We start from the raw sequence: 57,671 nt of genomic DNA, 5'->3' as shown, positions 1-57,671 counted from the left end.
CGATACATCTTTATTTCTATTCTTTGTACTATTGATCACTTTGTTTTCTTAAAGAATGTTATTTAACTGTGGGACTTTCAATCTTGCACGTCTTTTTTATAAAATATAAAATTAGGATGAGCACAAGAAAACAAATAGAGGAATTAATAACCGGCTATCTGTCCGGGAATACAAATAAGGAAGACACGGAACGATTGGTGGCTTGGATAAAGGAAAGTCCCGACAATCTTCGATATTATCAACGGTTGAAAAATATATGGCAGGTTTCCCATCCCGCTTTCGGGGCTGATACGATTCAAGTAGCTAGTGCCAATGAAAAAATGATGAGTCGGATTACTCCCGTAAAATGGTATGAATCGAGATTTATCCGTTATTGGCAATATGCGGCGGCGATACTTCTGTTGCCCTTAGTTGTTTTTTCTTCCTATTTGTTTATTTCCAATCAGCGTACGGAATACTCCCAAGTCGCTTATCAAGAGGTCTTTGCTCCTTATGGTACCCATTCCCGGGTGAATTTACCAGACGGTTCCTTGGTATGGCTGAATGCTGGAAGCTCTTTGAAATATCCGACTGTGTTTGATTGGGATAAGCGACAAGTAGAACTTTCCGGAGAGGCTTATTTCGAGGTGGAATCAGATCCGGAGCATCCATTCATTGTTCAAACCGATGGGGTAGAGGTCTCTGCTGTGGGAACTGCTTTCAATGTGGAGGCTTATCGGAACGATTCAATCGTGGCCGTGACGATGGCGATTGGAAAAGTAAATGTCTCTCTGGGGAAACAACGAGTCTTTTCCTTGGTATCCGGTGAACGGATGGGATACAACGTTAATACTTCTTCCTGTCGGATCGAGCAGATCGATCCCTATAAATGGTATGCGTGGAAAGATGGTGCCCTGGTTTTCCGGAATGATCCTTTAGAATATGTATTCAAGAAAATCGGGCAGACCTTTAATGTGGATATCGTTTTAAAAGATACCGCTATAGCTCATCAGCCCTATCGGGCTACCTTCCAACAGGAATCTCTGGACGAGATATTGCGTCTCTTACGATTGACGGCCCCTATCCAATATAAATATTCAAATCGGGAGCGGGGTACCGATAATCACTACCGAAAACAAAAAATAGAGGTATACAAAACAAAAAAGTGAGAAAAATACACATATTGTATGTGGATCTCTTGAGTTGAGACGTCTTATATATGTGAAAGGATTTTATTTGTTAACCATTAAATAGATGTTGCCTATGGAATAAAAAAGAGTGGAGAAATTATATCATGACACGAAATTAGGCTAAAAAAGGGAAGGTCTCGTACACCTCCCCTTTTATAAAGCTTAGTCGTAAAATTTTTATAACCTTATTTTCTAACTAAACACAGCAAAATTATGAAATCAGTTTCACTTGATGAAATTAAACGGCGGTTAATTACCTCTAAAATCTTTTGTATTATGAGAATATGCCTGTTATTACTGATCTGTAGTGTAATGCAAGTTATTGCTTCTACCGGCTATTCGCAAATGACTACACTTTCATTAGATCTAAAAAATGTATCAGTAGAAGATGTCTTGAATGAGATTGAATCGAAAACAGAATACCGTTTTCTGTATAATAAGAAATCGGTAGATGTAGACCGAAAAGTTGATATCTCTGTAGACGGGAAAGAAATAACAACTATCTTGGATAATCTCTTTAAAAAGAGTGATGTGAATTATGTGATAAGTGACCGGCAGATTGTCTTGAATAAGACATCCGATGTCATGATCGTCCAGCAAGGAAGACGGGTAAGCGGCGTTGTCGTGGATGGTACCGGGATTCCGGTGATTGGAGCGAATGTCGTAGAGAAAGGCACTACGAACGGAACGATTACAGATATGGATGGTAAATTTTCACTGGAGGTTCCGGATAACGCTACATTGTTAATCTCTTATATCGGTTATTCTCCTAAGGAGATAGTGGTAAAAGGCCAAAGCTCCTTTCAGATAAAATTGGCGGAGGATACGAAAGCGTTGGATGAGGTAGTCGTAGTAGGTTATGGTATCCAGAAAAAGAGTGTGGTGACGGGAGCGATCTCATCCGTAAAAGCCGAGGATATGATGAATAGCGCTAATACACGACCGGAGCAAGCTTTGCAAGGAAAGACTTCCGGTGTACAGGTATTGTCTTCTTCCGGTGCTCCGGGTTCCAGTATGAAAATCCGTATACGTGGTTATAGCTCTAATGGTAACTCGGACCCTTTATATATTGTCGATGGTTTGCGTACGGATGATATTAGTGGTTTGGAACCTAGTAATATCGCTAGTATGGAGGTTTTGAAAGATGGAGCATCTGCTGCTATCTACGGTGCGGAAGGTGGTAATGGCGTCGTTTTGATTACCACGAAAAATGGTTCGGCTGGTAAGACTCAAGTGACTTACGATTTCCAATATACGATTCAGAGCTTGGGCAAGACTCCGAAAGTCATGAATGCGGAGCAATACATATCTTACATGGATGAATCCGGCGCTATTCCGGGTATTCAATGGGACGGTACCGATACGGATTGGGTGAAAGAGACCTTTGAGGCGGCTCCGATGCAAAAGCATAATTTGTCAATCTCGGGAGGAAATGAAAAGTCTACTTATTTAATGTCATTATCTTTCTTGAATCAAGATGGTATCGTAAAAGGTGACGATGATAACTATAAAAGATATTCCGGGATGTTTAACGGAAGCCAGAAGGTGAACAAATGGTTGAAGGTAGGTAGTAGTGTCCAGATCAACCGATCCGTACAGCATTCGATCAACGAGAATGACGAGTCTCGTGGCGTGATCTCTAACGCTATTTTGCTAGACCCGCTGACACCGGTAGAATATGTAGGCGAGGTTCCTACCCGTGTGCAGGAATTGATCGATGCCGGGAAGCCGGTGATGCAATCGGAGAATGGTAATTATTACGGAATCTCTAAATATGTAAACGGAGAGACGATTAATCCGTTCGTACAGAAGGGGCAGTCTCAAACTGCTACTACGATTACGTCATTGATGGGTAATGCTTATATGGATATCACTCCGTTAGAGGGACTTACTTTTACCTCAAAGCTAGGTATTAATTATTTCTCTAAAAACGTACACAACTATAAGCCGGAATACTATTATAGCGGCGAGATGATGAATGCGTTCGCCTCAGTTAGCGAGTCAGACGCTACCATGACCTATTGGCAATGGGAAAATTATGCTTCTTATGTAAAGAGCTTCAATAAGCATAACTTTACCCTCATGGCAGGAACCGCAGTCTCCCGCAGGGACTATAAGACGGTTACGGCTTCTGGTTATCCATTGATCAAAGACCAAGATTCGTATGCCGATCTGGATTATATCTCTACGCAGGCGAATTCAAAGGTAGGTGGAACCACCTTGACTGATACGAAGCTTTCCTATTTTGCCCGAATCAATTATGATTATGAGAATAAATATTTATTCCAAGCGACGGTTCGCCGGGACGCTGCCGGTCTTTCTATCCTTCCGAAGGATAATCGTTGGGGTACGTTCCCTGCTTTATCAGCGGGTTGGGTGATCAGTAACGAGGATTTCTTTCCGGAACTGAATGGGTTCTCTTACGCTAAGATTCGTGGTAGTTGGGGACAAAATGGTAGTTTGTCGAACCTTGGTAAATACAGTTATGCGTCTAATGTCGTGTCATCCGGTTCTGTAACCAATTATCTGACTTGGTCAAGCATGAATGCTTCTACCTTGTATCCTTTGGCGGATGGTACATATGCGACCGCTTCTTCTCCTTCCGTATTGGGTAATAATAAATTGACATGGGAAACCAGTGAGCAGTTAGACTTTGGTATCGATCTACGCTTCTTGGCCGATCGTCTAGGGTTTACGATGGACTACTATCATAAGACTACGAAAGATCTGATTACGACAAATACGCCTCCACTAGAAGCCGGTAATAGCGCTTCCCCGATCAATGGTGGAAACGTGGTGAATAAGGGATTTGATTTTGAGTTGACTTGGCGTGATCATATCGGTGATTTTAAGTATAGTATTGCGGCGAACTTATCTACCTTGAAAAATGAGGTGACTTACTTAGACCCAACAATCAGTCGCCTGAATGGTGCTTCCGTAAACAAATGGTCTTCTGCCACGGCGTTCGAGAAAGGCCTTCCGGTTTGGTATTTCCGGGGATATAAGACGGATGGTATAGATCCGGCAACAGGAAACGTGAACTTTGTGGACGTAAATGGCGATGGAACGGTGAATGCGAATGATTTTACGTATATCGGTAGTGCTATTCCAGATATTACCTACGGAGCTACCTTGAATATGGAATATAAGGGGTTTGACTTTACGATGTTCATACAGGGACAAGCAGGAAACGATATCTTGATGGGTATTATCCGTACGGACCGTCCGGCGACAAACAAGCTGTCTTTGTTCTACACCGATCGTTGGACTCCGGAGAATCCGAACGCCTCACGCCCGTCCGCAACCGTAGACGCTAAGTACTGGAATAGTGACCAGATGTTATTTAACGGCTCTTTTATGAAAATCAAGCAAATACAATTAGGTTACTCATTACCGGCTCTCGTGACAAATAAGTTGCATATCGGGCATACACGTATCTATGCGTCTTTGGATGACTTTTTCACATTTACGAATTATCCGGGTATGGACCCGGAGGCATCTAGCTCCGATAATAATAGCATCGGTATAGATCGTGGATTCTTCCCGATATCTAAGAAGGTTTTATTCGGATTATCTCTTAATTTCTAACTACTAATTATGCATGGATTATGAATACAGGAATCATTAAATACGGAATATTATCGTTGGCATTTACGTTGTGTACGGCTAGTTGCTCGGATTTTCTGGATACGGAACAAAGAGGGGTAACGACGCAGGAGTCTTTTTATAAGACGGACGCAGAGGTTACAGAGGCTTTATATGCTATTTACAATAAGATGCAAAGCAGTGATTTGAATACGTTCCAGTTCAAGAATCTTCTTTCGGATGACGCCATGGCCGGTGGTGGCGGTCGTGGAGATAATAACCAAGGTGAGGAATTGGACGAGTTTCGGTTCGGATCGAGTAATACGATACTTCGTGCGATGTTCACGAAATATTACCAGATCATCTATACTGCGAACTTATTGATTAACAAAGTGGCTCCGGAATCGGAAGTGAAAAAGATGGCGATCGCGGAGGCCAAGACTTTCCGTGCCTATGCTTATTTTGAGTTAGTGACTCTTTGGGGAACAGCTCCTTTGGTAACGGAACCTCTTGATCCGGATAATTATGCGCAGCCCAATTCTACGCTAGAAGAGCTTTGGGGACAAATTGAGAAGGATTTACAGGAGGCTATCCCCGATTTACCTTTAAAAAGTCAGTTATCGGCGGCGAAAAAAGGAAATATTTCCAAGGGTACCGCTCAATCTTGGTTAGGAAAAGCGTATCTTTATCAGAAAAAATATGATGAGGCCGCAGTTGTGTTCGATGAGGTGATCAATAGCAATGAATATGCCTTGAATCCAGACTTTTCGATGTTAACCCGTAAATCTACCGAGTTTGGGAAGGAATCTATTTTTGAGGTGTCTTATGCGGATGAGTTGTCAACGATAACGGAAGGAAATACGGTTGTGGCCTATTGTGGTCCTCGTACGCCATGGTTTACAGCAGGGACGAGCGGTATCACGGAAACCGGTTGGGGCTGGTGCGGCCCGAGAGCTGAATTATATGACGCTTTTGTTGCGGCGGGTGATGTAGTGCGCAGGAAAGGTACTGTAATCAGTGAGCAAGATTTGATTTCGGAATTCGGAGGCTCTTTCCGTGATTCGGAAGGTAATTTACCCTATGGAACGGAAGGGTATGTACGTATCAAGCATGGCGCTTTTGTCGATGAGACCCCGGGCGAGGAGTATCATACCATTAGCGGGATGAACTACCGTATTACTCGTTATGCGGATGTCCTTTTGATGGCAGCGGAGGCTTATAATCGTAAGTCGAGCCCGGATGACACAAAGGCTTTAAGTTACATCAATCAAGTTCGTGCTAGGGCGCAAATGCCGGATTTGACCTCCAGAGGCGATAAGTTATTTGAGGACATTAAGCTAGAGAGACGTTTGGAACTTGCGTTTGAGTTTGTACGTTATCAAGATTTGATCCGTTGGGGAGATGCGGATAAAGTGCTGGCTGATCAAGGTAAGAAGATCCCTAGAGGTGATGGAACCTATTTCGATTTCCCGGATGCGGGTTTTAAGGAACGTAATTGGTTATTACCATTCCCGGATACGGAAATTAATGTGAATCCGAATTTGAAACAGAATGCAGGTTGGTAATTAAGGAATGAATTTAAATAAATATCTATGAAAACACATTTTTTATTAATACTAGCGTTTAGCTGTATCTGCTGTTCATGCAAGACGGCTCCTCAAGCGGAGTGGGTAAGTACGACATTTGAGTCCCCATGGGTTACACAACCCGAAGTGGTAGCGGTATCTGAAACTTCAGAGCCGGATGTGGTTGTAGACGTAACAAAGACCGCTCAAACGATTGATGGGTTTGGTACTTGTTTCAATGAGTTGGGATGGACTTCTCTCTCTCTGCTAGATGAAACCGTACGTGAGAGTATCTTAAAAGAGATGTTCGCCCCGGGTGTAGGTGCGAATTTTACGATTTGCCGGATGCCGGTAGCGGCGAATGATTTCGCCATAGACTGGTATTCGTATAATGAGACAGAAGGAGACTTTGAAATGAAGAATTTCTCGATCGATCACGACCGGGCTACCTTGATCCCATTTATTCAAGGTGCCCAGCGTTACAATCCGAACATCAAGATTTGGGCCTCACCTTGGTGTCCTCCCTCGTGGATGAAGTGGAATAAGCACTACGCTTCCCGATCAACGACCGCATTAGCTAAGCGGCTGAAGAAAAGACAGACGGGAGAAGAAACCTTTATGTTCAGGGTAGTTGATAACGAGCTGCCCGAGGACCGCCAAGCATTTGAGGGTGCGGACGCTTTCATTCAGAAAGATGCCTATTTCAAGGCTTATGCGCTTTATTTCTCGAAGTTCATAGATGCCTACCGGCAGGAGGGTATTGATATATTTGGAGTGATGCCTCAGAACGAGTTTAACTCTGACCAGCCCTACCCAAGCTGTTGCTGGACTTTGGGTGGATTGGCTACCTTTATGGGGAAATATCTTGGCCCAGCTATGGCAGAGAAAGGGGTAGAGATGATGTATGGAACGGTGGAGCGTCCCCGTGAGGCGATGATTGATTCCATTATGCAAGATCCGGATTGCAAGCGTTATGTGAAAGCCATCGGATTCCAGTGGGCTGGAAAAGATGCCCTGCCGATAGCCGCTCGTAAATATCCGCACTTGAAGTTCCTACAAACGGAGCAAGAATGTGGAAATGGTAAGAATGACTGGAATGGTGCTGTTCATTCTTGGGATTTGATGAAACATTATTTGAGTCATGGCGTGTCTGTCTATACTTATTGGAATACATCCTTAAAGCAAGGAGGTATCAGCCGTTGGGGATGGGCTCAGAATTCCTTGGTGGTGGTAAGTGAAGACGGTAAGACTTTCTCGTATACCCCGGAATACTATATAATGAAACATGTAAGTCATTATGTACAACCGGGTGCGAAAAGATTAGTGACGGATGGTGCGTATAAAGATGTATTGGCTTTCGTGAATCGGGATAATAGCGTTGTTATTGTGGCGGGAAACTCTGGAACAACGGATAAACCGGTAAGTTTTAAGGTTAACAATTCAATATATTCACCTGTATTAAAAGCCAATTCAGTGAATACACTTTTAATTAAGTAGCGTATGAGAAAATCCGTTATCGTAGGATGTTGCCTTCTGGCAGCATCCTGCTTTTTATCAGCCCAACAAAAAAAATACTTGGACCATCTATCTGATTATATAGAAAACACATCGGTCTTTGGATGGAATCAAGAGGAGGGACGGGCGTATCATATACCCGAGAAGCATATTTCCCTAAACGGGGATTGGAAATTCTTCTTTAGTGATACGCCGGAAGGTATCCCTTCTGATTTTTATAAGGAGAACTTTAATGATAAGGCATGGTCTTTGATCCCGGTTCCTTCTAATTGGGAGATGCAGGGATATGGCGATAAGTTGTTTCGTAATGTGCATGCGCCTTTTAAAGCGAATCCCCCGTTTGTACCGAAGGAATATAATCCGACTGGGGCTTATCGGAAGACTTTTACGCTTCCGGCATCGTGGGAAAACGATCAAGTATTTCTTCGTTTGGAAAAGGTGGCGTCCGCTTCGTTTGTTTGGGTGAACGGACAGGCAATCGGCTATAATGAGGGAGCACAAGAACCTGCGGAATATAATATCACGAAATATCTGAAGCCGGGAAAGAATACTGTAGCGATACATGTCTTGAAGTATTCGGATGGTTATTATCTGGAAGGACAGGATTATTGGCGCTTAGCTGGCATCTTCGATGATGTCTGGCTTTATGCGACGCCCTCTGTCCGTCTTTTTGATTGGTATGTCGTGACTGATCTGGATGATACTTATACAGATGCGGACTTGAAGCTGCAGGTAGACATTAAAAAGTACACGGAAGAGGTTTCGATAGATTACCGATTGAAAGTTCAATTATGGGATGACCGGAAGGAATTGGTTACGGAATTAAATAGCGATCCGTTTAAGATCGAATCGATCGGTAAGAAGAGGTTGGATTTATCACGGTTGATAAAAAATCCAAAGAAATGGACCTCTGAGACTCCGTATTTATATACGCTAAAAATGAGCTTGCTAACCATGGATGGTGCGGAGCACGATGCGATAGAAACCCGTATGGGTTTTAAGGAGACTGAAATTAGAGGAGAGGCTTTTTATTTAAACGGAGTACTCTTAAAAGTGAATGCCCAGAATTCCCATATGCAGCATCCGGAGATGGGCCATGCGATGACCGAGGATATTATCCGAAAAGATTTTGAGATATTGAAGCAATTTAATTTCAATGCGGTCCGAACGTCTCATTATCCACCGGTGAATAAATATCTGGAACTGGCGGATGAGTATGGGCTCTTCGTTATAGATGAGGCGGGTGTAGAGGCTCATGCTACCGAGTTTGTCTCAAAAAAGCCGGAGTTTACGGAGATGTATAAGGAGAGAGTTCGGCAGATGGTTCTTCGTGATCGTAATCATCCGAGTATCTTATTCTGGAGTGCCGGAAATGAGAGCGGCGAGGGATTTAATATTGGTGAGGTTGTCAAGGAAGGCCGGAAATATGATTACACACGTTATTGGATGTATGGCGGTAATGCTTTCGCTCATCCGGCGGAAGAGATTATAGGTCCTCGTTACCCGACTCCGATCGAATTAGAGATGCAAGTAGGTATTTGTCCGGATAGCTCGGATATCCGTCCGTCCTTTATGGATGAATATTTGTCTGTCGCCGGAAATGGAGGTGGCGGTTTGGACGATTACTGGCGGGTGATTTATGCGCATCCCCGTACGATGGGAGGGGCTATTTGGGATTTCGTCAGTCCGGGTTTGACGGAGCCAGTCCGTCTATTGAATGATAAATCCCCTTATCAAACTCCCGCTTATATTATGGGTAATGCCCGTTTAGTGAAAGAGAGTAAGGGAAATGTACTGGATTTGAACGGACACGATCAATGGGTAGAGGTCTATAGGCAGTCGAATGTGGAAATTACGGGTGACCAGTTAACCTTAACTTGTGATGTTTATCCTCGGAAACTGATAAGTAGCTGCGGATCTTTTATCACAAAAGGTAGTTATCAGTTTGGATTGCAGCAACAGGGGGAAGATTCACTGGATTTTTATTTATATACGGATAAACGTCATATCTTACGTGTGAAATTGCCGGTGGATTGGGAGAATAATTGGCATCAATTATCGGGTGTATATGATGGCAAGGCGATGGCGGTTTATATCGATCAAAAAAAGGTGGGTGAACAGGCGGTATCCGGTACGATCAAGAATTTTCCTTTCCCCGTGAATATCGGTAGAAATGCGGAGATCCATGGCCAAGAAACGGATGTTTATATCTGTGACGCACAGATGGACAATGTCGGTATTTTTACGACCGCTTTTACGCCAGATCAGTCTTGTTCTTCCGAACAAGCTGCCTTATGGCTTGACTTTGAGACTGAAACGACCTTAGGATCATTCTTTAGTTATGGTATAGGTGCCCGTACTTATGGGAGTATCTGGCCGGATCGTACTGTTCAACCGGAGATGTGGCAGATGAAGAAGTCTGTTCAACCTATTTCAATCTCATGGCTTGATGCCGGAAATGGTTGGATAGAGGTTTGGAATAGAAGTCATTTCTTGAATAGTTCTTATTATCGTACGAAATGGTTCTTGGAAGCGGATGGTACGGTATTGGATGAAGGTGAATTGGATTTGCGAGTAGCCCCGTTATCGAAGGCGAAAGTTCAAATACCATTTAAGAAACCTGTTATTCAAGCAGGTGCAGAATATCGGATTACGTTCAGTTCGACATTAAGGAATAAGGAATGCTGGGCTCCGGCTGGCTTTGAGGTAGCTTGGGACCAATTGGAACTTCCTTGGCATAGAGAGAAGGAGGTTGAAACGGTATCCATTTCCCCGGTATCATTAGAACAAGAAAAGGGGCAAATCTTGATTTCCGGAACGGATTTTAAATATGTTTTTGATAAAAAGCAAGGGACATTGATCTCCATGATCTATAAGAATAGTGAAATGCTGAAAGAACCTTTAAAGATGAATGTTTGGAGGGCTCCATTGGCAAATGAGCAGGACCAATGGAATTCCCGAAATGCTCGTTCTTATAGTTGGAAAGAGGGATATGGCCAGCAAATCGCAGCGGAATATTATTCAACAGGGATTGATAAACTCAATCATTATCCAATCTCTGTGGACGCTCAGTTGATAGAAGGGAAAGCTTTGATCCGTGTTAGGGAAATTTGCTTGACAGGCAATAGCGCCGTGGAGAAAAAAGATTTGTATATCTGGGGAGCTCAAAGTAATGGTTTTGAAAATATGTATACCTATATGATTGCGGGTGATGGGCAAATTGTTCTGCAGCATACTTTACTACCGCAAGGAAAACTTCCTCTCTGGTTGCCTCGTGTTGGTATGACACTCACATTGGATGAACGTCTGAATCAAGTAGAATGGTACGGGCGTGGCCCTCAAGAGAATTATCCGGATCGTAAGACGGGCTATAAAATCGGTATTTACCGGTCTACGGTGGATGATATGTATGAACCTTACTTAATCCCGCAAGATTACGGACTCCGTACGGATAACCGTTGGGTACGCATGACCGATGAACAGGGGCTTGGGTTAGAGTTCTCAATGAATAAGTTTTTCAATTTTAATGCGTATCCTTATTCCACGGATAACCTGACAAAAGCGATGTATACCTATCAGCTCCAGAAACAAGATGGAATAACGTTCAATCTGGATTATGCGACGACCGGGGTCGGATGTACGGCTCGTGCGGTTTTTGATAGTTATAAAGTGTACCCCGGAGCTTATGAACGTGAGATAAGGATAAAACCTATTGATTTACGTAAGCAGTCGCATTAACATTCATGACTACTCATGCAAGCGTACATGACTACCCACGAACGCTTGCGTGAGTACTCTTGTGATATGCTACATTGCGCATTTCTTTCTCTATTTTTATGCGAATAAGAACATGATAAAAGGTAAATAGTCCTTCAATTTAACCCGCAATATTTTCAAGGATTGTGTAATCCGGTATTCCACGGTTTTGATAGAAACCCCCAAGGCCTCTGCGATTTGGGGATTAGATTGCTCTCCGAATCGGCTAAGTTTAAATGTCTCCCGGTAATTCTCAGGCAATTCTTCGATCGCTTTCGTGATATTCTCTGTAAGCTCGTTTACGAAATAGGTATCAGGATTCTCAAATTGATCTTTAATCTTATCATAAATCAGGCTATGTACTCGCTCATGATACAATTGCCTTTTGATCGCATTGAGGCAACGATGCTTAACAGCCATAAAAAGATAGGATTTTAGGGATATCTCTACAAATAAGGAATTTCGGTTTTCCCATATAAATAACATTAGCTCCTGAATAAGTTCTTCGGCATCCTCATCAGAAACATATTGGGAAGCATATTCGCATAGTGGCGAATAAAATTTGATAAACATCTGTTTAAAAGCGTTTTTACTTCCTAATTGTATTTGTTCAATTAAAGTAGAATCATCCATAGCACCTTCTTCATCCTTTCTTTTCTGTAAGCAAAGATATATTTTATCTTGGATATTCAAGGTTAAAATCAGGGTAACCACATCGAAATATCACTTTTAGGACATCCTTATCACAAGATATACTTACTTTACCGATGAAGTACTACTTACTTTACTGATGAAGTATATATCCTATGGGAAAGTAAGTAGTAAAAGTCTAACGGTCTTCCGTAAAAAAAATTGATGCGGTCACCTTGGGCTAAAAATGAGAAAGTTGAAAAAAAATTGCTTTTTAATTAAGGGTGTGTTCTTTCAGGATTGTCTTAGTTATAGAAACAGATAAGAATGAAAACTGAAAATAGACATATTAATTTCCAAGAGCCGGAAGGTATGATGCTTTTACGGTATATAAAGGACACAGCTTCTAATGAGGAAAAATCTTATATTGAAGCTTGGCTGGAAGCGGATGAAAATAATAAGAGGATCTTATTACAGACCGCCCGTATATATTATGCGAACAATGCGATGGAACGGATCGCTAGCCGAAATCCATTGATTGCCTACGAAAAGCTGGAACAACGATTAGCAAAACGGACTCGTTCATATTGGCTGAAGAGGTTCTCTGTCGCTGCGGCTTGTATAATTGCTATCATTGGACTATCAACCTTATTTTCCCATAGAAAGGCTGATTCTGAATTTGGAGATCCTCAAATTATAACACTTCAGGCAAATGCGGGAGTCCGTACACGCTTTAATTTACCGGATGGTACTGTTGTTTATCTAAATTCGGGTAGTGTTTTATCCTATCCGATGTCTTATGACCAAAAAGAAAGAAAAGTATATTTATCAGGAGAAGCCTATTTTAGAGTCACTCACAACGAAAAACAACCTTTTATTGTCAGTACTTCAGGAGATCAGCATAGGGTTAGAGTTTTAGGCACGGAGTTTAATATACAAGCTTATGGGGATGAGAATATAATTTCGACTACTTTAGTGACGGGCTCCGTAAATCTCGAGGTGAAGAATAAATCAGGGAATGTGAGTCATAGGACGTTACTACCATCCGAAAAAGCGATTTGCAACTTGGATAAAGAAGAAATTTCTGTGATGAAAATAAACACGATGTATGAAACCGCATGGATGGATGGCATACTGATGTTCAAGGATACGCCTTTACCTGAGGCTTTGAAAAAATTGTCATATTACTATAATGTTGAATTTGTGATTCAGGATGCGGAGATTAAAAGCTATTGTTTAACCGGTATTTTAGATAATAGGTTGCTATCTCAGACACTAGACTATTTGAGAATATCTTCAAATATTGATTATCGTATAGAAGATATGAAGACAGATGACAGCAAAGGTACTAACCGTACTCGAGTTATACTTTGGAAAGGAAAATAAAGAAAAATGTATAACAATTAAATAATATGGGCCTATGGAATAAAAGAACAAGAAAGTAGACTTGGTCTATCTAAAAAACATACGGGAAAATGTTACCAGCATCTTCCCATATGAAACAATTTGATAGAAGGTCTTTAAACCGACTAAGAAATTTATTTTTTAATCTTAAATCAATTACAAAAATATGATGAATAATTTATATTTCCAACTTGATGGAGATAAATCAGCGTTTGTCAGGTTGGTATCTAAAATATCAAGAATTATGAAGTTGACCTTATTTCTTGTATGTTTATCAATTAGTATGTCATTTGCTATGACAACAAATGCTCAAAGCACCTCACTTTCTTTTAAAGCGACAGATCAATCTATAAAAGAAGTTTTGGAACTGATTGAAAGTCAAACTGATTTCCACTTCTTTTATAATAGTAAATTAGTTGATATCAATCAAGTAATATCTGTTGATATAAAGGATAAAGATGTGTTCACTACATTAGATCATATATTTGAGAATTCGAATATACGATATAAAATAGTAGGAAAAGATGTGATTCTATCAGTAAAAGGCAGTAAGTCTGATCAAGATGAAAAGACAGTAACAGGTACTGTTGTTGATGAGATGGGGGAGCCTATTATTGGTGCAAATATTGTAGAGAAGGGTAAAGCAAATGGAACTATGTCTGATTTGAATGGTCATTTCTCTATTGTAGTGTCTTCCGATGCGGTACTCCAGATTTCTTATATTGGATTTTCTCTTCATGAAGAAGCCGTGAAAAATAAAAATGTACTTCAGGTCATTATGAAAGAGGATACACAAAAATTAGATGAGGTAGTCGTTGTTGGTTATGGCTCAGTTGACAAAAAAGAGTTGACTTCTGCTGTAACCGCTGTTTCTAGTAAAGACTTTTTACAAGGAGCATTTACAAGTCCGCTGTCAATGATCGATGGAAAAGTATCAGGCGTTAATGTCTCGAATGCGGCGGCGGCAGATCCTAACTCTTCTCCTAATATCCAGATGCGAGGTGCTTCTTCCATAGAGGCAGGGAATTCGCCATTGGTTATTATAGACGGAATGCCGGGTGCAGATTTAAGAAGTGTCGCTAACCAAGATATTGAATCAATTACAATATTGAAAGATGGTTCGGCTGCAGCGATTTATGGTTCACGTGCAGCGAATGGAGTTATTTTGGTGCAAACAAAAAAAGGAAAGGCTGGAAAAGTTTCTATATCTTATGATGGCTATATCGATCATGATATGGTAGCTAATCAACCAGAAGTACTTTCTGTGGATGAGTTTCTTGCGCATGAAAGAGATGTAGATTTTGGTCATCGGGTGGATTGGTATGACAAATTGTTGAATAAGAGTAATCTGGGTCAAAGTCATTATTTAGCTGTTTCAGGAGGAGGTGAAAATTTGACCTTTAGAGCTTCAGCCAATTATAAGAAGAAAGATGGCTTGGATATAGCGTCTTCTAGAAAAGAGTATGGAGTTAGAATGGGATTCACCGCAAAGACATTAGAAGGTCTGCTAGAGATTCAAGGAAACTTGTCCACACGAGTTATCAATGAGGAATATGTGGATTATGGCGTATTTCAGCAAGCGGTAAAATTGAATCCGACTCATCCATTGATGGATGAAAAAGATCCTTCTAAATATAGTACTCTGTATGGGTTTGATACCTATAATCCTGTAGGATGGTTGAAAGATAAGGAGGATGGAGGTGATAGACAGTTTTCCCTTGCTGATTTTAAAGTGAAACTAAATATTTTACCGACGCTAAATACTGAATTATCTCTAGCTAGACAGAGTCAAGAGTATTTTAAACGTATATATGTTAATTCAAATCATAAGGAATCTATAGATAATATGCGTTCCGGACGAGGAACTCTGCAGGAAGAAAATTATACGGATTATACATTGGAATGGATCGGTAATTATTTTACGACAATTGACAAGCATACAATTAAATTAATGGCTGGATATTCGTATCAAGAGTTTAATCATCGTAGTTTTTCTTCAGAGAATGCAAATTTTCCTTCGGATGCGATGTCCTATAACAATCTGGAAGCTGGAGATTGGAATATGGCAGCAGGTCGTTTAGGGGTATCTTCGTTGAAAGAAAAAGAAAAGACAATAGGTTTTCCTGCGCGATTGATTTATAACTATGATGATACTTACTATTTGACGGCTTCTGTTAGATATGAAGGAAATAGTAAATTTGGGGCAAATCATAAATGGGGATGGTTCCCTGCAGCCTCTGCGGCATGGCGAATGTCAAGTTTGCCTGCTATTAAAAATATAGAGGCCATCAATGATTTAAAACTCCGTTTTTCATATGGAGTTACAGGGCGCTCTGGTTTCCCAAAGTATTCAGCGTTGGCTCGTTATGAGCAAGGTGGGTATTGGCTAGACGATAATGGACAATGGACCCAAGCGTGGGGACCTACGAATAATCCTAATCCTGATTTACATTGGGAAAAGCAGATATCTTATAACTTGGGTGTGGATTTTTCTCTTTTAAAGAATAAGTTATCAGGTAGTTTGGATGCCTATGTAAAACAAGGTAAAGAAGTAATTTCTAATTATGACGCTCCACTACCCCCTTTTATGTTTGATCAGATATTTACAAATGTAGCTTCTACTAGTTCAAAAGGTTTGGAACTGACTTTAAATTGGGATGTTGTAAACATGAAAGATTTTAGTTATTCGACTAATCTAGTTGCTTCTTTTACGAAATCTAAACTGGATAAATTCTCGAATGGTACATATCAGAAAGGATATATGGATCGATATTTACTGCCAGCTCCCGGAAATCCCGGCTATGCCCAACGCTTACAAGACGGAGTGGAAATTGGTTCTTTTTATGGCTTAAGATATGCGGGAGTTGATGATAATGGCAATATGTTGGTTTGGAAAGACGCTAAAATTGGAGGAGAAAAAATACTCGCTAATGGTGAAGCTAGTGATACAGACAAAGATTATATTGGCCATGGAACACCTAGATATTCTTTGTCTTGGGGGAATACATTTCGATATAAAGGATTTGATTTAAGTCTATATTTCCAAGGGCGCTTTGACTATCAAATATTGAATATGTATCAAATGTATTATGGATTAGTTGCTGAACCGGGTATGAATTTATTAGAAGATGCTTATGGAAAGAATGGGCATATTAAGTCAGGAAAAGTGATGTGTGATTATTTTTTGGAGGATGGAGATTATTTTAGGTTGGATAACATAACTTTAGGATGGACTCCAAAATTAGATACAAAGTGGATTAGCAATTTACGGGTATATGCGACAGTTAAAAATGCGTTTACTATTACGAAATATTCAGTAATGGACCCGACATCTGTGGATATAAATGGTCTAGAACCAGGTATTAGCGGTCTAAATGTGTATCCTATTGCCAGATCATTCACATTTGGAATTCAAATTTCATATTAATCTTAATTTCATTTATTATGAAGAAGTTTAAATATATAATAGTTCTTTTCGTAATGGGATTAATCTCATTTTCTTGTACAGATTTAGATGAAGAGATTTTTAGTGAGATTACAACGGATAACTATTATCAAAATAGCAATAATATTTATGCGGCGTTAGTGAATAACTATGCTAAGGCTTTTAGTACGGGTTGGTCTGATGCTCGATACTTTTTACAGGAAGTTACTGCCGACCAGTTAATGATTCCGACAAGAGGAAAACATGGTTATAATGGTGGGGAGTATGTTCGTTTGCATGAGCATAAATGGACTGTGGAGGAGAATTTCGTATATAATGGTTGGGCTGCTCCTTTTCAAGGTATAGCATTATGTAATAATACATTGTCTGATTTTGAAAATCTAGATTTCTCTACGTTTAAATTGACGGAAGAAACGAAAAATGAATATATAGCCGAATTAAGAGCTCTTCGGGTTTGGAATTATATGTTTTTAATAGATTTCTTTAGGCATGTACCAATTGTTACAGATATAGAAGAAGTGAAGGCTCAATCTACACCCCTAGAAGTATTTAACTTTATGGAGTCAGAGCTTTTAGCTATATTACCGGACTTACCTAAAAATAGGGGGGTATCTAGGTTTGATCAAGCAGGAGTAGCTTCTATACTTGTCCGTTTATACTTGAATGCGGAAAAATGGATAGGTATCTCAAAATATGAGGAATGTGAGCAAATGGCTCAGGCTATATTAGATGGAAAATATGGAGAATATAGTATTGACCCTGATTATAGAGGCCCGTTCCGCTCGGGGATAAACGGTTATAGATCTAAAGAGAATATTATGGAATTTGCGATTAAGAAAAATTATTTTGAGGCATCTTGGCTATATAATATGTGGATGCACTATCAAGATCGTTATTCCTTGGATAATGACTGGCAAGGTTGGAATGGAGGTAATTTAGCACCGTCTCGGGACTTATATGGAAATTTGTACCAAGATAAATTAGGTATGCCGTTTGAAAAATTCCCGGATGAAGATATCCGAAAGAAAGCTTTTAGAGTTATTTCAAATGATGGAGATTATGAGGGCTTTTTCTTGATGGGAACTCAATATAAATTTGATTATGAAAAAGGGTATGGATTTACAGATGAAGTAATAACTGGTACGGAAGAATATAATGGTAAACCTCTAGTTTATGTGGATCAAGTTGGACGCTTTTCGGAGGGAGAGACTGGTTTAGCCAAAGGCTCTCATGTAATTTACGGAGAAGAGAATACGGGATATCGTTTGATAAAATTCCCTTGGTTACCTCAATCGAAAGATTTGTTCCAAATGAACTCTATTCCAGAGATCAGATTGGCAGAGATTTATTATTCGTTAGCTGAATGTAAATATAGATCAGGGGATAAGATAGGGGCTGCTCGGTTGCTGGATGCGGTTAGGAAACGTTATTATAAAGCGGAAGATTGGTCTAAATTTAGTTACGAATCTAATATCTCGAAATTAACCGATGATGAATTTGTCGATGAATTAGGTCGTGAGTTCATAGGAGAGCGTCATCGTCGTATTGATTTAATACGATGGAATCGTTTTAGTGAAGGTGCGTGGTGGGATAAAACTCCGGATGCGACGAATCAAGACGTATTTCCGATCCCTTATCGTGCTTTGAATGCGAATCCTTTGTTAAAACAAACAACAGCTGGCTTTTAATAAATAGAATCGATATATGAAACAGTTTATAAATGTAAAAAGAGTATTTACCGTATTGATTATACTTTTGTTATTAATATCGTGTAGGGTCGAAACTGATTATAGACCATTATTTGACAAAGATTTATCAAATGCTGATTATGATAGTTCGGTTTGGACCTTTAAAAATGGCATACTTACTGCCACTGCCGATCAATCTATTTGGACGAAGGTGCAGTATGAAAATTTTATCTTGGATTTAGAATTCAAGACAGATGTGAATACAAATAGTGGGGTTGTGATTTATTGTACGGATAAGGGTAATTGGATCCCATCTTCCATTGAGATTCAAATAGCGGATGATCATCATCCTGAATGGCAATCATATCCAGAATATTGGCGTTGTGGTTCTATTTATGGACATAAAGGAGCAAATGAACAATTGGTCGTGAAGAAACCGGGAGAATGGAACCGCATGATTGTCACTGCTAAAGGTCAGCAGATAGATATCGAATTGAATGGGAAACATATTGTTTCGGCTAATTTAGCAGATTGGACTTCTGGAACAACAAATCCAGATGGAACAGAGATTCCGGAATGGCTACCAATCCCGTATGCGAATATGCCAACAAAAGGTTATATTGGTTTGCAAGGGAAACATGGAGAATCTAATATTTGGTTTAGGAATATTCAACTGAAACAACTTTAAAATCATCATTATTATGAGACATATATCAAGAAGAGATTTTTTGAAGACAGGAGCTTTAGCTGCAGGTTTAACGATCGTACCAAATTCTGTTTTAGGTAAAACGCATGGGTTTACTTCACCAAGTGATAAATTGAATATTGCTGGAGTTGGTGTCGGGGGAATGGGCCGTGGTAATTTACGGAATATGAGTACAGAGAATATTGTGGCTTTATGTGATGTAGATTGGAGATATGCAGAGAAGACTTTCAATGATTATCCAAAAGCAAAAAAATTTAAAGATTGGCGTGTTATGTTCGATGAGTTCGGAAAATCAATTGATGCGATATTGGTTGCTACTCCAGACCATACACATGCGGGAGTTACTGCTCATGCTATTACATTAGGGAAGCATTGTTATACTCAAAAACCTTTAACCCATTCTGTTTATGAATCTCGTTTACTAGCAAAACTCGCTAAAAAATATAAAGTAGCGACACAAATGGGTAATCAAGGAAATTCTTTTGATTGGTGTCGTCAAATAACAGAGTGGATTCAATCCGGTGTTATTGGGGAAGTATATGAAGTTCATTGTTGGACAGATCGTCCAATTTGGCCTCAAGGATTGATGCAACCTAGCGATAATCCGAAATGCCCGAAGACTCTTGATTGGGATTTGTTTATTGGACCGGCGCAAAAAAGACCATATAATCCAGTTTATACACCTTGGAATTGGCGGGGATGGTGGGACTTTGGAACGGGTGCTTTAGGAGATATGGCTTGCCATATTATGGACCCACTTTATTGGGCACTTGATTTGAAGTATCCGATAAGTGTGATAGGTAGTTCAACCTTGAGTAATTTATATTCGCCACCTCATGCACAAATTGTAACTTATACGTTCCCGGCTCGTCCCCCAAAAGGAAACACAAAAATGCCAGAGGTTAAGGTATATTGGTATGATGGAGGTTTAATGCCTCCTCGTCCGGAGGAATTAAAAGATGGACAAATGATGGGAGATGAAAATGGTGGTATTATTTTTATTGGGACAAAAGGGAAAATCATGACTGGCTGTTATGGAATGAATCCAACTTTATTGCCCGTATCTGATATGGAACATTTTAACCAGCCTAAGCCTTCAATACCAAGAGTTAAAGGAGGTAATGGCAATATTTGGTCTACGAATGCCCATGAGCAAGATTGGATTCGTGCTTGTAAAGAATCTCCAGAAAACCGAGTAGAATCATCTTCAAATTTCCAATTCTCCGGACCTTTTAATGAAATGGTAGTAATGGGAGTTCTTGCGGTACGTCTTTCTGGTCTTCATGGGCTACATAGAGAATTGTTATGGGATGGAGAGAATATGAAATTTACCAATATATCTCCTACTGACACAATTAAGATTGTAACAGTTGATGATTTTAAAGTTGTTGATGGTGATCCTCGTTTTGATCGTCGTTTTGCGGACTTTAATGCTCTTGATGTTGCGAATGAGTGGATTAAGCATACTTATAATAATGGGTTTAGTTTACCCAGTATGCCATTCTGAGAACATAGAAAGGTCGTGAACTTCTGTTGGATGTCATTTAGTTAAAGAGTATCTGTAGTAGATAGAGGTTATTTCTTTTCAAGAGGAAATAACCTCTTCTTATTTTTTTATTTTATATTTGTTCGGTCAATATGTGCTAGAGGAGATGGATGTAGAACGGATATACCTAGAACGATTACGAAGCGGTTCATACAGAGACTTTACGAAACTGTATGAATCATACGCTTCACGTCTATATGCGTTCGCATTGCACTTGACTCATTCTGATGCTCTTGCAAAAGATATTGTACAAGAGACATTTATCAAAGTGTGGGTGCGGAGAGAACAAATTGATTTAGATATGTCTTTCAGTGCTTTCCTATTTACGATGGCCAAGAACCAATTATTGAATGAGTTTCGTAGGCAGGCAAATAGTCCGCTTTTTTTGGAAGATGTTGTACTGAATGAGTCTGGAGATGGAGAGGAAACAGCGATTGAACGTAAATTATCTTTTGAGGAATTTAACCATAGACTGGAAATAGCGAAACAAAAGTTGACACCTCGCCAACGAGAACTGTTTGAGTTAAATAAGGAACAAGGTATAACTATAACAGAAATAGCGGCTAAAGCCTTAATTTCAGAACAATCTGTGCGTAACCAGTTATCGCAAGCCTTACGTGTTTTAAGAAAGGAGCTCGGTAAGTATGCTTTGTTGTTCTCTCTTTTCTTTATCGGATAAATAAAATTGAAAAATAATATTCTTATGTTTTATAACATCTAAAAAGGCATGTTATAAATTAACGGCTCATGTGTATACCTTATAAAAAGGATATTATGCAGGAATCACATACATATTATTTGCTCTCAAAGTACATGGATCATACGATCTCTACGGAAGAGTTGAAAACACTACGGCTTTTGGTTAATTTGTCTGATGATGATGAATTATCGCTGTCATTGTCTCATTTATGGGAAAATGGGCGACCCTTTGAAGAGGTTGATGAGAGAATCATACGAGATATGTTCAGTGAGATTCAAAATCGAACGAGAAAAGAACGATTCGTTATGGTGTTTAGGAAACTGGCTCGTATCGCCGCAATACTATTAATACCTTTATTAAGTATATTGTCTGGTTATTTATATTTCAATCCAGTCGATCAGAAGGGTAGCATTGGCAATTTAGTGGTTCATGCCGATAGAGGGGAAAGATCGGGGGTGACTTTACCGGATGGAACACAAGTAAAACTAAATGCGGAATCGAGCTTAAGTTACACTCACGATTTCGGTCGAGAGCTTCGACAGGTCAATTTAGAGGGAGAGGCCTATTTTGAGGTGACTCGGAATGAGGATAAACCTTTCGTGGTACATACTGAATATCTGGATATAGAAGTGTTGGGCACAAGTTTTAATGTGTATTCGTATGAGCGGGAGAATGTCATGGAAATGGCCTTGATATCGGGACGGATCAAGATACAGACTTGTTCAGACCCTTCTCGTGTCGTTTATCTAAAACCAAATGAAAAAGCATTGTTCAATAAAGAATCGGGTATTATAACCGTGGAGAAAACAGATAATCGATTTGAAACGGCGTGGTTAAGAGGAGACCTCGTTTTTCGATCAACGAAATTAAGTGATGTCTTGGCCAAACTAGAGCGTAGATATGGCGTGAATATCCATTTGAATGATTTTTCTTTAGCGAATGACTTATTTACCGGAAATTTTGATAGTGAATATATCGTAGAGGTAATGGACCTTTTAGAGAGGCATTATGACTTTACATATGATATACGAGGAGATGATATCTTTATACATCCTTGAGCGAGTGAAAATAAAATGTATAACCTTAAATCAGTTCTTATGCGACAAGATTCTTCATAATAAAAACGGAACCGAAAAATGGTCGAGATTTTCCGGTTCCCCAATTAATACTCCATTTACGAGAATGGCGATCAAGCCATAAAACGGATTGTATCAATTTAAAAAAATAATATATGTTCAAAAGTAGAAAAAATCAATGTAGCTATATAATTTTTTTGGCTCTATTTCTGTTTTTTAATCCTATTTTGGTATTAGCTCAGACAGGAAGTGTCACTCTTTCCATGAAGAATGCTACATTAAAGCAATTTTTTGAGGCTGTAGAGAAGCAAACCACATATATATTCTCTTATCGGGATGCTATAGTGGAAGGAAAGAAAGAGGTAACTTTAAACGTGACGAATCAGCCGATTCAGCGTTTGTTGGATGACGTATTGCATCAAAGGGACTTGCAATATACGATGACAGGCCATTCAATTGTCGTAACTTTAAAGACTGCCGGTAATGTAAAGCTGATATCTGGTACTGTCGTGGATAGTAACGGTGAACCGATTATCGGAGCGAATGTTGTTGAGAAAGGGACTACGAATGGAACGGTAACGGATATTTCGGGAAATTTCTCATTAAATATAAATGATAGCGGTATTTTACAGGTCTCGTATATTGGGTTTAATACTCAAGATGTAGCTGTGAACGGAAAATCAAGTTTAATGATAAACTTGAAGGAAGATACTCAAAAACTGGATGAGGTAGTCGTTGTTGGTTATGGCGTGCAGAAGAAGTCGAATGTAACGGGATCTGTGGCTTCTATTAAGACGGATGATTTTAATGATTTAAATATGGATGTGTCGCATGTTATTCAAGGCCGTGTGGCAGGTGTCAATGTTTCCAATGGGAATATTATCATTCGTGGAGCGGCTTCTATCAATGGCGCAGATCCGTTGTGGATCGTGGATGGAGTGCCGGGTAGCGCTCCTAATTTTAATGATATAGAATCTATCGAGATCTTGAAGGATGCGGCTTCGACTGCTATTTATGGTGCCCGGGGAGCAGGAGGTGTGATCCTTGTTACCACTAAAAAGGGAAAGATAGGGAAACTTTCTATTAATGCGAGAGTAAACTTTGGAATAGAGACTCCGATCGATTTGCCGGATATGCTGCATACCGTAGACTTTATTGACCGGAAATTGGCGGCAGGCTTCCCTAATAATCCCAATTCCGGCTGGGATAATCCCGCTTCGCTACCAGATACAGACTGGGAAGATCTGGTTTGGCGTAATGCTTTTAGGCAAAACTATTTTTTACAGATGACGGGTGGTAATGAGAAAACTACATTTAATATGTCTGCGGAGTTCTACAAGAATCAGTTTATCGAACGTTATTCATTTGAGGATGCGGGTAATTTCCGTGTGGCTAGCCAGACAAATATAAGTAAACGCGTGAAATTTTCCGAGATCCTGACTGTTGGTTTTAATAATACGGATCCCCATTTGTATGGGCAGACGAATAATGATTATGTTTATTACCGCCAAGTTCCTACGATGGTGCCTTATGATAATACCAACGAAGCTGGTGGAGGTTGGGGAAAACATCCGGCAGGTGGTTACTACGAGGGACCTAATCATGTGGCTACACTAATGTCTCATCATGAGAATGAACGTAGGTTTTGGGCCCGGGCAAATGCGATTTTGGATTGGGAGATTATCAATGATTTAAAATTCCAAGCGAATTTCTCTGCCAATTTTGACTCCCATGCGAATAATTTGTTCTTAGAGTCATGGAATTTGGGATCTTTATCTCAACAGGATTATTACTCGAAAGATTATGGCTCCGGTTATGATTTACGTATGTTATATACATTGACCTATGACCATACTTTTGGGGAGAAACACTATGTAAAAGGTATGGTTGGCTACGAGGCTTATCGGGCGACGGCTTCTTCGGCAGGTGGTTGGAAAAACGGCTTTTTGGTTCAGCCTTCGGATGATATTAGTTTAGGTACGGGAGATAAAGATGTATCCGGAACGAAAACGGAAGGTCGTAGTTTATCCCAGTTCGCTCGTGTAAACTATGCTTATGATGACAGGTATTTGCTAGAGGCTAGTATTCGTCGGGATGGTTATGATAACTTTGGTCCAGAGAATCGGTTTGGTGTGTTTCCTTCTGCTTCTGTCGGTTGGAATGTGGGAAAAGAGAGCTTCGTAAAGGATAATATAACATGGATGTCTCAGTTGAAATTGAGAGGAAGTTATGGTAAAATTGGTAACAATACAATTCCTCAATTCTTGTATGAACCTTCTTTTACGAATAATTATCTATATTATTCATATGATGGGCAAAATACGCAGAGAGGATTCTGGTATTCAAATGTTGCGAATGCTACGATTAAATGGGAAGACGTGGCCCAATGGAATATAGGTGTTGACGCAAGTTTTCTGGATAATCGCTTGAATACGACAATCGAGTATTATGATAAGAAAACTTCCGATATGTTATATTCAGTAGGTGTGCCACCTTCTGCCGGACCTTCTTCGGAACCATTTAGCGAGACTTCTTCTTATCGGGCTAATATCGGAAAGATAAGCAATAGAGGTTTCGAATGGATGGTTCAATGGAGGGATTCCTATAAAGATTTCAGGTATGACGTGGCTTTTACGTTGTCTACCAACAAGAACAAAGTGGTAAAGTTAAGTGACCAAGTGAATCCGATCATTTGGGCTGGAAGCGATGCGGCTTTGAATAGTTCTATTTATCGTACGGAAAATGGACAACCGATGGGACAGATGTATGGATATGTCGTGGATGGTATTATTCAAGACCAAGCGGAAATCGATGCCTTAAACGCTCAATCTCCGGATGGATTGTACCAACAAGCAGGTACGGCTCCGGGTGATTTGAAATATAAGGATTTAAATGGAGACGGAAAGGTGACGAATGAGGATAAGACATATATCGGTAATCCTTGGCCGGATTTGATGTATGGATTGAATATAAATTTGTCATGGAAAGGCTTTGATTTAAGTATGGGCTGGTTAGGAAACGCAGGTGTTGATGTCTTTAATAGCGCTAAGCTTTATGAAAGAAGTTTCTATGGCGACTATAATACGACTTATAAGGTATATGAGGCGTGGAGTCCGACGAACCGGGCTACTTCACATCCTCGAGTAACGAAAGAGGACCCGAATGGAAACTTCAAGAATGTCTCCTCTTATTTTGTGGAGGATGGTTCTTTCTTTAAATTGAAGAATTTACATTTCGGCTATAATTTACCGAAATCAATACTTTCTCATTTGAAGATAGAAGGTTTGAAGTTTTATATTAATTGCGATAATTTATTTATTATCACAAAGTTTCAAGGAGATCCTGAATTGGGTGGTGGATATTTGGAACGAAATATGTATTCTGTGAAACGGGCTCCATCCACCCGCACCATTATGGGCGGTTTAAGTTTAACCCTCTAAATTAATAGGAAGATGAAGAAATTAGTTATATTATTAGCTGCTGCGTTAACTTTTAATAGTTGTTCGGATAGTTTTCTGGATTTATCAAATCCCAGTGCGTTATCTCCAAGTGTCTACCCTAAATCTATGGCGGATATGGAGACTATCGTAACATCAGTTTATGCAAATATGGTCGCTGTGCCTTTGTATGGAAAGAGGGTTATGGCGAAAGGGACATTCTGTGTGGATCATACGGTAGATATGGCTTGGACTGGTGACGCCAACTGGAACCAGTTGGCGACCAATCAAGTGACTTCTGATAATGCTTACATTGGGACGTTATGGATTGGTTATTATAAAATGATTTCTTGTGCGAATACCGTATTGGAGCAATTGGAAAGAATCGACAAGGAGAAGTTTACAGATGCGGATTTAGTAAGGCTTTCGCAGATGAAGGGAGAAGCTTTGTTTTGGAGAGGTTGGGCACACCAACAGTTAGTAGCGTTTTTTGGAGAGGGATATCCTTGCAACGGGGAGGGCGATAGAAAAGGTGTACCAGTTCGTTTACAGGTAGCATCGACTCCGGATATGCTAAATATAGAACGTAGCACGGTGGCCGAGGTTTACGATCAGATCTTGAAAGATTATGAGGCAGCCAAACTTTTGCTACCTGCTGTATGGGAAGAGCGGGCGGACTATCCACGTCCAACCTCTGTTGCCGTTACTAGTTACATCGGGCAAGCGAATTTGTATATGGGTAATTATGATGCGGCAAAGAAAGCGTTGAAAGAGGTTATTGATTCTTCCGGAAAAGAATTGCTCCCTTTCAATGAATATGCGAAGATGTTTAATGAGGATCAGGAGAAATTTAATAGAGAATCGATCTTAGAGATTAATTTCCGTAATGGGGATACTTCCGGATATTTTTGGTATGGAGAAGGTTCTCAATATGGATTGATCGCTGCCTTATGTTTCCAGAACGCAAGTGGAGATGTTGAGGCGGCCGGTTGGGGTAATATTTTCTTTCATGATGCGAATATTAAACGTTTTAATGGAGATCCTCGTTTGGATATCGCCGCTTTGCGTCCGGGAACTCCTGTTATTATGAATGGACAGCAGACGCAGGTTCTGAAATATAAGGATACGGAGGCTGACATTCAAGGTTGGAGCATGCGAAAATACAATCCGTTGAAAAGTACGGTGAATGAGTTGAATTTAGGGGTTGGTATTAATATGTATTTGATGCGTTTGGCGGATGTATATTTGATGTATGCGGAAGCTTGTCAGGCTACGGGAGATGAGGTAAATGCCCGGAACTATATGAATCTGGTAAGAAGAAGAGCTTATAATGGAGATAGTTCCCATGATATAACGGCTAGTGGAGAAGCTTTGAGAGATGCGATTCGGGAGGAACGTTTCATGGAGTTCTGCGGTGAGGGCGTACAACATTGGCAAGATGTTTGCCGCTGGAAGGTCTTGGATGAGGAGATTAGCCGTTGGTATGGAAAGACACGTGTTGGTAATCCGCATTATGATGCGAAAGATTTGTATTTCCCGATACCCAAGGTTGAAATGGAGAATAATCCGAATATGACACAAAGCATAGGTTACGAGAACGAGTAGATATAACTTGTTGAAAAGTTCATCAAAGAAAAGGAATAGGATGGTTCTCTTGGGATCGCTAATCCTATTCTTTTTTTATTCCTTTATGATCATATTAAATCTTATTGAATAATGAAGATGATAGATGTGTCGAAAGTAAGAGTCTTTCGGGTGTGTCTCTTTGTATTGTTTATGCTCTTTATGCGGATAGGTTGGGCCTCAAATGATGATAGCACCTATAATATCGTGGATTTTGGAGCTAAAGGAGATGGAATAACAGACAATACCCAGTTCATCAACAGGACAATAGAAGATTGTTCCTTGAGAGGGGGAGGAACGGTTATCATTCCGGAGGGAACGTTTTTGACAGGAAGTATTCTGCTGAAAAGTAAAGTAAACTTATTCTTAGAAAGTAATGCCGTAGTGAAAGGCATAAATAATTTGGAAAAGTACCGTTCTATATCCGATCTTAATCAAGATGAGGCTTATTATAAAGTAAAACCCCGGAATTGGAACAAGGCATTGCTTTTAGGAGATCAAGTTGAAGATGTGTCAATTACAGGAGAGGGGGTAATCGATGGTGCCCATATTCAAGATAAAAAAGGTGAAGAAGGGATGAGAGGCCCTCATATTCTCTTTTTGTCGAGATCGAAAGGGATTAAGATATCGGGAGTTAAACTACGAAGAGCGTCGAACTATGCTTTTATGAGTTATGATATTGAAAGGGCTTCTTTCGATAATCTTTTAGTGGAGGAAGGATGGGATGGGATTCATATTCGTGGCGGAAAAGATATCCGTATCCGAAATTGCCGTTTTAATACGGGTGATGATGCTGTTGCGGGTGGGCTATGGAAGAATGTGGTAATAGAGAATTGTTATATGAACTCATCGTGCAATGGGATAAGGTTGATAATGCCGGCTACTGGTTTAAAGATCGTTGATTGTGAATTTAGAGGTCCGGGAAAATATCCACATCGGACTTCCGGTGAGCAAAAACGTAGGAATATGCTTTCTGGTATATTGCTCCAACCGGGCGCATGGTTTCCAGCGTTTGGGGAAGTAAAGGATATATTGATATCTAGCTGTTCTTTTGATCAATTGGATAATCCGTTTCTAGTCACATTGAATGAGGGGAACCGGGGAGAGCGGATCTGTTTGGAGCATATAAGAGGTACACGTTTAATGAAAGCGGCCGCCTCGGTAGAGAGTTGGGGAGATAGTAGTTTGAAAGATGTCCGGCTTTCGGATGTTTCCTTATCGTATGTTGGAAATAAAGGTCAAGAAATAGTAGGACGTACTCCCTCGAAGCCATTGACAGATTATCGTGCGCTCCCTTGCTGGGGGCTTTACCTTCATAATTTAGATCGAGTGATTTTACGGAATGTTCGATTAGTTTGTGAGAGTGGGAAAGTTAGCCCAGCCTCATGCTTCGATAATGTGGGGTCCGTGGAGATTTATAATGTAAGTTTTTAATCTTAAAAAGAATTAGTATGCGAAAATATCTTTTGTTTTGTCTAGCTTTTTGTGTATTGGGTTGTTTGGCTCAAGATTTGATCGTCCGTCCGAACGATCCTATTATTTATAAGAAAGAGGGCGGTGCCTTTTTATGGCTGGGGGATACGGCTTGGGAGTTATTTCATGTATTGGATAAGGAGGAGATCGTTCATTATCTGGATAACCGGCAAGAAAAGGGCTTTACGGTAATACAGGCTGTTATCTTATCTGAACTGGATGGTTTGGATAAACCGAATGTGTACGGATATTTGCCCTTGGTTGATAAGAATCCTACCCAAATCACGGAAGGATACTTTGAGTTGGTGGATTTCGTGATTCGAGAGGCTGGAAAACGAGGACTGTATATTGGGCTTTTACCTACTTGGGCGAGTAATGTGGTAGAGAAAGACGGAAATCCGGCTTTGCTTAACCCAGATAATGCGTATACGTACGGGAAAATACTGGGAACCCGGTATAAAAACGAAGCTGTAATATGGATTCTTGGTGGCGATAGAAATGTAGTTACAGATAAGGAGTTTGAAATCTGGCAGTCTATGGCGAAAGGAATTCAAGAAGGAAATGGAGGAACACAACTAATGTCCTATCATCCGACAGGAGAGATTTCCTCGCATTATTGGTTCCACAATGAGTCTTGGCTATCATTCAATATTCTCCAAAGCGGACATTACCGCCGGATGGATCCGGTATATCGTTTTTCGGGTATGTATGCTCAATTGAGTCCGATTAAACCGTTTGTAAATGCGGAACCTTCATACGAGGACATACCGGTTCGTTTCTGGGAATATTTTGATTATGCTAAATTCGGGAAGAAAAAGGAGGACATAATAGGTGATAACGGGTTGATTAAGGATACGACTTATTTTACGGATGGAATTTACGATGACTATGATATTCGTATGCAGGCTTATTGGACTTATTTGTCTGGAGCTGCCGGATATACATATGGGAATAACGCTATTTGGCAAATGTATAAGCCCGGAGGTAAATATCATGTACCATGCCTCACGTTTTGGGATGGTGCGTTGGATAGGCCGGGAGCCGAATGTATGCGCTATGTAAAGTCTTTGTTTACGATGTATCCGTTAGATCGTTTCCGTCCGGATCTATCCGTTTTGTTTGGAATTAATTACAATGACGCAAGTTATATCACTCCAGTTTTAGCAAAAGATAAGACTTTTATTTTAGTTTATTTGAGTCAAGGGCAGGATGTAAGAATACAAATGAGTAAATTGCGATCTTTTGGTAAAGCTTATTGGTTCAATCCGAGGAATGGGGCGAGAACTTTGATCGGAGCGGTCGAGAATAAGGGAATTCGTACATTCAATGCGCCCGGAGAAGCGGGAGAGAGGGGAAATGATTGGATCTTAATTTTGGAGGCGGATGATAGGTAGACGATGTATAAATTTTAAATAATAAAAGTCATTATGAAGAAGATCAATGTTTTACTGTTAGCCTTTTTGCTGTTAAGTTTTTGGGCGAATGCCCAGCAGTATCCTTTTAACGGGTTGGATATGAATATGGGAAACCTTTCTCGTTTGTCGAATGCGCAGAGTCGTTCGATCAGTCCGGAGAATTTTACGGGGGAGAAAGGGAAAGGAGCGATGGCTGATCCCGTGAGAGATAAGGATGTCCGGAATAAGGCGAATGCAACTGGCCCAGCGAAAGATTTGGGGAAAGGCTGGAAAGTAAATCCTTTTATTATCGTGAAACCGGGGGAGACAGTTACTATCGCGGAGATTGATGGCCCGGGGGCTATCCAGCAGATATGGATGACTCCCACTGGCAACTGGCGATTCTCGATACTCCGTATGTATTGGGACGACGAGAAAGAGCCTTCGGTTGAATGTCCGGTCGGGGATTTCTTCGCCAGTGCTTTTAATGAGTATGCCCAACTTTCCTCGTTGGCGGTCTGTGTAAATCCCGGGAGCGCTTTCAATTGCTACTGGAAGATGCCGTTCCGTAAGAAAGCACGCATAACGTTGGAGAATATTAATAATGCGGAAGAGATGCGTTTGTATTACCAGATTAATTATACCTTGACGGAAGTGCCGGAGGATGAGGGATATTTCCATGCGCAGTTCCGCCGTTCCAACCCGACACAAGGCTCTATCCATACGTTGGTGGATGGAATCAAGGGAAAGGGACAATATGTCGGAACTTATTTAGCTTGGCGTGTCAATGATAACTGTTGGTGGGGTGAAGGAGAGATCAAGTTCTATATGGATGGCGACAAGGAATACCCGACAATCTGTGGAACAGGTACGGAGGATTATTTCTGCGGTTCGTATAACTTCGAGAATCAGAAAACACATCAATACCAAGAATTCACCACTCCTTATGCGGGAATGCACCAAGTGATCCGTCCGGATGGCCTATATCGGGCTGTTACGGCGTTCGGCTTGTATCGCTGGCATATCTTGGACCCGGTTCGTTTTGAAAAGGATCTGAAGGTTACAATTCAAGATTTGGGTTGGCGGCACGACGGTAGGTATAATAATCAAAAGTCGGATATCTCATCGACTACTTTCTGGTATCAGGTGGAACCACACGCTAAATTCCCGGCATTGCCCAGTAAGGATGATTTGGAGATTCCGAGATGGTAAATGGCCTGTGGTAAAATGTTAAATGTTATTTCCGATTAAACCTTTCCTTTTTATCGATGTCTATTCTTTCGAAGCGCTTCATAAACAGGTAATTTATAATAAAAGTAATAAGTAGTAGTTTATGAAAAAGGTAATAGGATTGTGTTTGGTTGTATTGTTGAGTTCTACTTCTGTGTTCGCTCGTGAGAACAGGCGTATGGACAAGCGTAAGATGGATCCGTCCGCACGTTGCGAGAAGATGATCGCCGACTTGAAGTTAGATGAGAAACAAGCGGTGGAGTTCCGTAAACTTCAAAAAGAGTATATGGAAAAGGCTCAGAAAGAACGTGAGGCGATGAAGGCTGAGCGTGAGAAGCAACGGGAAAAGATGTTGGCCATGCGTGAGGATAAGAACGCCCAGATGAAAAAGATATTGACGGAGGAACAATACAAACAATATCTGGAGAAACAGCAGCCTAAAGGGAATAAACATGGCAGAAAACATCTAGGTAACGGACGTAGATAAAGAAGTCTATAGATAGATAAAATGGCCGGGGTAGCGATTATCCCGGCCATTTTAGTTCTAATCGGCTGCTTCAACCACATACCAAGTATATCCGTTGGCGGGGATTTTAACCGTAAGCTCCACCGTATAGTCCCGGTTCAGTTTGTAGGTGACAGGCTTTTGCTCTTTTTCCCGGATGCGGGCTGTTTGTGTCAGGCCGGTATAATAGAGTGGGATATGGATCGTACGGGTGATCTCTTGATGGGTCGGATTGAAGAACATGGCTAGACCTTTCTCCTTCTTGTGGGGATTGACGTGTATGAACCCGTCCCAGTCTCGTGCGTCCGGTCGGCGTAAATGGATCATATCGCTGTTGAGTATATCGCGGTATTTCTTATACCATTGAATGACCTCGGTTACGGCCGCTTGGGTCTCCGGGGTATCATACAGACGTGGGCCTCGATAGCAAGCTTGGACACCAGCTCCGTAATTTTGCATCATATGTGTTTTGTATTCGAACAAGTGTTCGTGGAGGGGCTCCAAGGTAGCGGCCTCTCCTCCTCCTTGATACTCCACGAGAGGAACAAAGCTCCAGCATGCCGAAGCCATCCGATCCCATGTACCATCATAATTCAATTGGCGGGCATGGATGATCTGCCGATCCCGGGGAAGCGACCAGTTGGCTTCACGGTAACCAATGCCTGTCTTGGTAGACCCGTTCAAGAAATAGAAATCGGGAACATTGATATAAATGCCATTCTCGCACATCCAACGATAGAGATCGGTTATCTTATGGAACTGATTCCATTGGGAATCTTCCAGCCCTTTATGATAGGTATGGTGGGTAGATGCACATACGTCGCCGGGATAGGAGCCGTCGTGCTCGAAGCAACGCATGCCCGTATGCTCGAAGAAGGTTCGTATATGATGGAAATACTCATATCCCCAATCGCTGCAAAGGCAGGGAGCGCTACCGAAGCGCATCCCCCCTCGTTTACCTGTCTTGGGATTGATAACATCTACCTCGTCGCTGATCCAACGGCTTGATAAGAGGGAGTAACACCCTAACTCTACACCTTTGTTGCGGGCGTAATCCACCAAAGATTTATATTTGGCGATATTTTCTTCTGAGATATCCTCGGCGTTCAATCCGGATCCAAAGCTGATGATAACCATCTCGTATCCAACGGTAGCGCATTGATCGATAGCGGTACGAATAACATCCGGATCGGAAGAGGTAAGGTGCATGAAGATCGGATTCTCCGTAGCCCATGGAGCTACCGTATAATGTAAGCGTCGTTTAAACAAACCCTTCCGTTCCCGATCATCGCTGTCGAACGGCATCTCGTATACGCTAAAGGATTTGAATTTCTGGCCCGCCGCTAGGGTATAATCAGGACCTAGCTTGGGGGATACATTTAATATACAGGGCGTTAGCAAAGGATAATTGCGTTGGGAGGTATATTCCGGATCGGCCACCCATTTCTCCGTGATATCGGTTTCCCGCTCGGTAAACTCTCCGCCACAAGCATAATCGCTTTCTACATGTATGTTCGGGAGCCTGAATTTAGAGGGATCTCCACCGCCGGGCGACTCCGGTTCGGCGAATGCCAGATATTCCAATTGAAAGGCATCGATATCTATGGACTGCGGGGTATTGTTGGTAACCTCCATACTTTTCCGGATAACCGGGATGTGATCGTATAAGTCGTAATGGAGTTCTACGGTGACACCTTCTGTTTCTTTCTCTCCTTTCAATACGAAAGTCAGTCTTTTCCCTGTGGGTACGTTCTTATTCAGTGCCCAGCGGCTTCTGGCCCATTTGATATCTTCCTGTAGCTCTTCTATGCGGAAATCCTCAATGAGAAAAGAACCGGGGCGAGTAGTCATCTGGTCGACCCATTCCATTTGGAAGTATCCGCGCTCGGGCTGGCCGGCCAGCCCGCCAAGTTCCCAACGTTTCCCGTCAATCGTCAAACTACCTTCGCTACTTACGGCACGAAGCATACTTTCTCCGGTCATCCGGTTAAAGATATCGAGAGTGGAAAGATTGGGTAAGACACGGAACATACGCGCTACCATTCCGTTTGACAATAAGATGCTTTTGCCATCTGGAGTCGCATATATGCCGGCTTTTGATCGTGAGGGTTGTAAAAGCCAGTCGAAAGAGGTGTTTTCCAAAGGAAGCCCTTGTTGGGGTAATTGCTTGATTTTATCAAGTAATTTCTTCTCCGTACCGGATGATACTTCCGGCCCTTTCCCTTGATAGCTCGTGAAGACGATCGAGGGGATGATCTCCATATACTCTATTTGGGGCGTGATCCATAAGGCATGATCTCCGCTAGGTCCATCGTCGGTAGGCTCTACAATAAGATCCAATATCTTTATGCCATTTAGGGGGATATCGATTGTTTTCGGGGCATCGCCAAATTTGACGATACCGCTGTTATAAAGCTCCTTGTCATCTCCTTTCAAGATAAATAAGGCCGAGCCCGGATGTACTTTTCCGTCTTTACCTTCTAAACCAACAAATGTCTTGGCGTTTTTTCGGGTATCGAAATACATTTTCGTTCCGTCAACAAAAGGGATAACCGTGAGGCTTTTATCCGTATAATCGATATGTGAGTCGGCGATCCCGACCTGCGCTTGAAAGCGTGACGCATTCTTGTGTAAATCGATCTTGATATGACTTTTGGCTTGTACCCCGATCACGTCATCATACGTTTTTCCTTGTATAGAGGCGGGCTCGTTGGTAACTGATTTCCCTTTGACGGCGCCACCGTAAGTTTGGTAGGATTTATTTAGGTCCATGTCCATAAGCCGGATCTCGTTCTGCCCCATGGCGTAGAGGCCGGCAAATCCCGAAAGGATAGCTGTAAAGATAAGTTTATTCATAAAATCCAGTGATAAAAGAGGGTGTTATCAATGATAAAAATAAGGTGCTTCAAAAAGACTTCTTTTGAAACACCTTATTTGGTTTATAATCTAGTTTCGTTCTATTATAATGTCGTAAGTTTTAAATTTCGCCAAAGAACCTTGATGCCTCCACCGTCGTGAATCTGAAGGGCGATGCGGCCTTTGCCGGCTCCGATCTTCTCGTCATTCAAGTTTACCATTTCCTGTCCGTTCAGCCAAGTCTGTACGTTGTCGCCTTGTACCTTGATACGCATCGTGTTCCAATCGCCTTCTTTCAAGATATTCTCTTTCTCATCCGGAATCTGAACCAACCAGCCACGTCCGTACGACTCATAGATACCACCTGTATCGTGACCCTTCGGAGCTACTTCTACCTGCCAGCCGTTTACTTTCACGCCTTCCTCCACGAAAGAGCGGATGAATACGCCGGAGTTTCCGTCAGCCTCTTGCTTGAACTCTACGGTCAGATCGAAATCATCGTAATAATCACGGGTAGCGAGATAACCGTATTGTTTGTCGGGACCGCTTTCGCAAACCAATAAGCCGTCTTTTACGTACCATTTCTCCGTACCGTATGGTTCCCATCCCGTCAAATCCACGCCGTTGAACAAGTTCACTTCCTTACCGGTCTTACGAGGAAGTTCCTTGATCTTCAAGTTACGGAAAGATGCGGGATAACCATGATCTTGCAAACAAAGCACACCTTTTTTCGCCAATCCGTATTCCGGTGCGTTGGCCCATTTACCGCTATTTTTCTTAGCGTGCCAATCGTCTGTCCATGCCTCGAACTCTAGGATCTTTTGTCCGTTCAACCAATGTTCCACATGTCCATTATCGAATACGATCTTGGAGTTGTTCCATTCGCCTTGCGGATTCACCTTCATCTTGGATTTATCCGGCAAATGCATTGCGTAATCCACACCTAATTTCTGCCACTCTTCCAATGGGTCCGGGAAGTTCGGCTCGTCGATCAATTGATACTCCGGCCCCGTTACGTAAGGAACAGCGAATTGGGGACGCTCTACCACATGGTACAACATACCGCTATTGCCACCCTTGGACAATTTCCAGTCCCAAGAAAGCTCGAAGTTCTCATACTCTTTATCGGTTACGATGTAGCCACTAGCGTCGCTGCCATCTCCTTTGGCTTGTATACAACCATCCACTACATGCCAAGGCTGTGTCAATGTAGTCCCGTTGTAATCTTTCCAGCCATCCAATGTCTTTCCTTCAAAAAGCAGAACCCATCCGTCAGCGATTTCCTCAGGAGTAAGTGTGTTTTGTTCTTGACTGGCACAAGAGGAAAACAAGGCCAGCGATACCGCACAAGAGGCTAACAAGCTTGTGGCGGCTGTTTTTTTCATTACAGATTCCATGTAAATAAAGAATTTAGGTTGATAAATTGTAACTGAATGGCAAATTTACGTAAATATCTTTGATATCTCTCTCTGTTGGAGGAAAAACGCTTCTCTCCCTAGGAAATACTTCTCCAAGAGCCTATATATTCTTTGTCGAATAAGCTCTATTTCTTAATTTGGCGGCACTGAATTTATATTCACAGCCGCTGAATATACAAATGCCGCCGCTGATTGTAAAATAGTGGCGATAATTTAAGAATAGAATAGGTACCGATCAGGCTTACCTATAGGTACGCATAAGTTTTATTCTGGCACAATCAACTTTTATATGTTTTTGTGGAAAAGAATCTGGATAATACTTGTTTAATCGAAGAATAATATAGATATTGCATGCATCTAATAAAGACTGAAATACCCTGCAAACCATATGATAACAATAGGCACCTTAAAACTAGATTTAGTTGCGGATCGGGAACCTTTCGTTCATGATTTATATGGTCGTTGGGATACCTTTAACCGAACCTCTTTAGAAGGGATCGTGGATGAGATTTTAAGCCGTTATGATACGGAAGATGAGTTGATCCGGATCGAGAGTTTAGACTTGGATCTAGGTGAGCTAGAAGAAGATGAATTCTATGAGCAATTCCCCCGTAGACTGGCGGAGAGACTGGACGAGACTTTCGCTTCTTATTTGCGAAGTAAGGAAGAGCATCCCGACCGAATAGCAGTTGTTCCCATCAGGCAATCTTGGCTGGAAGTATTTACCTATTATATGTCGCACGGGTATTGGCCTTGGCTGGAAGAGGAGCGACTCACCTTACCGGAGCTTCTGGATAAATTAGTACGAACATCTTCGATAGAATTAAGTCATTTCCTGCGTGAGAAGGGAAAGGCGCTTACCATTCGTAAACGTCTGGTCTTTCAATTGGATGATATCTATCAAGAACGTTTGGTACATGTGGTGGTACCCTCGGAAAGCTCGTTTATAAACGCTTATGCCCGTTTCTTGCAAGACTCTTATCCCGAGATGAAGCGTCCGGAGATAGGGAAGAATGATTACAGAAACGCCATCTGGATAATCCTATGGGGATATTTATTATCTCAGGATCAAGGCTATTTCAACCGGAAACAAATGGTGACGTACACGCTGCGGGAATTATCCGGCTATTATTCCATTTCTTTTGTGGATTTACTGGGGATGCTGACGTATGATTTAGATAAGTTCGCCTCTACCCGCTTGTTCATGCCCGAGTTATTGTCGCTCTTGAAGGATATCCGGCTAGAGACATTATCGGAAAAGGAATTCACTAAAAATCTCTCTCTTTTTTCTCTGGAAGAATTGAAGGCTTTGCTCGTGCGGCGGGAGAAGAGCTTGACTTTCTTATCCGGGTATAATGAGGAACAGATTTACCAGATCGTGGAACAGGTGATCCCTGCGGAGAGTCCGTTTGTCATCGACTATGCGAGAGCGTTGGATAAGGAGAAGGAATTGGGTATGCTCGAAGGGAAAGCCGGGAATGATTTCAGGATACTGAAATGGGTGTTTATCTTCGAGGTTATTCTCGGTAGGGGGGGAAGCGTATTTTCCCGCCATCAGTTCGCCTTCTCCGTGTTAAAGGAATTGGCGGCGCATTACAATCTGACGGTAATGGAGTTATTGGGATATTTTTACCGTACCTTGGCAAGTGGGCTGCTAACGGCTTATCCAGCCGTTCGGGAATTGATCATTGCTTTGTACTTGAATGCTCTCGATGATTCTCCTGCCGATATATCCGTTTATTACCCGGAAGATTTGAAAGATCGGTTGTCTAATTCCGGTTTGTGCCGTCGCTTTATCCGTTCCTTGCGCGAGGAGCAAATCTATTCGGTGGTTAGGCAAATCGTTCCGGTGGAAAGCCATTTCATTATCCGGTATGCGCAGACGCTGGATAAGGGGAAAGAGCAAGGGCGTTTGGAAGGAAGGGTGGGCGACGAGTTCCGGCTGTTGAAATGGGAATTTATCTTTCTGGTGCTGTTTAGCGCACCATTGTCCGCTTTTAGCCGGAAACAATTCGTACGTTCGGTGTTGGGACAGTTCTCTGCCCATTATAATATCACGGTGCGGGAGCTGATCTCCTATTTCCATGAGGGAACACATGGGGAACATCCATGGGTCCCGGAAGAGTTACGTGAGATAATAGATCTGCTGTACGAGGATATGGATAAGGAATCTCCCGAGCCTTTATTCTCTGTTTGGTTGAATGAGGAGAGGAAAGCCTATCGGTTCGGGCAATTTATAATCACGGGCCGTGCCGATGAACCGCTGGGCGATCTATTCGAGTACGTGAGGGACTTGGAGAAGACGAACCCGAAAGTCTTACTGGACCAATTACGGCAATTGAAGGATATTCCTTCATCCGGAATAAGGGTGGAAGAACCGATAGAGGCCGCTCGTATCTTCGCTTCCTTATTACTGCTTGTCATCCGTGAATACGGTCTGGCTTTTCCGAATCAGGTATCCTTGATCCAATACCTTACGAATGTAAAAGAGAATCGTACATTTGGAGATGCCGCTCGGTTGCGCTTATTATTACATGAGTGTATGTTGGAGAATATGGATGCGTTTACACGTACCATGGATGCTTTACTGGGCACGAAACCGGGGAAAGCGCCCGAGCTTCCCATCCGTACTGCTTTTCCCGCTATCTATCCGTCCAATTCCAAAAAAATGGAATTATTGGAGGAATTATATACAGGGGCGACTCCCGCTTTGCGTTTACTTGTCGAGGAGGTAATCCGCTTGTTTCGTCTCAATAACTTCGGGTTGGAAGAGAACGTTTGGTTGGGGTGGTTACAGGCTCTTTCCGGCAACGTTTACCGGAATTACTCCAAAGATGGATTGTTGTTCCTCTTTTGGCAGCATTTGAGGGAGTCTGTGTCAGAGGAGGAATTACATAAGATAGAGACTTTTATATGTCGACATACAACTAATTTATCTGAATTGTCAGTTTTTATATATCAACTTAAAAATAATATGGATATGGATGTTTTGAATGGCCAGTTAGAAGATCATGGCGTGTCTATTAACAATGCGGGCTTGACGATCATAGCCGTCTATCTGCCAATACTTTTTCATAGGTTAGGCTACTTGAGTGATGACAGACGTGGCTTTAAATCGAGAGAATGCCAAGTGAAGGCCATTTTTGCGTCTCAACGTTTTGTAACGGATGAGAAGGAAATCCCGGAGCCAGAATTATTCTTAAACAAAGTCTTGACGGGCTATGATAGTCCGGAACCGCTTCCTCGCTCGTGTGATTTAGCTGAGAATGAATTAGAGATGATAGAGCAATTGAAGAAAGCGGTACTTATGAATTGGGATAAGATGAGGAATACGAGCTGGGAAGGTCTTCAAAGTACTTTTATCCGGAGAAAGGGAGTGTTAAAGATGGAGAAGAATAATTGGACGCTAACGGTCGAGGAGAGAGCTTTTGACGTCTTATTAGATTCGATTACTTGGAACTTCAGGTTCATTAAAACTCCATGGATGGAAAAAATACTTAGAGTAAAGTGGCGGTAAATAACATTAAAAGATAACATTATGAATGCGGATCGGATACAGATTCAAGAAGGACCTTCGCGGGTCTTTCAAAACCGTAAAGGTGAATCAACACAATTGATGGAAGATAACCGGGTACAATCTGCCTTGCAGGCTAAAATGGTGGAAACTATGCAACGTGACGCAATGGATGAGGATGATTTGCTGCAAGGTAAGTTCGCCGTTCAGCGGGATGTGGAAGATGAGGATGAGCTTCTTCAAGGAAAATTTGTGGCCCAACGGCAAACGAAGAACCAGACAGGGATTCCGGATCATGTAATCCAAGGCATGGAGTCTTCCTTCGGGACGGATTTCTCCTCGGTACGTGTACATCCGGATTCATCGAAAGCGCCGGAGGTTGGGGCTTTGGCATATACGCAAGGTACGGATATCCATTTCGCCCCGGGACAATTCAAACCGGATACGTCTGCCGGACAGCAGCTATTGGGACATGAGTTGACACACGTCATCCAGCAAGCCGAGGGACGTGTGCAGCCTACTACCGAGGTAGGTGGAATGGCCGTTAACGATGATTTATCCTTGGAACACGAGGCGGATGTGATGGGCGCTAAAGCTGCTTCTGTCTTATGAACGAGTGGATCGATTGGTTCCAGCGGGTATTGGATGTCTCTATTCGTTTGTATTTCCGGCAGGAGTGCGATTTATCTTCCGTCTATGATATCCCACTCCCGAAGGCAGGACCGCTTTGGAAGGCGTTGTTGCCGGAACAGGTTGATCCTACTTTCGATGAGTGGATGGTGTTGATGTTGGCCTTAATGCCTCATCTTTCTCCGCAGGTGTTGGATATTTTCTTTGTGCATAATAAGAATTTTGACCGTCCTTATACGGAATTTGGCGGTTGGAAAGGACTATCGCACGGAGGATTCTTGCCAACGGGCGAGACGGCCGTTTTCCTGTTGGCGGGCGATCGTGTGGAACGCCGTCTGGAAGTGGTTCGTCTATTTCGTGAGGAGCATTGGTTCCATATGTATCACGTTGTTGGCTTGGAAGGAGCCGGGAATGGTGAACCGTTCTTGAGCGGACAACTGCGTATATCGGAGGATTTCTTGTACCGTTTATCTTTTGAGGGAGAATATAAGCCGGACTATAATATGGGTTTTCCGGCCAAACGGATTAGTACGGCTTTGAATTGGGAAGATGCCGTATTGCCTTATTATGTGCGTGAGGAGTTGGAGGAGATAAATAATTGGATTACGGGTCATCGGGTCATCCTTTCGGACTGGGGATTGAGTCGTTTTTTGAAGGCCGGTTACCGCACTTTGTTTTATGGCCCGCCGGGAACGGGTAAGACGCTTTGCGCGACCTTGATCGGCAAGAAGAACGGGATGGATGTATATCGTATCGATCTTTCCATGATTGTCTCCAAATATATCGGCGAGACTGAAAAGAACCTTGCGAATGTATTCGACCAAGCGGAAAACCGGAATTGGATTCTCTTTTTCGATGAGGCGGATGCCTTATTCGGTAAACGAACCTCGACGAACACTTCTAATGATCGCCATTCGAATCAAGAGATCGCTTATTTGCTGCAACGGATCGAGGATTTCCCGGGAACCGTTGTTTTGGCCACAAACTTAAAGAGTAATATTGATGAAGCTTTCTCCCGTCGTTTCCAGTCTATTATCTATTTCCCGATGCCGGATCAAGACTTACGTGAGGAATTATGGCGTAGAATGCTTCCCTCTTCTTGGCTACCTGCGGATGCGGACAAAATGATCCGTATGGCAGCTACTTATGAGTTATCGGGTGGCTCCATTTCGAATGTGATCAGGCGTTGTGCCCTTCGGTTGCTAAAGCAAGACACCCCCCGGCTAGATTCCGATATCTTATCTATGGCGATCCGCCGGGAATTGAATAAAGAGGGCCGGTGGTGATTTAAGGCAACGGCTCTCTTTCCCGGTGCCCGATCGGTACGATGATTAAGAGAAAAAAGAAGAGTGGGAGCGCCAACAGTATCATTTGGGTCCATATGTCGAAAGTTTCCCGCGAGGATACGATATTGGTGATTAGGTATAAAACCAATACGATCTCGGATATGAATACCAGTAATAGAGGCAAGACATATCGCTTATAATGTTGTGCCAACATGTAGAACTTACTGGATGTCATATACAGGGTGATTAGGATTAATAGTATGAGAAATAGGAATATATCACCCAATACGAAATAAATAAGCATCGGGTTGGAGAATTCCGTATTTGCCAGTTGCGCCAGATCATCGGAGCAACTGGTGAGTTGCTCGCCTTGCGGAAAAGGATTTAGCAAATAGAATAAAGAGTTGAAAAGATTATCTAGTAAGGATACCTCGCATTCTTCCTCATACATGACCATCTTGAGTACTGGTTCTTGCTTATTCTCTCGATTTTCGCAAGTAGTTACAGGAACGCCCATTTCATCGTAATCGACAAAACAAAGGCGGTCTACCAATTGGTATTTCAATAGAATGGATAGATAACCGATATGCTTTTTCTCCTTGATAGGGAATATGACATTTAAATCGTAGTTTCTATATATTTTATTACCCTCCACGCAAAAGGAATCAATTACGAAACTGGTGGACTTCACGAATTGTACAAGCTCTCTCCGGTTCTCCAGCTTAAAATCGAAATCAGGGAAGTAAAGAGTCAATCCGTTGAGTTTCCGGAGAGACGGGTTTCGGTTGATCGTACCGGTACCCTTTGTGAATAAGTTATTTAAAAGAGCCATCTGGGATTCTTTCGATCTTAAGAAATCATTCGTCGCTTTTGAGTTTCGGAATAGGACTAGTAAATCGACGGGTGTATCCGAATAAACGGGCATATCTATCAAGCACTCCTGTTGTTGCCAGTCGCTTACTTGGCTAGGTTGCCTGCTTTCTGTATCCACTACATACCCTAGATATTCCATTCGGCTGAATTTCCGGATAAGGTTTGCCGGTAATTGCTCATATACGGATTGCAGCCAATACGGTACGATCGGAAAAGCTCGTTGGTTGTATTGGCTTAGACGTTCGGATAGGCGTTCGGTTTCCGATGATGCGCCATCTACCTTGAATACGGGAATACTGCAATTTCCCTTTTTCTTTTGTGCGGCGATCTCTTCTTTGCTACGTTTATCGAAATAACAGAAGAACGTACGAACCGTGTAGGGGCGCAGTTCACGCACGGATAGCAACCAGTTCTTTACGGCCTGCGTGTAAGTGGTGTCGTAGACGAATGGGATGAAGCCGGTTTCCCTGTATCCGATGGCGTCTTCTTCCCAGGGCGTAATGTTGAGAGCGATGGAAAGAGGGGCTTCCTTGATGAAAAACTCAATCGTTCCGCTTCCTCTGATAGAAGGATTCTCGTCCGGGTTGTCCAGAACACCTGTAACATCTTCTGTCCATACGGGACAAATGATATAGCCTTGTTTATCGGAGTTGAGCAACGATTGCATATTATCCAGATCTCCGGTTTTACCTTTGAAGAAATACATATTCTCGACGGTAGGGGGAGGCAAGATCTTTTCCGGTTCTCTTTTATTGAAATAATACCACAAAGCTTGCGTTACTTTGACTGGGCCAAGCTTTTCATCGAAGAAGCGGCAGAGAGGATCCGCATTGGCTTTATTCTTGGATGCGGTTAATAACTCGTTTCCGAACAGCCAAGGTGTATATGCGCATTGCTCTACATGATCGGGTAATAAGGAACTTGGGGACTGTAAATAACCCAAACGTGAGATCGCTTGGGTTGCGTCCGGGTTTGTTACGAAAGTGAAAGCATTCCCCAATTCAGCGGGATAAACGATATAACCGCATTGTTCCGTTAAGATACGCTGGGTGATCGAGTCCATAAGAGTCTGGTAAGAGACGATCGGGGTACGAATCTCTTCCAGTTCTAACTCGTTCCGCTCTCCTAAACTCCGGAAATAATCCAATCGCTCCGAGAGACTTCTTTGGGCGTTAACGGCTTGTGCCATGATTACATGAAGCAATAAGCCCAATAAAATGCCGTGGTAGGTAGTTCGATATCTGGTTGACATAAGGGTAAATTTAAAGTTCGATATTTATTCGTATCAGATTATTCTTTAAGACTTCTCCAGTGCGGCCAATCTCTTTGTCGTCATTATCGGCCCAAGCTTTTCTCCATGCCTTATAGTCCTTGACAAATAGGGCTAGCTCTTTCGGAGGAAGCCAATGAACCGTGAATCGTAGATGTGCCGGTATCTTCTCTCTCAAGAATTCTTCAAGACGAAGCTGAAAATCCGGCCGTTGCCGCGTACGTTCTGTTTGCGAGAGGATTGCCGTTAAGGTAAATTCCCGGGAGGGGACTGGATGATCAGTCGCCTCCGGTGAATGCAGGAGTATGTTTTCCAGAATGAAAATTTGCTCTTCCGCATCTTCCCATCCGAGTATGGAATAGAGATATCTTTCCAATCCGGAAAGGGAGTCTGCGTCGAATAGATTACAGCCCAGATACCGGTCCCGGATAAGTTCCGGTAGTTGTCGCAGGAACCGGACTCTTCGTTGACGGTTTATCTCTTTATGGGAGTAGCGGAGAAAAGGCAGGTTGCTATTTTCTCCGTAGATTTTATCCAACGTATCCAATAGCAGATCTTTGTTTTGTTCCATAGAAGCGGAACCGGGTGTTTCCATATTTAAGGCCATCCAATCTTTTAGATGATTCATTTCTTCATGTCCCTCCGAAAAGAGATGGTCGAATATAGAAAGATATGCCTTGAATGAATCGGTAAACGAGTCCTTGTAGCAAATCGGGAAATCATTTGTGACGCTATAATCATTCAGATGGATATGGCGACTGTCCATGAGGATCGATTTGGCTTGTTTTTTCTGTTCTCGTATTGCATGGTTGATATTATTCCGCGAATGCAAACGATTCAATACTTTTGTGGCATTAATCTCTACCGCTTGTTGGTTTTGGTAAAGTCGTATCTTGATTTGCTCAGGGGAAGATAATGCCAATGTATAGGCGTATTCACCCTCTTCAAAACCTTGAAATTCCAAAGAGTGTATCGATAAAACCCCTTGTATCTGCTTGATCCCTTTGAAAAGCTTGTATATGGGAAGTGCGCTACCTGTATAATGACTTCCCGGTGCGAATAATTGAATCGCCTCCGTATAAATGGCGATCAAGGTTTTTTCCGGAGAGATGCTACCGTCTATATCGATATTTCCAATGAGTAATAAAGGTTTCCTTCTTACGAAATGGATTGCGTGTAGGTGTTCACCTAAATTCCGGTTTGCGTGATATAGTTTCTTAATCTTTTCCTTGATTTTCTTTTCTTCCTGTTTGTGTTGATCTTCTGAGATAAAGGACGAGAGTTCTATAAATATGTCGAACCATCCGTGACAGATCTGATCATTGGATCTATAGGGATGGATTTGTATGTCCGATAAGTTAACTAAGAAGTCAGTGTTATCTAATTGATCTAAAAAATGGTCTCGGTAATCTTTGGGTGTCACAGGGGCCATCCCGGAAACCCGTTCAGGCCTGAACAAGCCGTAATCCTCCGGATTGAAACGATTATCCGATCCGGTGAGATATTGTTCTAATGGGAAACTCATTTGGTAATCCAATTCGCTTAAGGCGTAATTTAAGATGTCCAGAGTCGTGATTCCCGGGTCGTGCGGGGCATGGTCTGTCCACAGTTGCCCTGAAAGCTCCCGGATTGTTTCCAAGGCATTCTTTTGGAGGCTATCGAATATGGATTCCTCCTTTTTTAGCTCTTGCAGGTTGGGCAGATCATCCATGGCTATTCTTGATTAAAGGTGTTTCTCCGGTCGGAGGCGTCCATCCGGTAATCTTTCCATAAATCGGTTATCTGGAAACAAACAAAGATGTTGTCTCCATAATCCCGTCCGCTACGTATTTGCAACTTGCATTTTTGTCCGGGGCCGTACCAACGGAATTTGATCTTGTTAAAAAAGGAACCGAACCAGGATTGATTCGTACGGATTTTTCGATGTTTTCCGTAACAATGGATAGCCGTGGCTTCCACTAATGCGTATTGTCCGCTTTTTAACTTACCGCATCCAGCCATGATGCGGTAGGCACGACATCCTTCCGTTGGTATTTGCAGGGTATGCCATTCGCCATCTGCGGGAAATTTACCCCGTATCGCACCGTCGAAGCGGGTTGCGGAAAGACTGCCGTTGATACGTATATCCATACCGGGTTGGTTCATCTCGATGCGACCGTTTGGATGAAGCGATAGTATCGGTTCATCTTGCCCTTGACGTATGATATGGAGTTGGCTATTGTTACCTAGGTATATTTTCCACTCTGGAATATTGTCTTGTATGTTCGTGAATAAGCTGATGACGGGACTGTTTTCCTTGGAAGGAGCTAACCGTAAGCCATCATCCGGATTTTTATCGATCCCGTCGTCGGAAATATTGACCATGGAATCGATTAATTCGTAGAAATGCTTTTGGTTGGGCATACTTCCGCGCTTAAAGTATTCTTTTAGTGTATTTCTGTTTGTACGAGGCATATCCGGTTTGTTTTATTTGTTAATAATAAAATTACTTCCAACTCCTAAATATCCGAGTCCGAGTTGTTCCAGTAGTTCGTCTTTTTGGTCAATATATAGCAAATGCCTATCAGAAGGAACTAATATGCACCAAGGTTGGGAAGGGCTAACGTTGAAATTTTGCCTTGCCTCTTCCGGGTAGCGGTTTAGATAATAGCTCTTTTGTTGGTCTTTTGCCGTATATACGACATGCGCTACGCTTAATATATCAATGTCCACGATGGCTTCACACTCTCGTATGGAGTTATAAAGATCTGTCGATGAGAACGAAAGCCCAAATACCGGGATCTCTTCCTTATCTCGCCAAGGCGCGATACAATTATTAATGCGTGCCTCTGTCTGGCGGAGTATATCTCCTACGGGATATCCGGGCTTTATCCGGAGGTTACAGCAAACGGTTACTTCCTCGTAGACCGGAGTGATAGCGTCAACGGTAATGAACGGACTTGCTTTGTCACCTATATAATCTTCGATTCGCATGAGTAGCCTATGTTCGCATAAAGGCAAGATCTTTTTATCTTTCTCCTTTTGCATCACGACCAATGTTACGATCGGGCTCCTGTTTTGAGCTTTACTGTCTATTCCGGGCAAGCAAAGTACTTTTTCGACTTCGGGGAACTGAGCCAATGTTATTTGCTCGTAATCCCTAGGCAATACAGCCCGGTTCCGATGGGACATCTCTTGGGTGATCCGGAGCCGCATATCCTCTGGCGTTTCCGGCGAACGTCCTCCTTTAGCGGGTATGATCTGGTAAATATCCGTAAGTCCCGGCATACTTTTCTCGAAAGAAACGAGTCCCGTGAAGCTTTCGAGTTCCTCACTGATCAGGGCTTCCATTTCTTCGGGGATTTCTAACCGGGCTTTCACTGGGTTTAGATAGACATTTCGTATGGATGAACAATTTTGCGTGTGGCAAGATACTTTTGCCGAAAGCCAGAAATCTCCATTTATGTCTAGCATTTCCTCGCTAATAGGTGAGGGAAGCAGGACGTCTACCAAACCTGTATTCAACAGATTCCCGGTTGTATCGGAAAGTAAATTACCCGGTTTGATAAACTCCCATTGCTTGCCGTTGAAGAAAGACCATTGTACGCAAGGAAGATATTCTTTTCCGATTTCCCGTTTCAAGGCAGCCATCTCGAAGAATAAACGGATCTGGTCGTTACCGATCGAGTTACCAATACCGAATAGAATAATCCCATCTTCTGTGGGTACTTCCACCATTGGGAACGGATGACGTAGATCGATTTCATGTAATTCCTTTTGCCTCAATGGATGGATATGATAGATACGGCATCTATCTCTTGGGGTATCGCCATTGAAAAAGTATTCTTCCTCGGCGCTATAACCGATACCTATACTTTCAATCATAGGGTTGTAAGGAGGTTTGGGCACCGGGGTCTGTTTACGGGTATGGCTGTTTCTTATCATGATATCCGCAAAGAGCATCCGGTACTCCGTCTGCCCGAATCCGCCGTTCGGATCTGTGAGTCTAATCCTGAAGAAGCCTTGCTGGGTTTTCGTATATTGATATTGCTCTTCTTCCGTGGAGACCGTAATGTTTTTGAACGGTTTGTCGTAAACGATCTCGCTGTACTCCGAGAGCTTTCCCCTAGGGGAAGTATGCTTGTCTTTCGTATTGAAGAGACAAGATGTACTTCCCGGTAATTTTACCCATTTCTGGTCTGTTAGTTTTTCCCATTCAACTTTGAAGGTGGTATTATCGATAGGTGTCTTATATGCTTGATACAAATCATAGAAACCTCCTTCCGAATAAGGTAGATCCGCCCATTGTAAAGTAATACCCATGGATTGGATAGGCTTGATCGCTATCTCATAATTACCGAATGCGAACCATGAGCCTTTTTGAGCTTCTAACCCGAATAAAGGGAAATGTACGCTTGCGTCTACTTCTCCCAGAGGATTATAGATTTTCAAGGATGACATGCCGGATACATGTACCTTTATCTTTAAGCTAGTAATAAAAATACGGTGTACCCAAGAGTAGGGGAATAACCAAGCATCCGTGTTCATCAATATACGGAGCGCTGGGTTCCGTGTTTGGCAACCATGAGCTTCAGAGCAAGGTGTTGTAGGGTCGAATTTCTCATTAAGGACGAATTTCAGATAAAAGGAGTTTTCGTTGATGAATGTCAAGGTGTAGGTGTATATCGGGGCCCAACCTTTCTCTGTGCTTAACTCCAATAGGAAAGCGTCGTTTAATACACGCCCGGTTTCGTGGGAAGATTGTTCCGTGGTAGCGATTAATTCTTTGAAATATGATATGGAGTCTTCTTCTAATCCGAATGTGATATGTATATCCCGATGTCCTTCCCGAAGTAATAACATGGGAGATTCGATCATCAGTCCGGCTTGTATAGAGGATTGGTTCTCAAAGATTAGCTCTGAGTCCAGATTGGGCTTCTTAGAAGGAACGTTTCCGATCCTGTCATTCAACTGTTTTTGCCAGATGGACGTAACGAAGCCTAATCGGCTCGCTGGATATTTTTTCGGATCTTTTTCCAATAGTAACGAATGTATACTCGTTATTTTCATGTCATTGACCGAATAATCTTCGTCCGTACGATAACAAAATTGGATATCTTGCGCAGGAAATGGTACCTGTGTTATAATACCTGTACCTTTGGGTAACTGGGCTTGCCGTGCGGTATTATTCTTCACGGCGATAAACCAAGCGGAAGGAATAATCGCTTTTTGGGGAGATTCCTTCAATATTTGGTTGACATAAAATAACGGATAAGCTTCCCAGCGTTTATTGAACTGATCTACCAGATATTGATAGTTTTTCAAGAAAGCGATTAAAACAGCTAATGAGGGATCGGTCTCTCCGCTTTTAGCGATTTCTTGGATGTAAATCTCCCGTTTGTTTTGTAAATTACGGAGGATACGTAATAATAGGTAGAGACTTCTACGAACCGTTTTAGGATTGGATAGGGTTATTAGCTGAAGTCTCTGGTTATATTTCTCCATATCCAGAAATAAATCGGACATGGAATCTCTAAAGATCCGATGATTCAATCTTTGATACCAATCAGAGAACTTATGGTATAGAGCGTTTCTTAGATAGGTGATTTCTCTGTTACTTTCCGGTGAGTTCTCATTTTGCCACAAAATGAAACTCTGTTCGATCCCAATTGTATCTGTTTGCTTGATCTCATTGAGTATGGCTAAGGATTGGTAATGATATAAAAAGGATGATTTCGAAAAGGCACGAGCCAATAAATTGGAGAGATTTTTCTCGAGTACTTGAAAAGGCTCATGTATCCGGAAATCATTCTCCAATTTTTTTCTTGTCAATCCATCTTTATTCCATTGTTTATTCATCGGTTAGAATCAAAATAGATAGGATAGGTCAATTCTTGTTGGACATTATTCATACGTATCGTATAATAAAGTTCGATAATCAGAATGCCATCTTGAATCGAAGCCTTATTAATTTCTATGCGATCAAGCGAGACTCTAGGCTCGTATAAGAGAACAGCTTTCTCGATAGCGCTTTTAATCATGGTCTCCATGGTAAGATCTAATTGTTCAAACTGATAACGATATAGTTCCGTACCGTAATCCGGACGATGTATTCGCTCCCCTGTGCGAGTGGAGAGAAGGATGATCAAGCTTTGCCGGATGTCTTCTTCATAATTAGACATGCGGGTGGGATTATCATTATGGCTGAATTCTGGGGGGAATGCCCATCCTTTACCTAAAAAACTATTTTTGTTCTGCATAAATCATTCGATTTAATTAATCATTACAACGCCTCCTTTTACAACGGTTTGGCCGGATGCGGATATTTCGGCGGTGGCAGACCCTTTTACTTTAACTCCCATTTGTGCGGAAACCTCGATATTCAAGCCATTTATCTTGGTATCTTGCTTAGACTTGGATTCGATACCCATTCCTTCTGTCTTGACATTCCCTCTTGCCTTAAATATGAGATCTTTGCCGGATTCTACCATAATTCCGTTTTTATCCATACAGACCTTGTTCTTATTAGCATCGGATAACAGAATTTGCTTTTTGTCATCATCCAATATGAGCGTGTTCTCTCCGGGAGTCCCTATTGTGATAATCTTTTTATCATCGTCCAAAGTAATTTTCAACTGGTTTTTTGTAACAATTGTCTTTAAATTATTTTTTGGATCTAAAGAAACCGGCGTTTTTCGTTTGCGACTGTACAAACTTCCGATAATCACAGGGTGGCAGGGGTCCTCATTGATGAATTGCAGGACTACCTCATCATCGACTTCCGGTAGAAATAACATGCCGACCCCATTGCTTGCGTACGGACTGACCGGCCGAGCCCATATCTCCGTCTTCTCACATTGTAACAAGGGTATATCGACTAATATAAAATTCTCGAAATCTTTATTATCTCCGATCTTTTTAACGATCCCTATTTGTAATCCTCGTATGCCGGGCAAGAAACCACTAGCTGCGGGAGCCACTACATCGGGCTCTTCGGTAATGACTACCGGATTGAAACCCATATAGACTTGTGTCTTCCATTCGCCTCCTTGTAGTGTATGTTCTACTGATTGAACAAATGCGTTTCCACTATAATGTTTGCTTAATCCTTCTAATTTGATAATACAGCCCGGAATAATAGACGCATTCCCGTAAATTGTGATGGAGCCTTGAAAACGTGCCAGACCGCTCCATAAAGCTTGCGCATCGGCCCAAGCATGTAAAGAAGCGTCGCCGATGGGAGCGTTGGTTTGATAAAGCATCACTTCATTTGCCAGACCGGATAGATCCTTTGCGGCGATATCGCCTTGGGCATTGAGAGAAGGTTTGCTGGCGGTGGCTTTGATAATTTGTTGACGGCTCACGTCCCAAGCGCAGGCTTTTGTATCTGTGTATTGCTCGGAAGCGGATATAGAACCATCGAAAGCGATTAAATTATCTCCATAGGTGATGGTTAAGACCGGGGAGGCAGATACATTCGGTTTACATACCTTGACTTGTTTACCGTCAGTGATAACGACTAATCCGTTATTTTGTGCTCGTGTGAGTACAAAATCCCAATCTGTACAATAATATTGTACCAGTTGTGGAATTTCTATACCGGTACTATCTACTTTGGCAGAAAGCCCGTATTGTCCCAGAATCTTCTTGATAACGGCATCATCTTTACTATTTTCATATACATTATTTTTACGTCCAAAGGTTGCAGGATATGCGAACCCCCTACATTCTAAAACAAATAGAGTTTGTTGTTCGCTATTGATTTTTAACTGATGGGTTGTAACGCATCCCTCAAATAAGGTGCTGACCTTATCTGTTGGACCCGCTTGAAACTTAAGCTCCGTACCCGGATTGAATATTTTGTTGTCTGGTATTTCAAATTGGCTGTTGTCGATAATATCAGCGCTGATGGAGATCGTTGCTTTATCGATCTTATTACATGCTCTGTATATTTTTGCATTGATTACGGAGTATTGCTCCGTTACATCTTTACCATTTAGGAATAGTTTGATTATAAATGAATTATCCATATTCATTATATTTTAGGGAACCATAATTGAGTTCCGGGTTTTATATCTCTAAAGCTGATTAGGTTATTAATGGAGGCAATCATTGGAGCGTAACCAGAATTTTTATATTCTTTTGCGCATAACCCGATTAGACTGTCTCCTTGTTTAAAAGTAACGAATTTACCCTCAGCTTTTTGATTTTTCTTTTTTGCTTGTGTCTCTCTACTACTAATCGCCTCTGTTAGTGACAAGGAGCCTTTAGCTCGTAAAGGATTGCCATTGGGCGAGAATAAGGTGTAATCCCAATTTAGGCTGGTTAATCTCCCCTTGAAAATGAGACTCCCCCAAATTACTTTAAGGAAGCAAGGGCTGGGTGGATCGATCTCCGCGCTAGGTAGAAAAATGATATTCTCCAAATCCTTGATCCTTTCTGTCACGGTTTTTTTCCCCGTCGGGATAATACCGGTACCATCGAAGTGTATATCAAAAGAGAGAGTGGAGGGGTTGGTGTGTTTATACTCCGGTAGTTGCTTATCCTCTTTTATGCTTTCGTCTTTCTTATAGGAGGTAGATTTGCTTAACTTATAGCTATCCGGATTGATTTGGACGGTGATATTACCCAATTTCTCGCCACCTTTGTATTCAATTGATTTATATGCCTCGATGATCAACTTTTGGTTCATGTTTTATCGCTCCTTTCTACAAGAAAAAAGGTTAGACAAATCTTTCTTGGCCTCACGAATTATCTCCTCTTTGATTTGTTGTATCAAATCACGGGAGAGAGGGAGGTCGGGTTCCTTTTTCTGTTGTGTCACTTTTGCGGACACTTGGATTTCTTTTATAGTTATAGCCATTGCTTAAATTGTTCTTTTTTCGTATCTTCTGTATCTCTTATCGACATACGGATCAAATTAGTATAAGCCATCTCCAATGTTTCAATCACCAACTCATTCTTTTGGGAATTCAATGCGCTAATGTCCCATTTTACAGGGTAAGCATTGAGCACAGACCAATTATTTAGGGGAAAATGCCCGGCATCCAGCAATGATATAGTTAAATTGACGGGAACGATCTGGGCACTTCCATTATTTTCCAATACTTTAACCACATATGTCTCTAGCACATGAGGCAAAGGCATTAAAGAACGTTTCAACACAAGGTTACCGTGCTTTCGTCGGGTAGGCACCTGATAGCTGAAACTGTTTTCTCCCCCTTCTTTAATCGTTTCCGTCTCCATTTCAAGTTGTAGTCCCGAGACCTCTTGGAAAGAGGTCTCGATCAATCCTTCGAAAGTCACGTTGAAATAAAACGCTACCGGAGGAGGGACAATATGATCAAACCTTAGCATTAAGCGTTTTCTATGGTCAATCCTTCATGCGCTAAATCTAAGGTTTCGATGGCGGCCTCGTTTCCATCGGATTTTAAGCTGACACCGGTAACCTTAGTCGGCCATGCGTTCGATAATTTCCAAACCATCGTAGGGCTTCCTGCTTCATCCAGTAAGCTGATTGTTACATCTTCTCGCTGTATTGTGTTCATTTTTATCTTGTTAAACCAATCGAATAATTTGTTATCCGCTTTGAAAACCCCTTTCTTTAGACTGACATTGCTCGTCTTCTTCAGTCCCGGCATCTTGATATTTGAGAAAACCGGGCTATTACCATGTCGGTACTCAATTACTTGGGCTTCCATATCCAGACCAGATACCTCTTTAAAAGCGATTTCCCCGAGGCTACCTAATTCTACCTTAAAATAAAAACTGGGTAACGGCCATACATTATCTTGTGCTTCTCCTGCCATATTCGTATTTCTTTAATAGGTTTTAATTCTTAAATTATCAGCTTTTTTGCATTTGTTGTTGGAATGTGATCTCGATAAATTCCGCAGGTCTGGTAATAGCCACGAATACAGATATCCTGAGGATACCTTCCAGAATATCCTCGGGAGTCATCGTGTCTCCCAATCCGATATGAATGCTATATGCGTCTTCGGGGGAAGTTCCTGCTAATCCACCTCGTTTCCATACGCCCCGTAAGAATCCGTCTATCATACTACGCATATTTACCCATGTATTTGCTACATTCGGTTCGAATACATAGGCACGGGCGGCGTTCTTGATTGATTCCTCTAGGAAGATCATCGTACGTCTTACGTTAATATAACGCCAGTCTAACGAGTTACCATCCATCGTGCGGGCACCCCAAACCTTGATTCCTTCACCGGGGAAGCTACGGATTGCGTTTACGGCTTTTCCGTTCATCGGTACGTTCAGATCTTCTTGCTCGGCATTTGTGATCGAGAGTGCGGGTGTGACTACGTTATTGATGGAAATATTCGCAGGGGCTTTCCATACTCCCCGGGTGTTATCTACCATAGTATAAAGACCGGCCATCGAAGCTGAAGGCGGAAGTAAATTGATCCTCAAGCGAATCTCTCTCAAAATGGAGCGGTATACGGAACTGACTTGGTATAATAAGGTATGGAAACGTTCCGCCTCGTCCTCTTTCATGGTAAGCAAAAGCTTGAACTTGTCCATAAGTTCATTGACAGCCTCATTCGTTACACCGGACTTCTTTGAGAATTCGTTCAAGATCAGTTCCTCCAATTTCTCTAAACTATCCTTTTCTATATTATAAAAAGTGATATCTTTCTCGGTGACGATAGATGTATTTATCCATGGATAATAGGAGGCACAGTACGCAAGGAAATTGCTACCTATATTTTCCCGGAAACTTTTGATAACCGCACCGTTTTCATCTTTGTATCCGTTGAAAACATCTAATATGGCAAAGCGATTTTTCATATCGTTACCACAGTGCATCAAAGCGGCAGTTTGAACTTTGTAACAATCGCCTTCCTCCATATATACGGCTTCCGGAACGACGACCAACGTGGGCTCCTGTTCTTTTTTTAAGGCTAAGAGCGCATTTGTAAAGTCTATGCTTTTAAAGTCATGCTCATAATCTCCTACGGAGACGATATAGCACGGTCCTCCACCGTTAGCGTAGAACAACAACATATTATAATATAAAGCATAGAACGTTTTTGGCAAAGTAAGCTGGCAACTTCCGTCGGGGAATAATACGTTTATGTCATTGGTGGTGTCCTCACTCTCGGAATCTTCCGGACGAATTCCGAATCGCAAGGTGGGAGCGAAACCGAAGAACGAATGGAACTCAGCCATAGAAGATATACGGAAAGGGATACCGGTCAAATCCTTGTTACCGTCCCGTGCGAATTGGGTATGCCCGATAAAGGCAGGGATGGCGGTAGCGACTTCTACGACTGAATTAGGAAAAGCGTTTTTCTCTATGATATAAACGCCAGGGGTTTTCATTTGTGCCATACGTTATTTTTTTAAGGATTTAGATATAAAGAATTTGTATAATAGAATTCTCGGTAGATTGTAATTCCTTTATAAGAAAACGTCCCAAAGAGGGAACAGGAACATGCCTTAATAGCATTCTTTTAGCATATTCTCTTTTCTCGTAAATCGTGATATCTGATCTTCTTTGGTAATAAGACTCTTCCTTAATCTTTATCGGATATTCTGTGCTGATACGAAAAACGTCCTTATCCATGAAACGGATTTGCTCGGGATTCTTGAAGCTAATATTTTCCGGTCCATTATCCTCCATAAAAATATCCATTGACGCATTTTCTGGATTACGAGGTATCAAGATAAAATCCCAATAGGCTTCTTTTGTGTGATAATGGATTTCTTTCTGTATTGGGCATTTCGTTTTTAATAATTCTTTGGTAACATGAATGATCACATTGAGCCGATTCAGTCGGTTATCGATAACACTTAATTGTATATCTGAATCATTTAGCTCTTCCGGTAGCAGGGATTGTGTATACAGTAAAAAATTCGGATCTTTTGAATGTGCTTGAAACTCAAGGTTGAGACCATCCGGGGAGGTTGAAAGGTGATCAAGAAGCTCTTCTCGATCTCCAATTAGTGCATATTGATTTCGACCCGTTTGCCTAAAAGGATATTTAGGTCCTCCTAATACGACTCTATTCGTTCTCCTGGGTTCTATTTCGAAGATTTCAGAAGGAATACATTCATTATAATATTCATGGCTAAATATAATGTTAATTAAAAAGTCAAATTTCATCATTGGTTTGTTTTATCGTTATAATATTCCAAAAGTAGATAAAAAGAATATGGCATGATATTAAATGCTATATGTTTGATAACATTATTTCTAATTTATTTTTTGACTTGATATTCGTTGTTTTATATCCTTGATTTCTGTTCCGTCAAAAGATATGATTCGTGCTTTACATAGGATTGATGGATAATAATGCCCTCCTAATATACTCCATATATTGCTGAGCTCTTGTATACTAATTGTTACGGGCTCGAGCGTTATGGTACCTTGGTCTGGTAATTTAAGAATGGAATTTTGTTGTAAGAAGGAGATTGAATCCGATAATATTTGTATAGATTCTAAGTATCTTTTAGATGAAAAAACAGCGGCAACCATAATATATATATTCAAGTACCATGGTGGAGATGTTTGTTGGAATGTGTTATTTTTTGTGTTCCTATAGGGGGCAGAGATTCCCATTGCTGTCTCTCGCTCTATATTCACGATAGAAAGTATGATTTTATCCGATTGATCCTCATTTGGAGTCGCATCAATACTTCCGGCTTCCACTATAATTTCTGCCCGTTCATAATAGCTGGAAAGAAATTCGTTCATTTTCTCTGCGAGTGTGTTTATTAATACGTGTATCATGGTCTTTTGCTTTATTTGTGCTAAAGGTAAGGAATAAATTTGTTTTTCTGCTTTATAATTTCATTGTCTGAATTCTTTCTAGCAAATTACCTTCGTTTCGATTCGTGATAAGAATTAAAATCGTTTTTTGATTATCATAGATAATTACGTCTTGGCGGTTTCCTGAAAAAGATTGAAAGAAAAGTTGATCCTGAGATTGGGCTATGCTTATTGTGTATTTTTTATCTACTCTTATTTTCTATTATGTGACTTCGGAAAAACACGTACGACTTTTTTCGAAAACACGTACGACTTTTCTCATAAACATGTACGACTTTCCGGTAAAACATAATCGTGTTTTTAAACTGTTAATGTTCAGTGATTTATATTTTTGTATCATTCACGCACTTATTGTATGGAAAATTATCACATCGCCACTCAATAAATCATAATATACCTCCATGTAGAAGTGCGGCATGCTATGTCTCTATAACAGGATGTCTCCAATAGGGTGAGAATCGAGTAGTATGGCTTTATCACACGTACATTATATAACTTGTTAAGTCTTGAAAAAAAACTTGAAAAATAATACTGAAAATGTTTGGTAGTTATGTTTTATAGCACTACTTTTGCACCCGCATTCGAGAGAGAACGCCGGTCCA

The 57,671-nt window shown here is 41.6% G+C and carries 36 protein-coding genes; 21 read left to right on the top strand and 15 right to left on the bottom strand.

Annotation, left to right across the window (positions count from 1 at the left end; genetic code table 11):
- Positions 1-116 precede the first annotated feature (116 nt).
- From DW205_RS11935 to DW205_RS11915, 5 genes are all read left to right on the top strand, one after another.
- On the top strand, positions 117-1,148 hold the full coding sequence (locus DW205_RS11935; RefSeq protein WP_005866985.1) for a FecR domain-containing protein: 1,032 nt from the start codon (positions 117-119) through the stop codon (positions 1,146-1,148).
- A 297-nt stretch (positions 1,149-1,445) separates the two neighbouring features.
- Positions 1,446-4,757, top strand: a complete 3,312-nt coding sequence (locus DW205_RS11930; RefSeq protein ID WP_229055168.1) for a TonB-dependent receptor — start codon at positions 1,446-1,448, stop codon at positions 4,755-4,757.
- A 20-nt stretch (positions 4,758-4,777) separates the two neighbouring features.
- Positions 4,778-6,319, top strand: coding sequence for a RagB/SusD family nutrient uptake outer membrane protein (locus tag DW205_RS11925; protein ID WP_005866987.1), 1,542 nt, complete (start codon positions 4,778-4,780; stop codon positions 6,317-6,319).
- A 27-nt stretch (positions 6,320-6,346) separates the two neighbouring features.
- The gene (locus tag DW205_RS11920) at positions 6,347-7,816 is read left to right on the top strand and encodes a glycoside hydrolase family 30 beta sandwich domain-containing protein (RefSeq protein ID WP_005866988.1); all 1,470 of its coding nucleotides are present in this window, start codon (positions 6,347-6,349) and stop codon (positions 7,814-7,816) included.
- Between the two features lie 3 nt (positions 7,817-7,819).
- Complete coding sequence (locus tag DW205_RS11915; RefSeq protein WP_005866989.1) at positions 7,820-11,572, top strand: glycoside hydrolase family 2 TIM barrel-domain containing protein; 3,753 nt, start codon at positions 7,820-7,822, stop codon at positions 11,570-11,572.
- A gap of 96 nt (positions 11,573-11,668) precedes the next feature.
- Here the strand turns inward: DW205_RS11915 and DW205_RS11910 are convergent, their stop codons facing one another.
- Positions 11,669-12,223, bottom strand: coding sequence for an RNA polymerase sigma-70 factor (locus DW205_RS11910; protein ID WP_008778443.1), 555 nt, complete (start codon positions 12,221-12,223; stop codon positions 11,669-11,671).
- 324 nt (positions 12,224-12,547) lie between these two features.
- Here DW205_RS11910 and DW205_RS11905 point away from each other — a divergent pair, with 324 nt between their 5' ends.
- From DW205_RS11905 to DW205_RS11845, 13 genes are all read left to right on the top strand, one after another.
- Positions 12,548-13,606, top strand: coding sequence for a FecR family protein (locus DW205_RS11905; RefSeq protein WP_121963095.1), 1,059 nt, complete (start codon positions 12,548-12,550; stop codon positions 13,604-13,606).
- Between the two features lie 184 nt (positions 13,607-13,790).
- Complete coding sequence (locus DW205_RS11900; protein WP_005866992.1) at positions 13,791-17,051, top strand: SusC/RagA family TonB-linked outer membrane protein; 3,261 nt, start codon at positions 13,791-13,793, stop codon at positions 17,049-17,051.
- Between the two features lie 17 nt (positions 17,052-17,068).
- Complete coding sequence (locus DW205_RS11895) at positions 17,069-18,757, top strand: RagB/SusD family nutrient uptake outer membrane protein (protein ID WP_005866993.1); 1,689 nt, start codon at positions 17,069-17,071, stop codon at positions 18,755-18,757.
- A gap of 16 nt (positions 18,758-18,773) precedes the next feature.
- Positions 18,774-19,445, top strand: a complete 672-nt coding sequence (locus DW205_RS11890; RefSeq protein ID WP_005861401.1) for a DUF1080 domain-containing protein — start codon at positions 18,774-18,776, stop codon at positions 19,443-19,445.
- 13 nt (positions 19,446-19,458) lie between these two features.
- Positions 19,459-20,970: a Gfo/Idh/MocA family oxidoreductase gene (locus DW205_RS11885; protein ID WP_005866994.1), complete on the top strand. Its 1,512-nt coding sequence runs from the start codon at positions 19,459-19,461 to the stop codon at positions 20,968-20,970.
- 145 nt (positions 20,971-21,115) lie between these two features.
- On the top strand, positions 21,116-21,688 hold the full coding sequence (locus DW205_RS11880; RefSeq protein WP_005867001.1) for an RNA polymerase sigma factor: 573 nt from the start codon (positions 21,116-21,118) through the stop codon (positions 21,686-21,688).
- A gap of 68 nt (positions 21,689-21,756) precedes the next feature.
- Positions 21,757-22,767: a FecR family protein gene (locus tag DW205_RS11875; RefSeq protein WP_034530525.1), complete on the top strand. Its 1,011-nt coding sequence runs from the start codon at positions 21,757-21,759 to the stop codon at positions 22,765-22,767.
- A gap of 281 nt (positions 22,768-23,048) precedes the next feature.
- Entirely contained in the window at positions 23,049-26,225 is a 3,177-nt protein-coding gene (locus DW205_RS11870) for a TonB-dependent receptor (protein WP_229105758.1), read from the top strand.
- 12 nt (positions 26,226-26,237) lie between these two features.
- A complete protein-coding gene (locus tag DW205_RS11865) occupies positions 26,238-27,827 on the top strand; it encodes a RagB/SusD family nutrient uptake outer membrane protein (RefSeq protein ID WP_005867004.1) in 1,590 nt (529 codons plus the stop codon).
- A gap of 111 nt (positions 27,828-27,938) precedes the next feature.
- Positions 27,939-29,279: a glycoside hydrolase family 28 protein gene (locus tag DW205_RS11860; RefSeq protein ID WP_005867005.1), complete on the top strand. Its 1,341-nt coding sequence runs from the start codon at positions 27,939-27,941 to the stop codon at positions 29,277-29,279.
- A 17-nt stretch (positions 29,280-29,296) separates the two neighbouring features.
- On the top strand, positions 29,297-30,712 hold the full coding sequence (locus DW205_RS11855; RefSeq protein WP_005867006.1) for a glycoside hydrolase family 140 protein: 1,416 nt from the start codon (positions 29,297-29,299) through the stop codon (positions 30,710-30,712).
- Between the two features lie 33 nt (positions 30,713-30,745).
- Positions 30,746-31,924, top strand: a complete 1,179-nt coding sequence (locus tag DW205_RS11850; protein WP_005867007.1) for a glycoside hydrolase family 172 protein — start codon at positions 30,746-30,748, stop codon at positions 31,922-31,924.
- Positions 31,925-32,045: 121 nt separating this feature from the next.
- Positions 32,046-32,429, top strand: coding sequence for a hypothetical protein (locus tag DW205_RS11845; protein WP_005861419.1), 384 nt, complete (start codon positions 32,046-32,048; stop codon positions 32,427-32,429).
- A gap of 57 nt (positions 32,430-32,486) precedes the next feature.
- On the opposite strand, the gene DW205_RS11840 is transcribed toward DW205_RS11845, so the two are convergent.
- Together DW205_RS11840 and DW205_RS11835 are read right to left on the bottom strand one after the other, a co-directional pair.
- Positions 32,487-35,303 (bottom strand): NPCBM/NEW2 domain-containing protein, encoded by a 2,817-nt coding sequence (locus DW205_RS11840; RefSeq protein WP_005867015.1) that lies wholly within the window; start codon positions 35,301-35,303, stop codon positions 32,487-32,489.
- A 104-nt stretch (positions 35,304-35,407) separates the two neighbouring features.
- The gene (locus tag DW205_RS11835) at positions 35,408-36,700 is read right to left on the bottom strand and encodes a DUF1080 domain-containing protein (RefSeq protein WP_005867016.1); all 1,293 of its coding nucleotides are present in this window, start codon (positions 36,698-36,700) and stop codon (positions 35,408-35,410) included.
- A gap of 409 nt (positions 36,701-37,109) precedes the next feature.
- Here DW205_RS11835 and DW205_RS11830 point away from each other — a divergent pair, with 409 nt between their 5' ends.
- Genes DW205_RS11830 through DW205_RS11820 form a run of 3 tightly spaced genes read left to right on the top strand, consistent with a single transcriptional unit; the run spans position 37,110 to position 42,151 of the window.
- Positions 37,110-40,238, top strand: a complete 3,129-nt coding sequence (locus DW205_RS11830; RefSeq protein WP_005867017.1) for a contractile injection system tape measure protein — start codon at positions 37,110-37,112, stop codon at positions 40,236-40,238.
- 21 nt (positions 40,239-40,259) lie between these two features.
- Positions 40,260-40,847: a DUF4157 domain-containing protein gene (locus tag DW205_RS11825; protein ID WP_005867018.1), complete on the top strand. Its 588-nt coding sequence runs from the start codon at positions 40,260-40,262 to the stop codon at positions 40,845-40,847.
- Complete coding sequence (locus tag DW205_RS11820; protein ID WP_005867019.1) at positions 40,844-42,151, top strand: ATP-binding protein; 1,308 nt, start codon at positions 40,844-40,846, stop codon at positions 42,149-42,151. Before DW205_RS11825 ends, DW205_RS11820 begins: the two co-directional genes overlap by 4 nt.
- 1 nt (position 42,152) lies before the next feature.
- Here the strand turns inward: DW205_RS11820 and DW205_RS11815 are convergent, their stop codons facing one another.
- The 12 genes from DW205_RS11815 to DW205_RS11760 all read right to left on the bottom strand — a co-directional run bounded on the left by DW205_RS11815 (position 42,153) and on the right by DW205_RS11760 (position 57,030).
- Complete coding sequence (locus DW205_RS11815) at positions 42,153-44,276, bottom strand: hypothetical protein (protein ID WP_005867020.1); 2,124 nt, start codon at positions 44,274-44,276, stop codon at positions 42,153-42,155.
- Positions 44,277-44,286: 10 nt separating this feature from the next.
- Complete coding sequence (locus DW205_RS11810; protein WP_005867023.1) at positions 44,287-46,005, bottom strand: hypothetical protein; 1,719 nt, start codon at positions 46,003-46,005, stop codon at positions 44,287-44,289.
- A 2-nt stretch (positions 46,006-46,007) separates the two neighbouring features.
- Entirely contained in the window at positions 46,008-46,697 is a 690-nt protein-coding gene (locus tag DW205_RS11805) for a hypothetical protein (RefSeq protein WP_226766670.1), read from the bottom strand.
- 63 nt (positions 46,698-46,760) lie between these two features.
- Positions 46,761-50,132 (bottom strand): hypothetical protein, encoded by a 3,372-nt coding sequence (locus DW205_RS11800; RefSeq protein WP_005867026.1) that lies wholly within the window; start codon positions 50,130-50,132, stop codon positions 46,761-46,763.
- Entirely contained in the window at positions 50,129-50,533 is a 405-nt protein-coding gene (locus tag DW205_RS11795; RefSeq protein ID WP_005867028.1) for a GPW/gp25 family protein, read from the bottom strand. The genes DW205_RS11800 and DW205_RS11795 overlap by 4 nt, the downstream gene beginning before the upstream one ends.
- Before the next feature lie 12 nt (positions 50,534-50,545).
- On the bottom strand, positions 50,546-52,303 hold the full coding sequence (vgrG, locus tag DW205_RS11790; RefSeq protein ID WP_005867030.1) for a type VI secretion system tip protein VgrG: 1,758 nt from the start codon (positions 52,301-52,303) through the stop codon (positions 50,546-50,548).
- Positions 52,304-52,308: 5 nt separating this feature from the next.
- Positions 52,309-52,965, bottom strand: a complete 657-nt coding sequence (locus DW205_RS11785) for a hypothetical protein (protein ID WP_005867031.1) — start codon at positions 52,963-52,965, stop codon at positions 52,309-52,311.
- Positions 52,966-53,126: 161 nt separating this feature from the next.
- Positions 53,127-53,630 carry a phage tail protein gene (locus tag DW205_RS11780; RefSeq protein WP_005861439.1) on the bottom strand — a complete coding sequence of 168 codons (504 nt, stop codon included), beginning with the start codon at positions 53,628-53,630 and terminating at the stop codon, positions 53,127-53,129.
- The gene (locus DW205_RS11775; RefSeq protein WP_005861441.1) at positions 53,630-54,082 is read right to left on the bottom strand and encodes a phage tail protein; all 453 of its coding nucleotides are present in this window, start codon (positions 54,080-54,082) and stop codon (positions 53,630-53,632) included. Before DW205_RS11775 ends, DW205_RS11780 begins: the two co-directional genes overlap by 1 nt.
- A 37-nt stretch (positions 54,083-54,119) precedes the next feature.
- Positions 54,120-55,628 (bottom strand): phage tail sheath C-terminal domain-containing protein, encoded by a 1,509-nt coding sequence (locus tag DW205_RS11770; RefSeq protein ID WP_005867035.1) that lies wholly within the window; start codon positions 55,626-55,628, stop codon positions 54,120-54,122.
- 19 nt (positions 55,629-55,647) lie between these two features.
- Complete coding sequence (locus DW205_RS11765; protein ID WP_005867037.1) at positions 55,648-56,403, bottom strand: hypothetical protein; 756 nt, start codon at positions 56,401-56,403, stop codon at positions 55,648-55,650.
- A gap of 90 nt (positions 56,404-56,493) precedes the next feature.
- Entirely contained in the window at positions 56,494-57,030 is a 537-nt protein-coding gene (locus DW205_RS11760) for a DUF4255 domain-containing protein (RefSeq protein WP_005867039.1), read from the bottom strand.
- Positions 57,031-57,671: the final 641 nt, after the last annotated feature.

Source organism: Parabacteroides sp. AM17-47, from assembly GCF_003434625.1.
Classification (GTDB): domain Bacteria; phylum Bacteroidota; class Bacteroidia; order Bacteroidales; family Tannerellaceae; genus Parabacteroides; species Parabacteroides distasonis.
This window is presented reverse-complemented; position numbering and strand designations above follow the sequence as displayed.

Bases quoted from the DNA above. Each gene is read 5' to 3' on its own strand.
- DW205_RS11850 (WP_005867007.1), top strand. From the start codon at position 30,746: ATGAAGAAGATCAATGTTTTACTGTTAGCCTTTTTGCTGTTAAGTTTT.
- DW205_RS11805 (WP_226766670.1), bottom strand. From the start codon at position 46,697: ATGCCCAACCAAAAGCATTTCTACGAATTAATCGATTCCATGGTCAAT.
- DW205_RS11900 (WP_005866992.1), top strand. From the start codon at position 13,791: ATGATGAATAATTTATATTTCCAACTTGATGGAGATAAATCAGCGTTT.
- DW205_RS11810 (WP_005867023.1), bottom strand. From the start codon at position 46,005: ATGGATGATCTGCCCAACCTGCAAGAGCTAAAAAAGGAGGAATCCATA.
- DW205_RS11760 (WP_005867039.1), bottom strand. From the start codon at position 57,030: ATGATACACGTATTAATAAACACACTCGCAGAGAAAATGAACGAATTT.
- DW205_RS11795 (WP_005867028.1), bottom strand. From the start codon at position 50,533: ATGCAGAACAAAAATAGTTTTTTAGGTAAAGGATGGGCATTCCCCCCA.
- DW205_RS11775 (WP_005861441.1), bottom strand. From the start codon at position 54,082: ATGGCAGGAGAAGCACAAGATAATGTATGGCCGTTACCCAGTTTTTAT.
- DW205_RS11865 (WP_005867004.1), top strand. From the start codon at position 26,238: ATGAAGAAATTAGTTATATTATTAGCTGCTGCGTTAACTTTTAATAGT.
- DW205_RS11820 (WP_005867019.1), top strand. From the start codon at position 40,844: ATGAACGAGTGGATCGATTGGTTCCAGCGGGTATTGGATGTCTCTATT.
- DW205_RS11905 (WP_121963095.1), top strand. From the start codon at position 12,548: ATGAAAACTGAAAATAGACATATTAATTTCCAAGAGCCGGAAGGTATG.
- DW205_RS11895 (WP_005866993.1), top strand. From the start codon at position 17,069: ATGAAGAAGTTTAAATATATAATAGTTCTTTTCGTAATGGGATTAATC.
- DW205_RS11870 (WP_229105758.1), top strand. From the start codon at position 23,049: ATGAAGAATGCTACATTAAAGCAATTTTTTGAGGCTGTAGAGAAGCAA.
- DW205_RS11915 (WP_005866989.1), top strand. From the start codon at position 7,820: ATGAGAAAATCCGTTATCGTAGGATGTTGCCTTCTGGCAGCATCCTGC.
- DW205_RS11880 (WP_005867001.1), top strand. From the start codon at position 21,116: ATGGATGTAGAACGGATATACCTAGAACGATTACGAAGCGGTTCATAC.
- DW205_RS11935 (WP_005866985.1), top strand. From the start codon at position 117: ATGAGCACAAGAAAACAAATAGAGGAATTAATAACCGGCTATCTGTCC.
- DW205_RS11840 (WP_005867015.1), bottom strand. From the start codon at position 35,303: ATGAATAAACTTATCTTTACAGCTATCCTTTCGGGATTTGCCGGCCTC.
- DW205_RS11825 (WP_005867018.1), top strand. From the start codon at position 40,260: ATGAATGCGGATCGGATACAGATTCAAGAAGGACCTTCGCGGGTCTTT.
- DW205_RS11920 (WP_005866988.1), top strand. From the start codon at position 6,347: ATGAAAACACATTTTTTATTAATACTAGCGTTTAGCTGTATCTGCTGT.
- DW205_RS11830 (WP_005867017.1), top strand. From the start codon at position 37,110: ATGATAACAATAGGCACCTTAAAACTAGATTTAGTTGCGGATCGGGAA.
- DW205_RS11930 (WP_229055168.1), top strand. From the start codon at position 1,446: ATGAGAATATGCCTGTTATTACTGATCTGTAGTGTAATGCAAGTTATT.
- DW205_RS11890 (WP_005861401.1), top strand. From the start codon at position 18,774: ATGAAACAGTTTATAAATGTAAAAAGAGTATTTACCGTATTGATTATA.
- DW205_RS11860 (WP_005867005.1), top strand. From the start codon at position 27,939: ATGAAGATGATAGATGTGTCGAAAGTAAGAGTCTTTCGGGTGTGTCTC.
- DW205_RS11765 (WP_005867037.1), bottom strand. From the start codon at position 56,403: ATGAAATTTGACTTTTTAATTAACATTATATTTAGCCATGAATATTAT.
- DW205_RS11835 (WP_005867016.1), bottom strand. From the start codon at position 36,700: ATGGAATCTGTAATGAAAAAAACAGCCGCCACAAGCTTGTTAGCCTCT.
- DW205_RS11815 (WP_005867020.1), bottom strand. From the start codon at position 44,276: ATGTCAACCAGATATCGAACTACCTACCACGGCATTTTATTGGGCTTA.
- DW205_RS11855 (WP_005867006.1), top strand. From the start codon at position 29,297: ATGCGAAAATATCTTTTGTTTTGTCTAGCTTTTTGTGTATTGGGTTGT.
- DW205_RS11910 (WP_008778443.1), bottom strand. From the start codon at position 12,223: ATGGATGATTCTACTTTAATTGAACAAATACAATTAGGAAGTAAAAAC.
- DW205_RS11770 (WP_005867035.1), bottom strand. From the start codon at position 55,628: ATGGCACAAATGAAAACCCCTGGCGTTTATATCATAGAGAAAAACGCT.
- DW205_RS11800 (WP_005867026.1), bottom strand. From the start codon at position 50,132: ATGAATAAACAATGGAATAAAGATGGATTGACAAGAAAAAAATTGGAG.
- DW205_RS11785 (WP_005867031.1), bottom strand. From the start codon at position 52,965: ATGAACCAAAAGTTGATCATCGAGGCATATAAATCAATTGAATACAAA.
- vgrG (WP_005867030.1), bottom strand. From the start codon at position 52,303: ATGGATAATTCATTTATAATCAAACTATTCCTAAATGGTAAAGATGTA.
- DW205_RS11875 (WP_034530525.1), top strand. From the start codon at position 21,757: ATGTGTATACCTTATAAAAAGGATATTATGCAGGAATCACATACATAT.
- DW205_RS11885 (WP_005866994.1), top strand. From the start codon at position 19,459: ATGAGACATATATCAAGAAGAGATTTTTTGAAGACAGGAGCTTTAGCT.
- DW205_RS11845 (WP_005861419.1), top strand. From the start codon at position 32,046: ATGAAAAAGGTAATAGGATTGTGTTTGGTTGTATTGTTGAGTTCTACT.
- DW205_RS11780 (WP_005861439.1), bottom strand. From the start codon at position 53,630: ATGCTAAGGTTTGATCATATTGTCCCTCCTCCGGTAGCGTTTTATTTC.
- DW205_RS11925 (WP_005866987.1), top strand. From the start codon at position 4,778: ATGAATACAGGAATCATTAAATACGGAATATTATCGTTGGCATTTACG.